Source organism: Agrococcus lahaulensis DSM 17612, assembly GCF_000425105.1.
Taxonomy (GTDB): domain Bacteria; phylum Actinomycetota; class Actinomycetes; order Actinomycetales; family Microbacteriaceae; genus Agrococcus; species Agrococcus lahaulensis.
Genome location: NZ_AULD01000018.1, coordinates 1 through 45,369, shown reverse-complemented (window position 1 = coordinate 45,369; position 45,369 = coordinate 1). Strand labels below are relative to the sequence as shown.

The following is a 45,369-nucleotide window of genomic DNA, read 5'->3' as shown; positions in this document are numbered from 1 at the left end:
GAGCTTCGCCGAGACGCTCGCCCTGGAGGGCATCGCTGCGTCGATCGGCTCGATCGGCGACGCGTATGACAATGCCCTCGCCGAGTCGACGATCGGGCTGTTCAAGACCGAAGCGATTCGCGACGACTCGCCCTTCCGGACCGGTCCGCTCAAGCAGCTGGAGGACGTCGAATGGGTCACCGCTGAATGGGTCGACTGGTACAACGCCAGGCGCCTGCATTCCACCCTCGGCGACGTCCCTCCCGAGGAGTTCGAGGCCGCGTACTACGCTGACCTCGAAACGCCATCACACCCGGTGCTGGCACCCGCATAGGAGCGGCAGAGAACCGGGGACGGTTCATGCTCGACCTCGTCAAGCACGAGTCCGAGCGGATCGGCTCTCGCGCGCTCGAACCCGCCTGTGGCTCCGGCAGCTTCCTCGTCCCCGTCCTAGTTTTAGGTTCCCTCGCTCCGTGCCGCGCGAGATTCCCGGGGTTCCGGGGAAGTCGGGCGGCAGTGGCGTGCCCGCGATTCTCCCGTTCGTGTCGCACTCTTCAGGGAACGGCTGAGGCCGTGGTGCTGCGGCTTCCGCCTCCTGCGTGGTTCCCAGAACTGATGATCGGGTTCGCCAACGAATCCGATGTCTGAGCTGTCTGCTCGATCTGCGGACCGGGTGCCCTCATCTGGCGCGACTGCATCGTTCAATGGTGATAACATCGCCATATGTCGATAATTGAGCGCGGAGTATCCTTCCTGGATGTCGAAGCCACAGACGCCTTCGCGCATCTATTTCAGGCGATGGCCGATCGGTCCCGGCTGAGCGTGCTTCAGCATCTCTCGTTAGGTGAACACCGCGTGCGCGACCTGGTGGAGCACCTGGATCTTGCGCAGTCCACGGTCAGCAAGCACATTGCGTTTCTTGGCGAGTGTGGCTTGGTCGAGGCGCGGATCGACGGGCGGTCAACCTGGTACGCGTTGGCGGAGCCGGTGTCCCTCGGCGCTTTGATCGTCGCGGCAGAGCGGCTGCTTGAGGCCACCGGCTCGCGCTATGCGCTTTGCGCGCATCTGACCGCGGCCGGGCGCAGTGTCGAGGGCGCTTCAGCACGGCAGGAGGATATGCATGGAAACGACGCATAGCCACGGGTCAAGTGGTGGCACTGGGGAGGCGGGTGACTTCCGAGTGCGGCTCGGCATCGCTTTCGGACTCACAGTCACTATCGTTATTGCGCAGTTGATCGGCTCTATCGTGACGGGGAGCCTCGCGCTTCTCACCGACACGGCGCACGCCTTTACTGACGCCTCAGGGCTGTTGGTCGCGCTGATCGCGGCGACCCTCATGCGGCAACCGTCAACGTCAAAGCGAACATGGGGATTCAGGCGCGTCGAGGTAATCGCTGCACTAGGGCAGGCAACGCTGCTGCTTGCCGTAGGCGTGTATGCGGCTGTCGAAGGGGTTCGTCGGCTCTTCGAGCCTCCCGAGATCCCAGCATCCGAGTTGATCGTGTTCGGCGTGGTCGGACTCGTCGTGAACATCATCGCGATCGTGGTGCTCTCCGCGAATCGCGGCGCGAACTTCAACATGCGGGCCGCGTTCCTAGAGGTGCTGAACGATGCGCTCGGTTCCCTCGGCGTCATCGCCGCGGCAATCATCATCTGGACGACCGGCTTCCAGCAGGCGGACGCGATCGCCGGCCTCTTCATCGCCGCGCTCATCGCGCCGCGAGCGTTCCTCCTGATGAAGGAGACCGCGGGTGTACTCATGGAGTTCACCCCGAAGGGGCTCGACCTGGACGAGGTCCGTCGCCACATCCTCGAGCTCGAGCACGTGGTCGCTGTCCACGACCTGCACGCCTCCACCGTTGCGACAGGATTGCCGACGATCAGCGCGCACGTGGTGGTCGACGACGAGTGCTTTACCGACGGGCACGCAGCCGAAGTCCTACAGGACATCCAACAGTGTGTCGCCGGGCACTTTCCGATCGCGGTGCCGCATTCGACCTTCCAGATTGAGACCGCGCGGATCAGTGAGCAGGAGGCGACTGGCGTCAGGCATCCGTAGGTGGTGGCGACGCCGACTCGCGCTGCAGAATTCTGGTGTCGGCCTAGCATAGGAGCATGCTGCTTATCGTTGCCGCCGCTGCGGCTGTCATCCTCCTGCCTTCCCACGCATCCGTCACCGGCTCGACTCCGGCCAACGGAGACGTGGTCGTGGAGCAGCCGGGCACGTTCAGCGTCGTGATGAACGAGGAGATCCTTGCGATCGAAGGGGCGAGCGGAGCCAACGTGATGCAGTTGACGGACGCCGACGGGTTGTTCTACGGCGATGGCTGCATCGCCGTAGAGGGCGGAACCATCGCGCTCGACGCCGAACTCGGTGGAGCTGGCGACTACGCCTTGACGTATCAGCTCGTGTCGGCCGACGGACACGCGGTCGACGGTGTCATCGAGTTCGCGTTCGAACCGGCATCGGGTGCTGAAGGTGCGAGGGGCGGTGAAGCCGCACCAGTGTGTGGAGAAAGCGCTCCCGCGTCGTCGGCGCCCGCTTCACGGGAGACGGGCGACAGTAGTTCATCGAGCTCGCCGGAGGCTATCGCGGCGCCTGATACGGGTGCTGAGGACCAGACGGCAGAGGGAGGCAACCTGCCGCTGTTGGTCGCCGGAGGGGTCGCGGCCGTCGTCTTGGCCGCGGGGATCGTCTTCGCGATCAAGCGCCGCTCTGGCGCCGAGGCCGGCGGAGCCGACCCGAGCTAAGGGATCTCGAGCCGCGTTTCGCGGGTCTGCAACCAGAGCAGGGGGTCGAAGGACACATAGTCGCTGTTCTTCAACTCGAGGTGCAGGTGCGGTCCGGTGGATCTGCCGGTGCTGCCGACCTGACCGACGACAGTCGACACATCGACGACCTGACCGACTTCGACTCGGATGGACCCCGCCTGCATGTGCGGGTACCAGGACTGCACGAATTGACCGTTGATGTTGTGGTCGACGAAGACGGCATAGCCGCCGCCGCCCGGGTTGTTGCCCTGCCAGACGGCTGAGACGACGCCGTTAGCGATCGGGCGGATCTCCTGCCCAGGGGGAAGCGGGATGTCGGTGCCGCCGTGCATGCCACCGGGCCGGTATCCGAAGCCACTCGAGATCGGTAGCTGAGAAATCTGCGGAAACGGAGTCTGCACATAGTCGGTCTCGAGCATCGACCAGGCATTGGGAAAGGCGGGGCTCCCGCCGTAGTAAGTCCTGCCGCGCCGAGGCGCCCGTGCTCGCGGACCTGCACGCCGAGTATGGTGACCGAGTCGACTTCATCGGGATCAACGTGCGCGATGGCGCCGCCCAGGCGCTGGCCTTCGAGGAGGAGTTCGGCATCGAATACCCTTCGGTGCTCGACGACCAATCAGCTCAGGGCCAGCTTGCGTTCGCAGGCATCGTCGCCCCCAACGCGGTGCCATCGACGCTCATCCTCGACGCCGAGGGTCGTGTCGCTGCGCGCGTCTCCGGTGCCGTCACGGACACCAGCATTCTCGCGACCCTGCTGCAGGAGGAACTGGAGCGATGAGCTGGCTGCTCGTGCTGAGCGGTGCCCTGGACCCAGGCGGGGCCGTGCTCAGCGGGCAACTGCTGCTCTCCGTCCCGATCGCACTGCTTGCGGGCATCGTCTCCTTCGCGAGTCCCTGCATCCTGCCGCTGGTCCCGGGTTATCTGGGCTTGATGGGATCGCTGGTCGGGGAGGAGGGCGGCCGTGCCAGGCTCATCTCCGGCGTGGCGCTCTTCGTCGGCGGCTTCACCGCCGTGTTCGTGCTCGGCACCGCCCTCGTCGGCACCATCAGCTCGTTCCTGCTCGTTTGGTCCGCGGTGCTCGTGCGCGTTCTCGGCGTGCTGCTGATCCTGCTGGGGATGGTGTTCGTCGGGCAGTTCCGGGTCCTCCAACGCGTATGGAAGCCGCCGCAACTGAAGGGCGGCGGAATGTGGACAGCGCCTATTGTGGGGATCATCTTCGCGCTCGGCTGGACCCCGTGCTCGGGCCCGACCCTAGCCGCAATCAGCGCTCTCACCGTCACCACCGGTAGCGCCTGGCAAGGCGCCCTCCTCGGCTTCGCCTACGCCCTGGGGCTGGGCATACCGTTCCTGCTGCTCGCGACGGGGCTTGGTTGGATGGGCTCGACGATGGCGTGGATGCGACGGCATATCCGGGCGATCAACATCGGCGGAGGTGTCACTCTGATGATCATCGGCCTACTGATGGTGACCGGCGTCTGGAACGCGATCATGAACGAGATGCAGGGGTGGATCTCCTCGTATGTCACGATCATCTAGCCGCGATCACGCGGCCGCCACCGACCCGCTGCGCCCGGTCGACCACGTCGATGAGCCAGAGCGCGACGAGCTCGCCTTCGGTAGCGGGCCGAAGCTCGGCGTCGTCGGCTGGCTGCGGTTCATGTGGCGGCAGCTCACCTCGATGCGCACCGCGATCGTGCTGCTGCTGCTGCTCGCGGTCGGCGCGATCCCCGGCAGCCTCGTGCCGCAGCGCTCGAGCGACCCGAACGGCGTCATCCAGGTGCGCGCCGACAACCCCGACCTCGTCTGGTTCTACGACGCGCTCTCGCTCCACGACGTCTACTCGAGCCCGTGGTTCTCGGCGATCTACATCTTGCTGTTCACGTCCCTGGTCGGCTGCGTCATCCCGCGCCTCGCCCACCACTGGAAGGCCATGCGCGCGCTGCCGCCGCGCACGCCCGCCCGCCTGTCTCGCCTCGTCGGCTTCCAGACCGTGGCGGGCGACGCATCCGACCTCGACCGTGCGGACGGGGTGCTCAAGAAGCTCGGGTACCGCACGACGCGCTACGGCGACTCGGTCTCTGCCGAGCGCGGCTACCTGCGCGAGACGGGCAACCTGCTGTTCCACATCTCGCTGCTGGCGATGATCCTGGTGGTCGGCCTCGGCTCGGGGTTCGGCTACAACGGGCAGCGCCTCATCGTCGAGGGGCGCGGCTTCGCGAACACGCTCTCGAGCTACGACACGTTCACGGAAGGGCAGTGGTTCGACGACGCGACCCTGCCGCCGTTCGCGGTGCAGCTCGATGACCTAAATGTCGTCTACGAGACGAGGAATCCGAACGCCGTAGGCGCGCCGCTCGATTTCACGGCACACGTGTCGGTCACTGAGGGCGGGGAGGCGCGCGACGCGCAGATCAAGGTGAACGAGCCGCTGGACGTCGCGGGCGCTGACCTCTACCTCATCTCCAACGGCTATGCACCGCGCATCTCGGTGCGCGATGCTGAGGGCGAGCTCGTCTACGACGAGTACACCCCATTCCTGGCGCAGGACGACCTGATGACGAGCCTGGGCGTGATGAAGTTGCCGGACGGCCTGGAGGAGCAGCTGGGGCTGCGTGGCTTCTTCTACCCGACCGCCGTGGAGCTCGACACCGGTGCGCTCGCGTCCGCGTACCCAGACATCGCCAACCCCGTGCTGTCGCTGCAGGCGTTTACGGGCGACCTTGGGCTCGACGCGGGCATCCCGCGCTCGGTGTACGCGCTGGAGACCGACGAGATGACGCAGATCGCGGGTGGGGAGTCGGGCACCGATGCGCTGACGATCGCGCCGGGGCAGACGGTGGACATCCCCGGTGGGCTCGGCACGATCACGTTCGAGGATGTGCGGCGCTACGGCGTGATTGAAGTGCACGTCGACCACACGCAGACGCCGGTGCTCTGGATTACGGTGGTGCTGTTCCTCTCCATGCTGGGTTCGCTGCTCATCCCGCGCCGCCGCATGTGGGTGAAGGCTGCGGAAGGGCGGCTCGAGCTCGCTGGGCTCGCGCGCGGCGAGGACCCGACGCTCGAGCGGGCTGTCGAAGACCTCTCAAGACGAATTGGGGGCGACGCTGTCGCCGGTGTTGGCCGGAGGATCGACTAACTGTACGAATTGACCGGTGGGCGGGCGGGCATCGCCAAAGGTTCCCGGACGACCGCTGTGCACCGGGTCAAGCGCGAAAGTGCCGCGGTCTCGGGGGCCTCTTGAAGCCTTGGAGTCGGAGACTGTTGCGGACCACCAGCGCCGAGGAGACATCGGCCGCAATGCTCGGATTGAAGAGACGGAGAGGCCTCGAGTTCGGATTGGACGTAGTCCGGCAGCGTCGAGCGATGGGCACGGGGTCAGCACGACTGCTGAAGCACTGGCGCGCCGCTCGAGCGCAGCCTTGGCGGCAGTGCGGTGGCGATCGCTCCCGAGCTGGGCTGTTCAGCTCTGCCGGTCCGCGTCGCTGCCCTGGGCCCGCTGCTGCAGCCGCCGCAGGTACTCGTTGTATGCCTCCGCGTCTTCATCGGCGCGGCGCTGGTCCCGCCCGGCTTGCCTCGTGTCTTGGCGTCGCCATCGTGCGAGCGTCACGATCAGCATCGCGAGCAGCGGCAACTCTCCGAACGTCCATGCCAGAATCCCGGCAATCCCCTGGTCGCGAACCGGGTCGACCTCCCACGCTTCCGGAGCTGCGGCGGCGAAGTAGGGGACGACCGGCGTCGCCGAGAACAGCATCGCGAGCCCGAACGCGGCATGAACCTGCATCTCGAGAAACACATCGAACATCCGGCTCGGATACGAGGTCCGGCGCGGGAGCGGATCCGAAGACACCAGCGGCGCGGTGATCAGGATCCCCACGATGAGGAACACGACTTCAAGAAGGATGTGGCCGAACCAGAATCGCAGCACCACATCCGCGACGCCACCGAAGTAGAGTCCGAAGAAGGACAGCAGCATCAACGGGATGACGAGCGCCGGATGCAGCGCGAATCGAGCCGCTCTCGAACGCAATCCACACAGCGCGACTCGGAGCACGGTGTTGCCCAGGCCACGATGCGGTGTGGCGCGCAGGAGCAGGGTTCCCGGGGATCCGAGAACGAGCAACGGGGCGATCACCACCATCAAGGCGAGCTGCTGGAACATGAATATGGAGAACATCAGCCGGCCATAGGCGTCGACGCCTGCGCCCGTGACCACCGCCATCAGCAGGCAGGCGAGCAGGAAGCAGGCGGTGCGCAGCCACGGCCAACGATGTCCGTGCCGTCGCAATCGCACGACCCCCGCCACGTAAACGATGGCGAGCAGAATGGAGATCGTCGGCAACACAAGCGCGGACGAAGAGACCGGGAGCAGGAACTGGTCGAAGCTCGGGGGCGTCAGACCGACGGCGTCGGCGGCGCTCATCGCCGAAGGTCGCGATCTGCTGCGACGGCCCGGCGATCACACGCAATTCGATGCCGGTGCTGAGTGCATCGTGGGTGGCTCACGACACCCACCACAACTGCGACATGGTCCACTCCTGGTTCGCTGGCCGCGTGTTGCCGCAGCACTGTCCCGGTGCGCCTTCACGAGCGCACCGAGCGCGCGCTGCTGTCCATCCGCGGCTGATCTCACGCAGCTGGCAGCAGGTCTGCGCGCTTCTGGGCCCAGCGTAGTCGGCTCAGGCAAGCCGTCGCCGCGAGGCATCCATCTGACGACCGCGCACTCTCCTGACGAGAGGCAGCGAACTCCGATAGCTGGGGGACTGGACGGCACCAGATTGCGCCGAGAGCCGCTCTCGCTGGGTCTCAAGTCGCGGCTGCGGTCGTGGCGGCTGGTCCGGCGTGACCGCCATCGTCCGTCCCAAGCAGGATTGGAGACGCTCCACGATGCGTCGCTGCAAGTGTTGGGGTTCATGGGGCCCTCAACACGGAAGGGTACAATCGACCCGTGCCCGTCGCTGATCTCGACTCCTACTCGCTGCTGCTCGTCTACTCAGCGATGGCGGTGTACACGCTCGCGTTCATCGCCTACGCGATCGACGTCGCGCGCCGCTCGGCGACAAAGATCGTGCCCGCCGAAGCGCGCATGCCCGTCGGCGCTGGCGCGCCAACGTCCGCGGCCGAGCCGACGGTGGCCGGCACCCCGGGCGCGGCAGCCGGGCGCGGCGCCCGCATCGGTTTCACGCTGACCGTGCTCGCATGGGCGCTCCACCTGGGCGCGACACTGCTGCGCGGGCTGGCTGCCGGACGGGTGCCGTGGGCGAACATGTACGAGTTCGCCCTCACCGGCGTCGCCGTCATCGTCGGCGTGTTCGTGCTGTCGCGGCTGTGGAAAGACCTGAACTTCCTAGGGGTGTTCTTCACCGGGCTTGCGACCGTGTTCCTGGGCGTTGCGACGGTCAACTACTACGTAGCGCCCACACCGCTACCGCCCGCCCTGCAGACGTACTGGCTCGTCATTCACGTTTTCGTCGCGACGCTCGCGACCGGCTTCATGGGCCTCGGCACGGGCCTGAGCATCCTGCAGCTCATCAAGGAGAAGCGCGACAACGGCTTCCTGCGGTCGCTGCCGAGCCCGGTGCAGCTCGAGGATCTCGCCTACCGGGTCGGCGTGATCGGGTTCATCTTCTGGACCTTCACGCTCATCGCGGGCGCGATCTGGGCGGAGCACGCCTGGGGCCGCTACTGGGGCTGGGACACGAAGGAGGTGTGGACCTTCGTGATCTGGGTCGTGTACGCGGGCTACATCCACGCGCGTGCGACGCGCGGCTGGCGCGGCTCTCGTTCGGCGTGGCTGCAGATCATCGGCTTCGCAGCGATCATCTTCAACTTCACGATCGTCAACCAATTCTTCACCGGCCTGCACGCGTATAGCGGGCTTTGACGGTCAGCAATCACCTCCACCGCGAGCTGATCTGTGTCGTGTCCTGGGGGCCAGCGTGGCCAGGCAGGCAGCGGTAGGCAGCTTCGACTAGGCGTTGCAGGCTTGGCCGATTTCGCGTCTTCGTGGCGTGGCGCCGAGGCAGGCGAGGAAGACGCAGCAGCGTGCTGCGCTTCGGGCGAGCACGGGCGGAAGGTAGAGTGAGGAGAGTGCGTACTCGACCCGTTGTTGCTTTCTCGATCATCGCTGCAGCCGCAGCCGTCGTCATCATCGCTTTGCTGCTGGTCGTACGGCCCTGGGAGGGGAACGGCTCGCCGGTCGCAAGCGAAGAACCGGTCGACGCTCTTGCTTCCCCCGCTGCACTGCCACCACTCGTGGACGAATCGACGCACATCCTGAACAACGCGGGCCCCGGCGCTCCTGTCGTGGTCGAATTCCTCGACTTCGAGTGCGAGGCCTGCGGCGCCGTGTACCCCACGATGGAAGAGCTCCGTGAGAAGTACGACGGCGAGGTGACCTTCGCTGTCCGCTATTTCCCGCTGCCCGGGCACTCGAACTCTGTCAATGCGGCCCTCGCCGTCGAAGCTGCTGCACAACAGGGCGCGTTCGAGGCGATGTATCAGCGGATGTTCGAGACGCAATCCGAGTGGGGAGAGAGACAGGCCTCGGAAGCCGACCGATTCCGCAGCTACGCCGAGGGCCTGGGCCTCGACGTGGCGGCCTACGACGCCGCCGTTTCGGACCCTGCGACGCTGGCCCGCGTCGAGCAGGACTTCCAGGCCGGCGCCGAGCTCGGCGTCGACCGGACGCCGACGATCTTCGTCGACGGCGAGCGGCTGGAGCTATCGCAGCTGAGCGACATCGAGACGGCGATCCAAGCAGCGATGCCGCAGTAGGCACTTCCGGTTTCATGTCCGGAATTCCGTGACCACCGCAAGGTGGGACCCTCAGCGCTCGTGATACTCGGACTCAGAGATATTCGCAGATCGTTTCGGGTGTGCACGCCTCTGACGGTGTCTGTGCCGCATGCCCGCGGAGCTCGGCGACACTCGCCCGCAGGAGGCTGAGCTTCGCGAGCTGTTCATCGATCTCAACTAGCCGTCGGTCGAGGAGATCCCGAACATGACCGCATGGTGAACCGCCAGCGTCACGAACATCGAGGATCGCCGCGGCCTGTGCGAGGGTGAGTCCTGCCGCTCGGGCCCGACCGATGAACTCGAGCCGCTGCACTGTCTCGTCGCCATAGTTGCGGTATCCGGCGGTCGTGCGCTCCGGAGGCTGAAGCAGCCCTCGTTCCTCGTAGTACCGCAGCGTCGACGGTCTCGTCCTCGCCTTCTCCGCGAGCTCCCCGATCCGCATCGTGACTACGCCTTCCGCCGCCCGCTTGACCTTCAAGCATGCTTGAAGGTCCATTCTGTCGGATGAGGCGGCATGAACGACCCGGTTCCCAGAGGAGGCAACATGGCACGGCACGGCGAGTTTGACCTTGCAGTGATCGGCACGGGCGGTGCGGCGATGTCCGCGGCGATCCACGCTCGACTCGAAGGGGCGAGCGTGGTCGCCATCGAGTCGGGAACGCTCGGTGGCACCTGCGTGAACGTCGGCTGCGTGCCCTCCAAGACACTCCTCGCCGCCGCGCACACTCGACATGCCGCCCGATCGAACCCGTTCCCAGGCACCCCCACATCCGCCGGCGAGGTTGACCTGAGCGCGCTCATGCAGCAGAAGGACGAGTTGATCGGCATACTTCGCCAGACCAAATACGCTGACATCGCCGCCGCCTACGGGTTCGACATTCAGTCCGGCACCGCGACGTTCACTGACGCGGCAACACTCCTCGTCGACGGCCGACGAGTTCGTGCTAGGTCGTATCTGGTCGCCACCGGAGCCGAACCGCACGCCCCGGCCATCCCCGGTCTCGAGCAGGTGGACTACCTCACCTCGACCACGGCCATGGAGCTGACCGAGTTGCCCGCTTCGCTCGTGGTGATCGGCGGCGGCTTCGTCGGCCTCGAACAGGCGCAGCTCTTCGCCCGCCTCGGGGTCGAGGTCACCATCATCGGCCGGCTCGCTCCGCACGCCGAACCCGAACTCTCCTCCGAACTCCACAATGCCTTCCTCGCCGAGGGAATCGCCGTCATCAACGACCGAGCCGTGACGATTACCCGGAACGGCGACCTGGTGCAGGCGATCACCCGCACCGGCAAGGCGGCCACCGGTGGACGAATCCTCATCGCCACCGGACGCGCACCACGCACTGACGGGCTCGACCTCGCTGCGGCGGGCGTCGCGAGGGACGGCCGTGGCTTCATCATCGTCGACAAGGACCAGCGGACGACGAACCCGACCGTGTTCGCCGCCGGCGACGTGACCGATGTGCCGCAGTACGTGTACGTCGCCGCGATGGCCGGGAAGATCGCAGCCCGCAACGCGCTCGGCCGCCACGAGCAGGTCGACTACACCGGGATGCCCTCGGTGTTGTTCACCTCACCTCAGCTCGCCTCCGCCGGGATGACCGAAGCCGAAGCCCTCGCCGCGGGATACCGGTGCACCTGCCGTTACCTGCGACTGTCCGAAGTGCCCCGAGCCATCACCAACCACAACACCCGCGGCGGCATCAAGATCGTCGCCGACGCTGACACCGGCCGAGTCCTCGGCGTCCACGCCCTCGCCGAGACCGCCGGCGAGATGATGCTCGCCGCGACCTACGCCATCACCGCCGGATTCACCGTCGCCCAACTCGCCGACATCTGGGCCCCGTACCTCACCATGGCCGAAGGAATCCGCCTCACCGCGAACCTCTTCCGCAACGAACTCCCCACCTCCTGCTGCGCCTGAACGCTACCCAAGTGGTTCTGAATCAAGTCGCCGTGCGAGGTCGTCGACTGCTCGCTCGAGCGCGGGATCCTCGCCGCGGGCAAGCCCTGCGAGTTCGAGCCCGGCTGGTGCCGCCTTGACCCACAGGCGGCGACGCGGGATGAGCAGCGAGCCGATTAGCGATGCCACTCTCCCAGATCTGCGCACAACTCGAAGCGGAGATGGAACGAGATGAACAGGCCCCACAGGCACCGACGGCCGGCACCGCACGCAACGGCGCTGCAGCGCCGAGCGCGGCACAGTCCGAGCCACCCGACAAGCGTACCGCCGGCGCAACGAGCAACCGGGCTGCGCCGACGGTGGGCCGGGCCAGGGATCCGCTGCATGTCCTCGATCTGCGCGACCTCTGCTTCCGCGTGACGCAGAATGAGCATAGGATTTCGGTATGCCGAAAATCGTGCGCGAAGAACGACAAGCACAACCCGTGACGCGTACAACGCGGCAAAGATCATCAGCGCCCCGGCTGGCATGGCTGTTGGGACCCGCGCTGGTGGCGGGAGTCGCCTATCTCGACCCCGGCAACGTGGCCAGCAATATGACGGCCGGCGCGCGCTACGGGTATCTTCTGGTCTGGGTGGTGGTGCTCGGCAATGTCATGGCGTGGCTCATCCAGTACCTCTCGGCCAAGCTCGGCATCGTCACCGGCAGCAGCCTGCCGGAGATGCTCGGGGCACGCATCCGCAATCCGTATGTGCGCCGTGCGTACTGGTTGCAGGCCGAGTTGGTCGCCATGGCGACCGATATCGCCGAGGTGATCGGTGGTGCCGTCGCGCTGAATCTGCTGTTCGGCATCCCGCTGCTGTGGGGAGGAATGATCACCGGAACCGTGTCGCTGGTGTTGCTCGTGGTCCAGTCCCGGCGAGGCGCACGCAGCTTCGAATTCGTCGTCATCGGACTGGTCGTGATCATCGCCATCGGCTTCTCGTTCGGAGTGTTCGTCGCGCCCCCGGACCCGGGCGGTGTCGCAGCCGGCCTCCTGCCTCGGTTCGAGGGCACCGACTCCGTGCTGCTCGCGGCATCCATTCTCGGTGCCACGATCATGCCGCACGCGATCTACGCGCACAGCGCCCTGGCTCGAGATCGCTTCGCTCCATCGCAGCCGCAGGTGCGCTTCAACGTTCCCCTGGAGGAGCTGCGAGGCATCTCGACCCGACGCCTCCTGCGTGCGACGCGCTGGGACGTCAGCGTCGCGATGCTGATCGCTGGCACCGTCAATCTCTGCATCCTGTTGCTGGCGGCCGCCAACCTCGCTGGCGTTCCGGGCACCGACACCCTCGAGGGCGCCTATGCCGCACTACGGGATGGAATCGGGCCTCTCGTCGCGACCCTCTTCGCAGTCGGCCTGCTCGCCAGCGGCCTCGCGAGCACCTCAGTGGGGGCGTACGCCGGTGCTGAGATCATGCATGGACTGTTGCACGTGCGCATTCCGCTTATCGCTCGACGCCTCGTCACCCTCATCCCTGCGCTCGTGATCCTCGCGCTCGGCGTCGACCCCACCCTCGCGCTGGTGCTGAGCCAGGTCGTGCTCTCGTTCGGCATCCCCTTCGCGCTCATCCCGCTCGTCGCCCTCACCGCCAAACACGAAGTGCTCGGCGAGTTCCGCAACCGCGCGGTGACGACCGCAGCCGGGATCGTGGCATCCGTCGCTCTCATCGCACTGAACGCGATGCTGCTCTGGCTGGTCGCTTCCGGCACATGACGGTGCGACCGGATCAGTGCGCCGAGGTTCAGGGCCTTGCTGCTTGCGGCGGGAGCAGTCGGGGGATCAGCTTGACGTAGATGGCCATGCCGATGAGTTCGACGAGGGTCTGCGTCACGATGGCGGCAGCCGCGAGCCGGAGGTCTGCCGGAAGCGCGAGGGCGAGTGGGAGGACGACAAGCGAATTCCTGGTCGCACCGCTGAACACGAGCGCCCTGCTACGAGGGACGTCGAGGCGTGCAAGCCGCGCGACGCCGACACCGAGGGCGGCCATGACCGCAAGGAACGCGATGTAGATCGGCACGAGCTCAACCAGCAGGACTAGGTCGCGGGCGATCGCCGGCGTCTGCGACGCGATGACGACGAGCAGCACGAGCATCGTCAGCGGCACCATCGCGTGCAGCGCGCTGGCCGTGGCTGCGGCGGCGAGACGCACGCGCCGCGCGGCCCACTGGGTGAGCGTTGCAGCGCCGAGCGGGATCAGGATGAGGAGCACCATCGCCTCCATGAACGGTCCCGGCTCCACGCTCTCGGTCGCAACGGGGCCCGCGATGATGAACAGGTAGAGCGGCAAGAGAAGCAGCTGCACCACCATCAGCAGGGGAGTGGCAGCGAGCAGCCGCTCATGCGCGCCGCCGGCTGCGCCGGCGAACACGATCACGTAGTCGACACACGGGGTCAGCAGCACGAGCAGCACGCCGACCAGGAGCGCATCATCGTGCGCCACGAAGCGGGAAAGGCCGACGGCCACGACGGGCACGATGACGAAGTTCAGCACCAGCAGCGCGGTCAGGAATCGCACGTCGCGGAACCCGCGCGCGATCTCCGCAAAAGGCACCCCGAGGAAGGTGACGAACAGCAGCGCGGCGATGGCCGGGTTGATCGCGACCGCGAGCCGCTCGGAGCCCGGTGCCAGCAAGCCAAGCGCGATACCGGTGACGATCGCGGCGAGGTAGAAGAGGACTTGCTGGCGTTCCATCCATGACGCGAACGTCGGCGTGCTACTCGTCATCTGGCGAGTGGGCCGGAGTGCTCGGCGACCTCTACAACAACACCGGCTCGCGCGAATGTGCGCGAACGTGTTCCGCGCGTCAACCAGCAGGCACCCACGTACCTAAACCTAATGCTCGTAGCGGAGGACCTCTCGTGCCCACACTGACGACTCGACAAACTGCTTGCCGAGCGGAGCCACGATCGCTCGGGTGCCAGTCGTGTGCCCTGTTCTCGGTCGACGCTCACGGAACTCAAGGCTGAGATCGATAGCCTCGGGGCGACACACGCGAGGAGCATGGTGACCGATCAGTCCGCCCAGCCCTGGGATCACTCGCAGCAGGCGCAGCAGCCTCGGCCTTCCTCCAATCGGCGGATGCCGCACGGCCAGCAGCCCGCTGAGACGCAACCGCCGTGCGGCCGGCAGCCGCCTTACGGCGATGCTCCCGTCGGCTCAGCAGCGCTCGGTTACGGATACTCCGGCGAAGGCCAATCGCCCCATGGGCGGGCGCCCTACGGTCAGCCGCAATACAGGGACGCCTTCCCGCGGCAGCTGGGCTTTGCGATGCATCCGCCCAAGAAGCCGGCACTGCTGGCTGCCACGCTGCCGATGGCGGGGAAGTCCTTCGCGCTGGTGCTTCAGCCGCTCGAGCAGCGCGTCGGTCGCTGGTTCCTGGCATGGGCGATCGCGATCGGCTTCTTCTTCGGGGGCCAGATCATCTCGCTCGCACTACTGATGCCGGGCATGGTCGCCTTCTTCCTGCAGCTCGACCCGACCGCGGCACCGACCGACGAGGCCGAGCTCACGGCCGACCTGCTCGCCGAGGTGATCGGCTCGCCGCTGGGCATGGCCGGGGTGAACATGGCCTGGGCCGCGATGATCCCGGGCGTCATCGTCGCGTTGGCGGCGTTCGGCAAGGGCGCGGCCGGGTACGCCTCGAGTGTCGTCGGTCGCTGGCGCTGGGGCGCTGTCGGCCGCTCGGCGCTGCTGATCCTCCCCATCTTCGCGATCTACATCGGCGTCTCGCTCTGGATGGACCCGAGTGTCGAGTGGCAGTGGGATCCCAACTGGGGCCTCGTCGCGGTGGTGTTGCTGACCACGCCGCTGCAGGCGACCGGCGAGGAGTTCACATTCCGCGGGCTGCTGCCGCAGCTGATGGGCGGCTGGCTGCGCCACCGCTACGTGCCCGCGCTCGTCATGCTGCTGCCGGTGCTGACTGTGATCGTGCTGCAGCCAGCGACCTGGTACCTCTCGCTGCTCGCGCTGGTCGCCGCGGCGGTCGGGCCATGGGTGCTGCGTGGACCGCTGGGGAACGCGGTCTGGACCGGCCTTGCGACCGGGCTGCTGTTCGGCGCGATGCACACGCACCCGTCGATCGCGGCGACGCTGCAGCTCTCGCTGGTCGGCTTCACCTGCTCGATGCTCACCTACCGCACGGGTGGGCTCGAGGCGGCGTCGGTGCTGCACACCGCCAACAACGTCTTCATCATGGTTCCGCTCGCGCTCACCGGTGTCTCAGCGTTCTCATCCGCGCAGCCGGTCGCCGGCGAGGACTGGCTCTCTTTCGGTATCACCGCGCTGGCGCTCGGCCTCGCGTACCTCGCGGTGCACTTTGCCATGCGCGGGGCGCAGCGGTTTACGACGGGGGCGCCTGCTGCCGACTTGCTCGTGTCACAGCCGCGGCCGCCAATGGCGGCACCCGTCGTGACGCGCTGAGCCGCGTCGCACGCTGCCGAGGATTCAGCGATGAGCCTCGTCGCACGCTGCGAGAAGATTCGGCGCTGACCGGTGTCTCGAGCGACCTATGCATTGGATACGGGTGGGTGCGACGTCACACTTCGCGTCCACCACGTTCCTCCTCTGGTGCTCACCGAAATGCGCGACGGGCGGGCGAGGCGCCAGCACCAGCGAGCACGGTGAGCAGCGCTGCGATCGCGATGGCGACCTCGATCCCGCGGCCGAAACGGATGGCGGGCGTGACCGTGGCGGACAGCGGTAGCGTGGCGACCATCGCGCCCGGCTCGTACTGCGGCAGGCGTTGCAGGATGCTGCCGTCCGCGAGCACGATCGCGCTCGTGCCGACGGTGGAGATCATGACGAGCGACCGTCCACTCTCCATCGCACGCAGTCGCGCGATCGCGAGCTGCTGCACGTTCTGCGCACTGCCCTCGCCGAAGTCGGCGTTGTTCGACGGAACCAGGATCAGTTGCGCGCCACGATCGAGGACCATCTCGCGGGCGAGTGCATCATCGACGACGTCGAAGCAGATGGCCAGGCCCGCGCGGACGCCGCCGACATCGAAGACGTTCGCGCTGGCGGGGTCGATCGAGAAGTCCCGGGGGATCAGATCGAGGAAACCGAACGCATCCAGCACGGGGGCGAGCACGGCACGGCTCGGGAGGTATTCGGCAAACGGGACCGGGTGTCGCTTGTGATACACCGCGTCGACGCCTTCATCCCAGAGCAGCAGCGAGTTGTACGTCCGCGTGCCCTCGGTCGTCACCGCTCCCAGGATGATGGGGGCCGTGAACTGCCGCTGCAGGTCTTCCAGCAGCGCGATAGTCTGGGGGTTCGTCTGCGGCTCGCGTTCGCCTGCGTTCTCGGGCCAGACGAGCAGATCGAGATTCTCGCCGTCGAGGAGCGTGGTCGCGGCTGCATGCTCGGCGATGATCTGGCCTGGCTCGTAGGGGGCGAGCAGTCCTGCCTCCGACGCCCCCTGAGCAGCCCCCACCCGGATGGTCCCGTCGTACTCGACGGGGACGGCGGGCACGAGCGCGAGGATGGCTGCGACGGCTACGGGTGCGACGGCGCGGCGGGTCACGTGGGCCCGGGAAGCGGACCTCACCGTCACTGCGGCTGTGGCGCCGAGCAGGGCGATCGCGAACGTCAGGCCCGCGATCCCCGCCCAACCGACGACAGGTCCGAAGGGGCTGTCCGCCTGGGAGTAGGCGAGCCGCCCCCAGGAGAACCCACCCCAGGGGATGGTGGATGCGAGCAGCTCGCGCGTCGTCCACACGGCGGCGAGTCCGATGGTGGCGAGCACCGTCGAGAGCCACCTGGCTGCACGGACGAGTCGCCACACGGAGGCGCTCGCGATGCCGCCGAGCCCGAACCACGTCGCCATGACGATGGTGAGGCCGAGCAGCGGCGCGGGTCCGAGGTAGACCGTGATCCATGAGATGTGGACGGCGTACTGGGTCGCGCCCGTGATGAACCCCAACGCAAATGCGGCTCCCGGGGTGCGGCCGCGGACGGCCAGGAGTGCCAGGGCGACCCCGACCGGGGCGAATGGCCACAGGTCGTACGGCGACCCGGACGCGGCTATTGCTAACCCGCCGCCGGCCGCCAACAGTACCCGTGCGAGATGGACACGCGCCCGGTCGTCCTGGCCGAGAGTGGCGGCAACCCGATCGTGGCCGCTCACGCGGATGCGAGCGTCCGGACCGCGGGCGTGACGGATGCCGAGAGGATCGCTGGCCGCCGGGCGGCGAGCACGCCGTTGAGGATCACGATGGCCTCCGCGACCTCCTGGACCAGCACGACACCGCCGAACCCGAGCACGCGGGAGAGCGCGCGCGGGAAGTGGATCACGGCGATGAGCAACGCGAGGACGATGTTCGCGGCCCTGATGAGTCGGCCGTGACGCGCATGGCGGATGGCGGCGGGGATCAGTCGCTGGTCGCGGCCGGTGAAGGCGACGTGCGCGGACTCGATCGCGGCAACTGACCCTGTCGCGCCCGTCGCAATCCCCACGGTCGCTTCGGCGAGTGCCGGGGTGACGTTGATCCCGTCACCGATCATGGCCGTCCAGCGCCGCTCATGCCTTCTAGTGTGCGCTACGACAAGTTCGTGGACAGGTTGCGACACACGTGCGACAAGAACGTGGGATTACGACCACGGAGCCTGACCCGCTTTCGCGGATACCTGAGCTGAGGCGATGATCGTCTCGGGAAGGGGTCAGGATGCCTGCACCGAAGTCGCCGGAGTTCCGGCGCAGAGCCTTGGATCTGGTCGCGCACGGCGAGCCGGTCGCGGCCACGGCCAGGAACCTCGGGATCAGCGAGTCGTGCCTGCGGCGATGGATGGCGCGGGACGATGTCGATGCCGGCCGCAGCGAGGGGCTGACGAGCGCAGAGAAGCGCGAGCTGGTCGAGCTGCGGCGGCGGACGCGTGTGCTGGAGATGGAGAACGAGATCCTCAAGCGAGCGAGCGCGTACTTCGCCCGGGAGAACGTGCTCCCAAAATAGGGTTCCGGCTGGTCCAGGAGCTCGCCGCCGACGGGGTGCCCGTCGCGGTGGCCTGCCGGGTGCTGAAGGTCTCCACGTCCGGCTTCTATGGCTGGCGCTCCCGATGTCCCTCGCCGCGGCAGGTCGCCGACGATGCGCTGACGGCCACGATCCGGCAGGTCCACGCGGGCTCGCGCGGCACCTACGGGTCGCCGCGCGTGCATGCGGAACTGCGGCTTGGGCTGGGCGTGCACGTGGCCCGCAAGCGTGTCGCGCGGCTGATGCGGCTCGCCGATCTCACGGGCGTCTCGCATCGTCGCAAGCGGCGCGGCTGGAAGCCCGACACCGCCACGCACGAAGATTTGGTCAAGCGGCAGTTCCGCGCCGATCGTCCGGATCGGCTCTGGTTCTGCGACATCACGCAGCATCGAGCCCGCGATGGCTGGGTCTACTGCGCGGCGGTGATCGACGCGTTCAGTCGACGCATCGTCGGCTGGTCGATCTCCGACCGCATCACGACCGAGATCGTCGTCGACGCGCTCGAGATGGCGAGATGGCAGCGCCGACCCGTCGGCACGATCGTGCACGCGGACAGGGGCGCGCAATACACGTCCTGGCTCTTCGGCCACCGGCTGCGGCAGGCCGGACTGCTCGGGTCGATGGGGCGCGTCGCCTCCAGCGTCGATAACGCGCTCATCGAGTCGTTCTGGTCGACCATGCAGCGCGAGCTACTCGACCGAACCGCCTGGGACTCGAGGACGCAGCTCGCGTCCGCGATGTTCGAATGGATCGAGGGCTTCTACAACCCGACGCGACGGCACAGCGCGCTCGGCAACCTTGCCCCGGCCGAGTTCGAAGCCCTTCACACCGACACCCCCGCTGCGGCATGATCAACACAGAGAACGTGTCCGCGAAACCGGGGCAGGCTCCGCATTCCTGCGCTGGGCAGCGCGCAACCAGCTGTGCCCCCGACTCAGGGTGCCGCCGCAGCGCAAGTCGACCCTCACGCCGACCGGCTCGAGCGTTGAGGAGCGATGGGAGCTGCTCGAACGCCTGCTACACGAACGGGCCATCGACCCGCGGACTCGTCTCGCCGGCGTGCTCGTGCTGCTCTACGGCACTCGGGTCGTGCAGCTGCGGCGACTGCGCGTCACCGACATCACCGGGGAAGCTGGGCGAGTTGCCATCCGGCTCGGTGCCGACCCACTCGATCTGCACGGCGCGATAGGCGAGCTGGCGGTAGTGGCTAGAGGACCTCGAGAAGCGCCGCGGCTTCTCTCCGACGCAGGTGAGGATGACTGGCTGTTCCCCGGCCAATACCACGGCACCTCGATCTCTACGGACCCCTCACCGACCGCCTCAACGCGGTCGGTGTGCGCGTGCGTGCTGCCCGAACCGGCGCGGTGGTCTCGCTCGTGCAGGAACTCCCGGCGCCGGTCGTGGCGCGGCTCACCGGCCTCTCGACCGCGACGTCCTGGGCGCAGGCAGTCGCCGTCAGCGACGGCCGCTACGCCGCCCGCACCGGCCTCTTCGACGATGGCGGCCCTTAGACTGTTTGCCGAGCCCCGGCCTACCTGCGCCGCTCTGGTTCGCGCCTGCAGCCGAGGATGATCCGCTCCTTGGGAGCGGAGGATGCCGAAGCGCTTGGGGCGCCGACGCAGCGCACTCCGGGGCCTGACACCCTCGCCATGTCGACGACGAATCGGACGGCGCGAGTGCCGATCGCAGTTCAGTGAGTGCTGTATAGTTCAGCATATGCTGATTATTGCTTCTCGTGTGGATGTGATGAACCGGTTGGGGCGCGCCATGTCCGACCCGACGCGATCCCGGATACTACTGACGCTGCTCGAGGCGCCGGCTCACCCCGCGGAGCTTGCCGAAGCTCTGGGGTTGACGCGCTCGAACGTGTCGAACCATCTGGCGTGCCTGCGCGACTGCGGCATTGCGGTCGCCATACCCGAGGGCCGGCAGACGCGATATGAGATCGCCGACCCGCACCTGTCGCGGGCACTGACCGCCCTGGTCGACACCACCCTGGCGGTCAACGAGGACGCACCCTGCCTCGACCCGGCCTGCTCGGTGCCCGGTTGCTGCGAGACGGGTGCGGGCGCATGATCCTGTCCTCGGTCCTGCAAGCGATCGGCTTGTTCCTCGCCACCAACATCGACGACATCATCATCCTCTCGCTGTTCTTCGCCCGAGGCGCCGGTGAGCGCGGCACCACCGCCCGCATCCTCATCGGGCAGTACCTCGGGTTCATCGGCATCCTCGGTGCGGCCGTGCTGGTGGCCCTGGGAGCCGGGGCGTTCCTGCCCCCGGAGGTCATCCCGTACTTCGGCCTCATCCCGCTGGGCCTGGGGTTGTGGGCCGCCTGGCAGGCTTGGCGCGGGGGCGACGACGACGACGACGCGAAGATCGAAGGCAAGAAGGTCGCCGTGTGGACCGTCGCCGCGGTGACCTTCGCCAACGGCGGAGATAACATCGGCGTCTACGTCCCAGTGTTCCTTAGCGTGGGCACGGCCGCCGTGATCGCCTACTGCGTCGTGTTCCTCGTGCTGGTGGCGGTGCTCGTGGGCTTGGCCAAGTTCGTTGCCACCCGCCGACCGATCGCGGAGGCGCTGGAGCGCTGGGAGCACATCCTGTTCCCGCTCGTCCTCATCGGCCTCGGCATCTTCATCCTGGTCAGCGGCGGAGCCTTCGGGCTCTGACTCGACCGGGGATGCTGCACCAAGGTGCGCATGACCCGTGCGGCACCACACAATCGAAACGGCGAAGGATGTACATCCATTGAATGCGGACCAGATGCCGTCAGAGGCCGCGGACCCGGACTTGCCGCGCGCACTGATCGCGGATGGCGATGTGACCCAGGCCACCGATGCGAGCGCGCCCTCGGCGGCGGCCGGCGCTACCGCCTCGCGATGGGGCGGCCGACCACGTCGTCGAGCGGCCATGCTGGGATTCGTTGTGGCCCTCGTCGCGGGTTCGGTCGATCAGCTCACCAAGGTCTGGGCGGAGGCGACGCTCGCCCTAGGAGAGCGGCAGCCCTTGCTCGGCGACCTGCTCGCCATTCAGCTTGCCTTCAACCCCGGCGCGGCGTTCTCGCTGGGCGCCAGCGCCACCCCGATCATCACGGTCATAGCCATTGCCGGCTCCGCGGTCGCTGCTTGGCTCATCGGGAGGACGACGTCGCTGCCCTGGGCGGTGGGACTCGGACTGATCCTCGGTGGCGCCTTCGGGAACGTGGTCGATCGCCTGACACGAGCCCCTGGTCCGGGTAGGGGCCACGTCGTTGACTTCATCGCCTATGCCGACTGGTTCATCGGAAACGTCGCAGACGTCTTCGTCTTTGCTGGCTTGGCGCTGTGCGTGATCCTGGCGGCCAATGGCAAGCGAATGCGTCCCGAGCACGCGCCGCGGTCCACCTCCTAGCGGCACGAACTCCACCGACGCCGCGCCGAGCGCGCCAGCCGAGGCCGCTTTGAACGCTGGAGAGCGATGACGCCGCTGGCCCATCCTCCAGGAGCTTTGAACGCTGGAGAGCGATGACGCCGCTGGCCCATCCTCCAGGAGCTTTGCCTGGCCCCGGAGACGGACCACTGAGGGAAGCTCCGTCGCCCTGAAATACCCCGGAACGAGAGCCTCGAATCTGACCGAGTCCGGAGCTATAGCGTCAAGTTGCTACAGCGCAGGTTGCCAGTCGAGATCATTGAGCGGTCGCGCGAGGAAAGATGTCGTGCCACGAGTCCACAGGACGTATGGCCGTCGGTCGCCAAGCTCGTCGAGCGCAGAGGGCCATTCCTTGTCGCCGGGGATCAGCGTGCCGATACCGGCGCGCTCGGCGTCGACGATGCGCTGCTCAAGTGTCTGAGCGTCTGAGCGCTCGAACTGGGCGCGCCACACCTGAGCGTCAACAGCACTGAGGCCTGTCACGGCGTCATCACGCTCGGCGAGTCGGAGCACCTCAAGCGCTCCCAGGTCGCCCAGGAGACGGCCTGTCACGGCGTCGTCTGGCTCGACGATCATCGACAGCAGCATCCGTGCTGTGCGCTCGTCCTGGACTACCTGGCTCAGGGTCGTCGTCATCGTCGGGTCCTCTCACTCGTATAGAGAGGTGCGCGCGGCGACGCGGGGAGCCCGAGGGCGAGGGTTCCATGAACGCCGACCCCGGCGTACAGTGGATGGTGAGGCAGGTTCTCCTCATATTGCGGGTCCTCCGGGACGGCCTTCGGGCACTCACACACGTTCTGCCTCCTCGACGGAGTAACACGTGTGACGAGAGGCCGTCATGTTCCGCCTTATCTGGACGCTCAGCGTTCACACTCGCGACTATCTGCACCGCTACATGCCGAGCAACCGGCTGCTCGCTGCCATCCGCACCCGTCGCGGACTCAAGTGGGGGATACCCGCGATGCTGGTCGCGCTTCCGTACATCCTGATCGCCAGCGTCTGCTCTGGCGCGGCAGCCGACGGCGGCCCCGGCTGGCTCCACCTAATCGTGCTGTGGGCCTGCTGGAACGCACTGAAGTTCATCATCATGGGACCCGTGAGCGTCGTCTTGCTCATCCGCGCGCGCCTGCGCGAGGCCGCGAACCGTCGTCACCAGCGCCGCGAAGCGGTCGCCGAAGCAGACACTCGTGTGCCGGTCCTTCGTTCCTAGGCTCAACCGCCCACGGCAGCGGATGCTGTGATGCTAGAACCACGGCGCCCGCCAGGCCGGATCACGACACCGTGCGAAGCGAGCGCTTGCCGGACTGCCTGAGGCCCCACCCCAACCTTCACGCCGACCTCTACCAGCGTCAACCCGCTGAGGTAGAGGTCGGCTGCTTCGTGGATGCGGGCAGGATCGAACCGCCCGCGGCGGATCGTCACCTCCCGACGGGTGAGGTGCATGGCGACCGTGCGGCGGTTCACTCCGAAGCGGGATGCCAACTCGACGAGCGTCGCGCCCTCGCGATACTGCGCTACCAAATCGTCGACCTGCTCCGGGCGAAGGAGGGTTTGAGCCATCCCAAGTGATCGCACCATCCGACCCCTGGAGTCGGAAACGGTAGGCTCGGAGGAACGCTGGTCGTGGTCGTAGAAGCCCCGTGACCTGCGCAAAGACAGAGTTTTCAGGTGTGGGCAGGGGTTCTCAAACTCTCTACGGAGGTCCACAGACTGGAGAGCCCCGCTTCGGCGGGGCTTTCTGCATGTCGCCGCGCGGGGGAGGATGGCGACGTGAAGCGAGCGCGGGTGACGAGCAGCGTGCTGCGCTCGATCGGCTACGACAAGGGCTCGAGCACGCTCGAGGTCGAGTTCGAGGACGGCGACGTCTACCGCTACTTCCTCGTGCCCGCGCGCGTCTACGCGGGCCTCATGGCGACGGCTGACGCCGGCGAGAGCGTGGGCCGCTACTTCAACGAGCACGTGAAGGCGCCCGGCTACCCGTTCGAGCAGCGCTGAGGCAGAGGCGGACTAGCGCCGCACGACGTCGGGCACCTGCGCCCCGAGCAAGTGGTCTTCGCGATCGATCCAGTAGCGGCGCTTGAGGCGCAGCGCGACGACGCTCGACGCGGCCCGCACCTCCTCGCGCCCGCCGAGGTCCTCGCGGACGAAGCGCGCGAGGTCCTCCGGCCCGGCGAAGACGGCGTAGAGGCTGATCGGGGTGTCGCCCGTGACGGTGCTGAGCAGCCGCACGTTCGGGTGATCGGTGAGCGACGCCAGCACCTGCTGCAGCCCGCTCGGACGCGCGTCGATGCTCACGACGGCGTTGAGCGGGAAGCCCAGCAGCTCCGGCTGGATCTCGACGCGCGGGAAGACCGCGCCGGTCTGGAGCAGCATCCGGATCGCTCGAGCGGCCGTCGACGGCGACGTGTCGAGCTTCCGCGCGACCTCCGCGGCCGAGACGCGCGCATTCGCGCCGAGCTCGCGCATCGCGAGCAGCTCGAGCTCCGAGAGCTGCTCGAGATCCTGCAGCGGCGCCTCGGTCACGGGGGTGACGTGCTCCTCGAGCGCCGCGGTCTGCTCGGGGCTCAACCGCTGGAAGCGCCACGACTGCCCGACCTTCGCGGGCTCGAGGATCATGCGGCTGTCGACGGCGCGCACGCCCGGGATCGAGGGGATGCGCTCGGCGAGCAGCTGCTCGGAGTCGGAGCCGCGGAGCGGGTACAGGTGCGCGTAGATGTCGGCTGGGCCGCTCGCGTGCATCGCGAACTGGATGTCGGGGATGGTGAGCAGCTGCGCGAGCACGTCGCGCGACTGCCCGGGCGCCGAGGTGATCCAGAGCTCGAAGGGATTGCTCGAGGTGATGAGCTGCCACGCGTAGCGACCGACGGTGCGCAGCAGCCGCTCCTGCTGCAGCCGTGCGAGGCGGCGGCTCGCGGTGCTCGTGGGGATGCCGAGCAGCTCGGCGAGCGCGGCCGTCGGCACGCGCGGCGCGATGTGCAGCGCCGCCGCGATGTCGAGGTCGGTCTCGTCGAGGAGGCCGCGGTGCGGGCTGCTGCGCTGCATCGGGCCAGACTAGCCAGTCCGGTGACCTCCGGTCGCGCCTCGCGGATGCGCCGGGATGCGGTCGATCATTCCGTTACAAGGCTGTGACATGACGGAAACGCCCATAGAGGTTGTGCACCGCTACGGTTCTTCCTAAGATCATGCGCATCGATGACATAGCGTCGTCGTTCCGCGATGGAGGGGAGCCGGCATGGAGCCGAAGCAGCCGTGGCAGTGGAGCGAAGCCGAGTGGCGAGCGCACGTCGAGCACGTGCGCGCCGGCCGCGCGCTCGTCGACCCGGATCCCTCGAAGCGCTGGCCGGGCGGTGCGAAGGTCGCCGTCGCGCTCTCCTTCGACTCCGACCACGAGACGCCCGCGCTCCGCGACGGCGAGACGTCGCCGGGCCGCATGGCGCAGGGCGAGTACGGCGCTCGCGTCGGCGTGCCGCGCATCCTCGAGCTCCTCCGCAAGCACGAGGCACCCTCCTCCTTCTACATGCCCGCGGTGTGCGCGCTGCTGCGGCCCGACGAGGCGCCCGGCTACGTCGCGGCGGGCCACGAGGTCGGCATCCACGGCTGGATCCACGAGCGCAACACGCTCCTGAGCCGCGACGACGAGCTCGAGCTCATCGTGCGGGCCCTCGACGTCTTCGAGTCGCAGCTCGGCTACCGGCCCACCGGCATCCGCACGCCCTCGTGGGACTTCTCGGGCAGCACGCTCAGCGTCATCCGTGAGCTCGGCTTCGTCTACGACTCCTCGCTCATGGCCGACAACGAGCCCTACGAGCTCGTCGAGCACGGCGAGCGCACCGGCGTGATCGAGATCCCCGTCGAGTGGACGCGCGACGACGCGCCCTACCTCATGATGGACCGCTACGGCGGCCTCCGCCCCCACATGCCGCCCCGCCAGCTCCTCCAGATCTGGATCGACGAGTTCGACGCCGCGCGCGCCGAGGGCGGCCTGTTCCAGCTCACCCTCCACCCGCACATCATCGGGTACCGCTCGCGGCTGAAGATCCTGGACGACCTCCTGGCGCACATCCGCTCCTTCGACGACGTCTGGATCGGCACCCACGCCGACATCGCGACGCACGTCAGCCCCCTCCTGCAGGACATCTCCCGAGAAGAGCACGCATGACCACCACCGCAACGAGCACGGCCGTCGACGGCACGAAGCTCACCAAGAAGGGCAAGAAGGCCCTCATCGCCGGCAGCATCGGCAACGCCGTCGAATGGGTCGACTGGGCCATCTACACGACGTTCTCGTCGATCTTCGCCCACCACTTCTTCCCGCCGGGCAACGACGCCGCGGCCCTCCTGTCGACCCTCGCGATCTTCGCGGTCGGCTTCGTCATGCGCCCCGTCGGCGCTGCGGTCATGGGCGCCTACGCCGACCGCCACGGCCGCAAGAAGGGCCTCGTGCTGACCATCGGCCTGATGGCCGGTGCGACGCTGCTCATCGGCCTCTCGCCGACCTTCGACCAGGTCGGCATCATCGCCCCGATCATCCTCGTCGCGGCGCGCATGGTGCAGGGCTTCGCCGCGGGCGGCGAGTTCGGCTCGTCCTCGGCGTTCATCGTCGAGTCGGCCGCGCCGAAGCGCCGCGCCTTCGCGGGCTCGTGGCAGCAGGTCTCGGTCGGCGCCGGCGTGCTGATCGCCTCGGGCATCGCACGATCATCACCTCGACGCTGCCCGAGGAGGCCGTCGACAGCTGGGGCTGGCGCCTCGCCTTCGTGATCGCCGCGTCGCTCGGCTTCGTCGGCCTGTGGCTGCGCCGCGCCGTCGAGGACACCGACTCGTTCGAGCTCGCCAAGACGCGCAACGCCGAGGCGGGCGAGAAGCGCAACGCGCTCTTCCGCATGTTCGTCGAGCACCCGAAGGCCGTGCTGCGCGTCTTCGGCATCACGATCGCCGGCACGCTGCTCTACTACATGTGGGTCAGCTACATGCCGACGTACGCGTCGGTCGCGACGGGCATCCCGCTCAACCTCGCGCTGCTCGCGAACTTCATCTCGATGGTCGTCTTCCTCGTGCTGCTGCCGTTCGCCGGCATCCTCTCCGACAAGATCGGCCGCAAGCCCACGATGGCCGCGTTCGCTGGCGGCTTCCTGATCTTCTCGTGGCCCGCGTTCCAGCTGCTGAACGGCGACTTCTGGATGCTGCTCGCGATCGAGCTCGTCGGCATCGTGCTGCTGCTCGGCTACTCGGCCAACTGCGCCGTCATCATGGCCGAGCAGTTCCCGCCGGAGGTGCGCGCGACCGGCATCGGCCTGCCCTACGCCCTCGCGGTCGCCGTCTTCGGCGGTACCGCGCCCTACATCACGACGTGGATGAACACGAACGGCTACGGGGGCTGGGTGTGGCTCTACTGCGCCGTCGCCGCCGCGATCGGCCTCGTCGTCTACCTGACGATGCCCGAGACCAAGGGCAAGAAGCTCGACTGATGCGGCACGCGCTCATCACCGGCGCCGGCAGCGGCATCGGCAAGGAGGTCGCCCTCGCGTTCGCGCGCGGGGGCGACGCCCTGACGCTCGCCGACCTGCACGCCGAGCCGCTCGAGGCCGTCGCGGCTGAGGCGCGCGAGGCGGGTGCGCCGCGCGTCGAGGTCGTGCCGATCGACCTGCGGGGCGAGACCGCCCACGACGAGCTCATCGAGGCGGCGTGGTCGGTCGCGCCGATCGACGTGCTCGTCTCGAGCGCGGGCGTCTACCCGGCGACGCCGTTCCTCGAGCTCGACGCCCGCGCGTGGGACTTCGTGCTCGACGTCAACACGCGCGCACCGGTCCTCCTCACCGTCGCGCTCGCGAAGCGCGCGATCGAGGCGGGCCGCCCCGCGAGCATCGTGAGCATCTCGTCGGGCGCGGCGCTGCGGGCTCGCCCGGGCGCCGCCCCCTACTCGACGTCGAAGGCCGCCCTCGAGGCCGCCACTCGCGCATCCGCCCTCGAGCTCGGCCGGTACGGCATCCGGGTCAACGCGGTCGCGCCCGGCTTCGTCGAGGTCGACAGTGCCGTCAACCCGGTGACGGACAAGTACGCGGATGCGGTGGGCGACACCCCGCTCGGACGTCGCGGCCGCCCCGACGACATCGCGCGCGCGGTCGTCTGGATCGCGGGCGACGAGGCGGAGTGGATCACGGGCGAGGTGCTGCGCGTCGACGGGGGATCGTCGACCGGCGCCTGGCACCTGCCGCAGCATTGGACGGCCCTCGGCCGAGAAGGAGACGCAGACGCATGACCTCGAAGTACACGATCGTCGGTGCCGGCGCGATCGGCGGCACCCTCGGAGTGCACCTGCGCCTCGCGGGCGCCGACGTGCAGCTCATCGACGCCGACCCGGCGCACGTCGCGGCGGTGCGCGAGCACGGCCTGCGCATCGAGCAGCCGAGCGGCGCGCTCGAGGCGCGGCTGCCGATCTCGACGCCCGATGAGGCGCCCGAGGAGCTCGGCGCCGTGCTGCTCGCGGTCAAGGCGCAGGCGACGGACGACGTCGCCGCGTGGATCGCGCCGCGGCTCGCCGCCGACGGCTGGGTCGCGTCGATGCAGAACGGGCTCAACGAGGCGACGATCGCGCGCCACGTCGGCACCGAGCGCACCGTCGCCGCCTTCGTCGACCTCTTCGCCGACGTCATGGCGCCCGGCGTCATCAAGGACGGCGGCATCGGCGCGATCGCGCTCGGCGAGTACGCCGGCGGCGTGAGCGATCGGGTGCGCACGCTCGCGGAGGACCTCCGCCACTGGGGCGAGCCGATCGTGAGCGACAACGTCGAGGGCTTCCTGTGGTCGAAGCTCGGCTTCGGCGCGATGCTCGTCGCGACGGCGCTCGCCGACGACGACATGGGCGACCTGATCGACCGCCACCGCGTCGGCATGCACGCGCTCGTGCGCGAGGTGCTGACGGTCGCCTCGAAGCAGGGCATCGCGCTCGAGAGCTTCGACGCGTTCGTGCCCGAGCAGTACCTCGGCACGGACGCCGAAGCCGACGCCGCGACCGACGGCCTCGTCGCGTGGCTCGCGACGCAGACGAAGAAGCGCTCGGGCATCTGGCGCGACATCGCTGTGCGCGGCCGCCGCACCGAGGTGCCGACGCAGTACACGCCCGTGCTCGACGACGCCGCGCGGCTCGGCGTCGAGGCGCCGCTCATCGCGTGGCTCGTCGACGCGATCGTGCGGCTCGAGACGGGGCAGACCGAGATGTCCCAGGCGCACCTCGACGAGCTCGACCGGCTGGCGGCGCGATGAGCGCGATCGCGCAGTACCTGGCGGATGCGCGGGCCCAGATGGTCGCGGACCTCACCGGCTACATCGAGCAGGAGACGCCCTCCGACGACCTCGCCGCGCTCGACGCCGGCCTCGCCTGGGTGCGCGGCTGGCTCGGCGAGCGCATCGGCGAGCCCGCCGAGGAGCGGCGCGTCGACGGCGGCGAGCACGGCGACGTCGCGGTGCTCGACTACGCGGCGTCCGGCGGTGGCGAGGGCCGCGTCGCGGTGCTGTGCCACTACGACACCGTGTGGCCGCTCGGCACGCTCGAGGGCTGGCCCGTGCGCATCGACGGCGACCGGCTCACCGGGCCCGGTGCGTTCGACATGAAGGCCGGGCTCGTGCAGGTCGTGTGGGCGATCCGCGCAGCCCGCGAGGCCGGGCTGCCGCTGCCGGCCATCCGGCTCGTGCTGAACGGCGACGAGGAGACCGGCTCGCCCGCCTCCCGCCCCGTGATCGAGGCCGAGGTCGCCGACTGCGACGCCGTGCTCGTCTTCGAGGCGAGCGCCGAGGGCGCGCTCAAGACCGCGCGCAAGGGCGTCGGCATCTTCCAGGTGACGACGCGCGGCATCGAGGGCCACGCGGGCCTCGACCCCGAGCGCGGCGTGAGCGCCATCGACGAGATCGCCCGCGTCGTCGTGCAGCTGCACGGCGCCGCCGACCTCGCCGCCGGCACGAGCGTCAACGTCGGCACGCTGCGCGGCGGCTCGCGCTCGAACGTCACCGCGGGGCTCGCGACCGCCATGGTCGACGTGCGCGTCGCCGACCAGGAGGAGCGCGCTCGCATCGACGGCGTGCTGCAGGCGCTCTCGCCCCGGCATGAGCTCGCCGAGCTCGAGGTCGGCGGCGGCTGGAACCGGCCGGTCATGCAGCGCTCCGAGGGCACCGCGCGGCTCTTCGCGCTCGCCGAGGAGGCCGCGGCCGAGCTCGGCACGAGCATCCGCGAGACGTCGGTGGGCGGCGCGAGCGACGGCAACTTCGCCGCCGCGCTCGGCCTGCCGGTGCTCGACGGGCTCGGCGCCGTCGGCGACGGCGCGCACGCGCGGCACGAGTGGATCAGCATCGCCGGGATGCTCGAGCGCGCCGGCATCGCGGCGCTGCTCCTCGGCAAGCTCGCGAGCGGGGGAGCGCGATGACGGCCGAGGCGACGATCAGCACCACGAGCGTCACGGATGCGATCGACGTCCGCGGCCTGCGCATCCGCAACCGCATCTGGATCGCCCCGATGTGCCAGTACTCCGTGATGGCGTACGACGGCGTGCCGACCGACTGGCATCGCGTGCACTACGGCGCGCTCGCGGCCGGCGGAACGGGCCTGCTGGTCGTCGAGGCGACGGCGATCGCGCCCGAGGGGCGCATCACCCGGCAGGACACCGGGCTCTGGAACGACGCGCAGGTCGAGGCGTGGCGGCCGATCGTCGACTTCGCGCACGAGCAGGGCGCGGCGATCGGCGTGCAGCTGAACCACGCGGGCGCGAAGGCGAGCACGTACGCGGGCTTCGGCCGCGACGGGGATGCGCGCGGCTCGGTGCCGATCAAGGCCGGCGGCTGGCAGACGGTGTCGGCCTCCGGCGAGGCGATCCTCGGCCTCGCGTCGCCCCGGGCGCTGACCGTCGATGAGATCGACGGCATCGTCGCCGCCTTCGTGGCGGCCGCGCACCGCGCCGTCGACGCGGGCTTCGACCTCGTCGAGGTGCACGCGGCGCACGGCTACCTGCTGCACCAGTTCCTCTCGCCGCTGACCAACCGGCGCACCGATGCGTATGGCGGCGACCTCGCCGGCCGCGCTCGGCTGCTGCTCGAGGTGGTCGCGGCGATCCGCGCCGAGCTGCCCGAGCTGCCGATCATCCTGCGCATGTCGGCGACCGACTGGACCGAGGGCGGCCTCGACGCCGAGCAGTCGGCGACGGTCGCCGCCTGGGCGCGCGAGGCGGGTGCCGACCTCGTCGACGCCTCGTCCGGCGGGGCGGTGCTCGCCGACATCCCCGTCGGCCCCGGCTACCAGGTGCACCTCGCCGAGCGGATCGGCGAGGAGGGCGTGCCGGTGTCGGCCGTCGGCCTCATCGAGACGGCCGAGCAGGCGGATGCGGTGGTGCGGGCCGGAGTGGACGCCGTGCGCGTGGGCCGTGCGGCCCTCCGCGACCCGTTCCTGCCGATCCGGTGGGCGCGCGAGCTCGGCGCCGACGTCGACTGGCACCCGCCGCAGTACGCCCGCGCCTACTGACGGGCCGCTCCCAGCCGCGCGGAGCACCATGGCGGCATGAGCGACTTCAAGGTCGGCGACCACGTCAGCTGGAACTCCGAGGCGGGCCGCGTGCGCGGCACGATCACGAAGGTGCACAAGAGCGACTTCGAGTTCATGGGGCGCACGCGGCGCGCGTCGAGCGACGAGCCGCAGTACGAGGTCAAGAGCGACAAGACCGACCACCTCGCCGCGCACAAGGGCTCGGCGCTGCGCAAGCTGCAGAGCTGAGCGCGACGCGCCTGCCGCATCACGCGAAGCGGACCCCTTCTCGGCAGCGGGACCCGAGATCTCGGGTCCGGCTGCCGAGACCGGGTCCGTGTCGCGTGACGGACTTGGGGCGGGCGCGGCCGGCCGTCAGAGCCGCGGAGCGACGACGAGCGCGACGATCGCGGGGAGTGCATCGGTGGACTTCCTCGAGACGTGACTCCGGCTGGGGACCGGTGCGCTCATTGTCACCCATCCGCCGCGCATCCGGGTAGCGCGCCGGGCAGCCGACCCGCGCGGCTACGGCGCCACGACCCTGCGCACGAAGGCCCGCGGGCGCATGATCAAGCGGCCGTGCCATGCCGGCCCGAGGTCGAGCAGATCCGCGTCGCTCGTGACGATGATCAAGGCATCGACGACCGGATCGCGAGCCAACGAGACGATCGCGTTGTCCTCGAAGTCACGCACGCCGTGGTCGCGCGGTGTCGGCTCGATGACCCCGCCGCCCGAGAACTCGCACATCTCGACGACCGCCGCGCAGAAGTCCTCGATCGTCGCTTCGGTGTGGCCGGTGAGGCGCATGACGCGGGCCACGTTGCGCAGGATGTGGGGCGAGCAGTACAGGCGGAAGCGCGCGGAGAAGGCCAGTGCGACCGCATCGGCGGATGCGTTGTCCGTCGTGGGCGGGACGTCGGGCAGCAGGGGCCAGCTGCCATCGTCACCGAGGATGTAGTCGAGGTAGACGTTGACGTCGAAGACGACCGCGGTCGCCCCGTCGATCACGACGCCGCAGACTCGCGGATCATGTCGAGCACCTCGTCGGCTGAGTAGCGGCGCCCGCCGCGCTCTTCTCTCGCCCGGCCGCGGATCGCGTGCAGGCGCTCGAGGCGAAGCCTGCCCTGGAACTCGCGCACCGCCAGTCGGAGGAACTCGCTGCGATTGCCGTTGCCGAAGTGCTCCACCACCTCGTCGAGCGCAGGGCGCAGATCGTCGGAGACCGCGATGCCTACCGTCTTCGCTACCATGCCGACCTCCCGTTGCCTACGCCTAAGCAACGTCCATGATACGCCGCGCGAGCGGGCGCGGCAAGGGACGCGGTGCCGCGCCCGCAATGGAGCTCCGTCACTGTGCGGTCTGCCGACCTCAAGAGCAGCAGAGTGCCGACACTCTGCTGCCCCGGAACCGCAGAGTGCCGACACTCTGCTGTTTCGGGGCCGCAGAGCAGCAGAGTTCCGGCACTCTGCGGCACGGCCGCCGGGCGAGGGGCGGCTACGCGGTCGGGGCGACGCCGCGGTCCGCGTCGCGGTCGCGCAGGGTCGCCGGCAGCACGATGTGCGCGTCGGGGATCATGCCGGGGGTCACGCGCTTGCGGAACACCCAGTAGCTCCACGCCTGGTAGCCGAGGATGATCGGCAGGCTCACCGCCGTGATGACCGTCATGACGCCGAGCGTGTACGGGCTGCTCGACGCGTTCATGAGCGTCAGGTCGAACGCCGGGTCGATCGTCGAGGGCAGCACCTTCGGGAAGACGCCCGCGAAGATCGCCGCGACTCCGAAGAGCCCGAACGCCGCGTAGCCCGTGAACGCGAGTCCCTCGCGCCGCGCCCGCGCCTGCACCCAGCCCCACGCGCCGCCGACCACCGCGAGCAGCACGAGCGCCCACGACAGCGGGTTGCCGCCGTGCTCGAGCTGCACCCAGACGGCCCAGATCGCCGCGGGCACGAGGCACGCGGGTGACCACCGCTCGGCGAACACCGCCGCGCGTGACCGCACCGACCCATCCGCCTTGAGCGCCAGGAACGTCGAGCCGTGCGCGAGCGAGAAGCCCACGACCGCGAGGCCGCCGACGATCGCCGGCCAGCCGAACCACACGAACGGGCCGCCGACGCGGTCGCCGTTGCCGTCGATCGGCAGCCCGAGCGTCGTGAGCGCGAGCATCGCGCCGACGCAGAAGGCGGCGATGAGCGAGCCGACGCCGATGCCGGCCGTCCACGCCGAGCGCCACCGCTGCGTGTGCACCTTGCCGCGCCACTCGATCGACACGGCGCGCAGGATGAGCCCGACGAGCGCGAGCGTGAGCGGCACGTAGAGCGTCGAGAAGAGGGATGCGTACCACTCCGGGAAGGCGGCGAACGTGCCGGCGCCGGCGGTGATGAGCCACACCTCGTTGCCGTCCCACACGGGTCCGATGGTGTTGAGCATGACGCGGCGCTCGCGCTCGTCGCGCGAGGCGAACAGCATGCGCATGCCGACGCCGAGGTCGAAGCCCTCGAGCAGCAGGTAGCCGATCCAGAGCACGGCGATGAGCACGAACCAGGTGATGGCGAGCGGTTCCATGGCGGATGCCTCCAGTGCGGTCGGGCGGATCAGTTGCGGATGCGGTCAGTAGGCGAAGGCGAGCACGTCGTCCCGCTCGCCGTCAGGTCGGTCGCCCGGGTCGTCGCCGCGGTCGTGCCGCGGCGCGAGCTCGGGCATGGCGCTCGCGACCCCGCCGCGCACGTACTTCACGAGCAGGAAGATCTCGACCACCATGAGCACCGCGTAGACGGCGGTGAGCGTGATGACGGAGAAGAGCAGCTCGCCGATCGTGACGCCGGGCGAGACGGCCGCGGCAGTGAACATGAACACCCCGTCGATGCCCGAGGGGTCGGGGTTCGGCGCGACGACGAACGGCTGGCGGCCGATCTCGGTGAAGATCCAGCCGGCGATGTTGCCGGCGAACGGCGCGAGGATCCCGAGGATCGCGAGCCGCATGATCCACGGCGACGTCGGCACGGTGCCGCGGCGCGTGAGCCACAGCGCGACGAGCGCGCCGAAGGCCGTGATGCCGCCGAGCCCGATCATGAGCCGGAAGCCCCAGTAGGTGACCCACATCGGCGGCACGTAGTTCACCTCGGTGCCGGCGAACGAGCCGTAGAGCTCGTCGTCGGGGATCGTCTCGCCGTACTGGTTCACGTACTGCGGCTCGAGGTCGGTGATGCCGGGCATGTCGGCGCCCCACTCGCCGGTGCCGAGGAAGCCGAGCACGCCGGGGATCTCGATGAGCGTGACGACGTCGCGGCAATCCGTCGTGCCGGGGTCGCCGATCGAGAGCACCGAGAACGACGAGCCGGTGTGGCACGCGGCCTCGGCCGAGGCCATCTTCATCGGCTGCTGCTCGTACATGAGCTTGCCCTGCCAGTCGCCCGTGAGCGCGGTGCCGCCGAAGGCGACGATCGCGACGACCGCGCCGGCGCGCAGCGACCAGAGCCAGACCCCGTGGTCGGTGCGGTCGCGGCCCGGCACCGACGCGGCCTCGCCGACGATCACGCGACCCGACGCATCCGCCCGGTCGATGCCGTCGTGGCGCCGCCGCCAGAGGTGGTACCAGGAGATGCCGATGAGGAACATGCCGGCGACGATGAGCGCGCCGAAGATCGTGTGGGTGAAGGCGGCGATCGCGGTGTTGTTCGTCAGCACCGCCCAGATGTCGGTCATGACGGGGCGCCCCTCGGCGGTCATCTCCACGCCGACGGGGTGCTGCATCCACGAGTTCGCGACGATGATGAAGTAGGCCGAGAGCCACGAGCCGATCACCGCGCACCACAGCGCCGCGAGGTGCAGGCCCTTGCGCAGGCGCCCCCAGCCGAAGATCCAGATGCCGAGGAACGTCGACTCGGCGAAGAACGCGAGCAGCCCCTCGAGCGCGAGCGGGGCGCCGAAGACGTCGCCGACGAAGCGCGAGTACTCGCTCCACGCCATGCCGAACTGGAACTCCTGCACGAGGCCGGTGGCCACGCCGAGGATGAAGTTGATGAGGTAGAGCTTCCCCCAGAACTTCACCATGCGCAGGAACTTCTCGTCGCCGGTGCGCACCCAGATCGACTGCATGACGGCGATGGCCATGCCGAGCCCGAGCGTGAGCGGCACGAGCATGAAGTGGTAGACCGTCGTGATGCCGAACTGCCACCGGGCGATGTCGAGCGCTTCCACGCCGACCCTCCTTCGCTGCGCTGAGTTCTACGCCGCGTAGAACCACTTCTACACAGCATAGAAGAAGTTCGACTCGTTGTAGAATCGGATTCACGACGGATGCGTCACACTGGCCCGGGAGGCACGATGCGCAAGAACATGCCCGCGCTCGGCGAGCTCGAGCGCGTCGTGATGGACGCCGTCTGGGACTCGCCGGAGGCCCTCTCGGCGTACGACGTCCAGCAGCAGCTCGAGGCCGCCGGCCGCCCGCTCGCGGCGACGACGCTGCTGACGGTGCTCTCGCGGCTCGAGAAGAAGGGCTTCGTCGCCTCCGACCGCACGGTGCGGCCCTACCGCTACTCGCCGGTCGCCTCACGCGCCGACCACGTCGCCGAGCTCATGCACGAGGTGCTGGGCGAGTCGCGCGACCGGATGGCCGTGCTCGAGCGCTTCGTCGGCTCGGTCTCGGAAGAGGACGCCGCCGTGCTGCGCAAGCTCCTCCGCGGCGACGGCTGAGCGGATCGCGCTCGTGCCCGTGCCGCTGATCGCCGCTGCCGCGGTGCCGGGCGGAGCGCTCGTGATCCCGCACGGCGCGATCGTGTGGGGCGCGGCGATGCTGTGGCTCGTCGCGCTCATGCTCGCGTGGCCCGTGCCTGTGTGGCTCTCGCGCGCGGCGTGGCCGATGCGCGCGCCCGTCATCGCGCTGCTCGTGTGGCAAGCGGTCGGCCTCGCGGGAGGGCTGTCGATGATCGGCGCGCTCGCGCTCACGGGCTTCGCGATCGCGCCGGGGCAGCCGTGGCTCGCGGCGATCCCGGCGGCGGTCTTCACGATCTACCTGCTCTCGCACCTCGCCGTGACGATCGTGCAGGTCACCGCGCAGCGGCGCCGGCACCTGCAGCTGCTCGACATGCTCTCGTCGCCCCACCCGACGCGGGCGCGCACGCGCGTGCTCGACGACGCGGTGCCCGTCGCCTACTGCCTGCCGCGCGGCGCCGGCTCGGTGACGGTGCTCTCGCAAGGGCTGCTCGACCGGCTCGACGCCGATGAGCTCGTCGCGGTGATCGCGCACGAGCGCGCGCACGTCGAGCAGCGGCACGACCTGCTGCTGCTCGCGTTCCGCGCCTGGCGCTCGGCGCTGCCGTGGTTCCCGGTCGCGGCGCTCGCCGACGCGGAGGTCGCCGCGCTCGTCGAGATGCTCGCCGACGACCACGCGCGCCGCGAGGTGCGCGACGAGGTGCTCGCGCGCGCGATCCTGCAGGTCGGCGCGAGCGGCGTGCCGGGGGCCGAGGTCGACGCGGCGGGGTCGTCGCGGGGGAGCGACCGCTTCAAGCGGCTCGTCGCGTAGGGCGCTCGCAGGCGCCCGGCTGTCGGCGAGCCCGCCCGCGCATCCGTGTGCACGCTCTTGCGGCTTCGCCGCACCCCAGACCGCAAGTCGGTGCACATGGCCGCCGCTCGCGACCCGCCTCGGCCATTGATGTGCACGCTGTTGCGGCTTCGACGCGCTGCAGACCGCAAGTCGGTGCACATGGCCGCGGCTCGAGACCCGCCTCGGCCATCGATGTGCACGCACTTGCGGCGTTGAGGCCGCGCCGACCGCGGCACCGTGCAGATCGTTGCCACGCGCGCGTCAGTGGAGGCGCAGCACCGTGTCGTCGGAGGAGCGGTCGTCGTGGCGGTGCGAGACGAGCACGACGACGCGCTCGGCGGTCGCCTAGCGCACGTCGGCCACGGATGCGTCGGCTGCCGAGGCTAGGGCGGCTGCGCTCGGCAGGGTGGCACCGAATGGTCGCTTGGCGTGCGCGTCATGCGACAAATCGGTACCGCCCATCCGCTTGGGTAGTACCGAAGTGCCGCTCGGAGCGACGGCAGGCGACAATTCGGTACCTCGGTATCGCGGCACGTTGTCGGGCGCACGTGCATCGCGCGAACAGCACTGACACCAACCGAGGCAAAATACGCGCACTAAACGCGCAGAAGAGGCGTAGAATAAGCGAACGACGGCGAGGGGGTCAGGATGAACATCAAGGCCACACACCGGTCGACGGCGGCCCGAGCGGCAGCTGTCACGGCGCAGGAGGCGGCGGGCTTCCTCGCGGAGCACCTCGGGCGACAATTGCTGGCGATCACCGTCGGCGCTGACCCGAGCAGCATCGATCGCTGGGCGAGGGGCACGTCGAAGCCGCAGCTCGCCCCAGAGCGACGACTCCTCGCCGCCTACGCCGTCTGGCAGGTCGTCGCGGAGGTCGAGGCGCCGGCGACCGTCCGCGCTTGGTTCATGGGCATGAACCCGCAGCTGGACGATCTGTCGCCTGCCGAGGCCATTGCGGACGATCGGTCGCGCGACGCCATCGCGGCGGCCCGAGCGTTCGTGCAATACGGCTGATGCTCAGCGCCCGCGCTTGGTGAAGTCGCCGCGCTCAGGCGCCTGCTCCAGACGCGCGGGGCTTAGCGCTTCCCCAATTGTCCCCCAGGGTGGTGCTCTTGAGGCTTACGTTGCTGTCATGACAGACACCGCGACGACTCCCGTCCTCGAATTCACCTCGCACATCGCAGGCAAGAACGCGAAAGTGCGGGTCTACCGCGATCGAATCGAATGGGACCGCAAGAGCCTGCTCGGCACGGGAGGCAAGGCGGTGCTCGCCGCAGGAACAGCGGGGCTCTCCTACTTCGCCACGGGCGTGACGGGGAAGCGGGATACCGAGATGATCCCCATCAAGTCGATCTCGTCGATCACGACGAAGAAGGGCGTGCTGAACACCCTGATGACGTTCATCACGACCGGGAACACCATCGAGATGAACGTGTCGCACTCTGAGGCCGTGAAGGTCAAGGATCTGGTCCAGACGCTGATGCTCACGGGCGATGCTCCGGCGCAGGCGCCCGAACTACCTACGGCGGACGCCAGGCAGGCCGCTGCTGCGCCCACGGACATCACCGTTGAACTGCAGAAGTTCGCCGCGCTGCGCGATCAAGGCGTCATCACCAGCGAGGACTTCGAGGCCAAGAAGCGGCAGCTGCTCGGACTCTGATCGACGCGGTCGGTCGATCGACCGGGCTTGTTGAGCGGCGCGCCTACGTGAGCGCGACGATCTCGTCGGCCGGGAGGCGGTCGTCGTGGCGGTGCGAGACGAGCACGACGACGCGGTCGGCCGTCGCTTCGCGGACGTCGGCCATCATCGCCGCGGCGGTCGGCGCGTCGAGGTGCGCGGTGGGCTCATCGAGCAGGATGACGTCGGCGCGGGTCAGCAGCGCCCGCGCGACGGCGAGCCGCTGGCGCTCGCCGCCCGAGAGCGCCGAGCCGCCCGCGCCGACGCGCGTGTCGAGGCCTTCGCCGAGCGAGCTCACGAGGCGCGCGAGCCCCGCCTGCTCGAGCGCCGCCCGCATCGCGGCGTCGTCGGGCGCATCGTCGCGCGTGCGGGCGAGCAGCAGGTTGCCGCGCAGCGTCGAGTCGAAGACGTAGGCGTCCTGCGGGCACCAGCTGACGCGCGAGCGCCACGCGCGCTCGTCGAGCTCGGTGAGCGGCACGCCGCCCGCCGCGCTCGCAGCCGCGTATAGGGCGTGTCGCTCCGAAGGGTCCGCCATGTCAGCGACTCGCCCTATATCTGCCGAGGGGGAGGCGACAGAGGCGGAGGTAGAGCCGGCGGCGCGCACCGCGCCGCCCTCCGCCGGCAGCGCCCCCATGATCGCCGAGAGCAGCGTCGACTTGCCCGAGCCCGAGGGGCCGTCGAGCACGAGCCACCGGCCCCGCTCCGCGCGTCCCGACACGTCGGCGACCGCGGGCTGCGGCATGCCGGGGTAGCGCACGCTCACCTGGTCGAGCGAGACGGCGCCGACGGGCGAGGGCGGCTCGGCGTCGCCCCACTCCGGCTGCGGCGCCGGCCGCAGCACGGGCGCGAGCCGCGCGAGCACCGCCCGCAGCGCCGGCACGCGGTGCGCGGCCGCCACGAGGTCGCCGAGCGGCTCGAGCAGCGCGAGCGTGAGCAGGGCGATGACGGATGCGGCCTCGGCCGTCAGCGTCGGAGCCAGCACGGGCACGAGGCACGCGAGCGCCGCCAGCGCGGCGGTCACGACGGCGGAGCCGAGGCCCGCGGCCCACGCGCCGCGCCGCTCGGCGGTCGAGAGCTCAGCGCTCGCGTCGTCGAGCTGCGCGAGCGCCGCGCCCTCGACGCCGTTCCCGCGCAGGTCCGGCGCGGCGGCGGCGAGCGCTGCGGTGCCGCGCACGATCCGCGACCTGGCGCCGACGCGAGCGGCGGCAGCGCCGCGCTCCGACCAGATCGCGAGCGCCGACGCCACGAGCGTCGCGATCACGAGCGTCGTCACGACGATCCACGTGAGCTGCGGCGCGATGAAGGCCGTCGTCACGCCGGTGCCGGCGATGACGAGCACGCCGACCGCGAGGGGAGGCAGCACCCGCGGCAGCTGGTCGCGCAGCTCGTCGGCGAGCGTCACGAGGTAGTCGAGCGGCGCGCCGCCCTCGAGCAGCCGCCGGGAGCCCGCGCCGCGCGCCGCGATCGACCGCCAGAGCCGCACGCGCAGCAGGTCGACGACCTTGAAGGCGGCGTCGTGCGTCAGGAGGCGCTCGGCGTAGCGGCCGACCGAGCGGAAGATGCCGAACGCGCGCACACCCACGATCGCGAGCAGCAGCATCATGATGTGCTCCTCGATGCTCGCCCGCACGATGAGCCAGCCCGAGACGGCCGTGAGCGCGAGACCCATCGAGACGGCGATGACCGCCATCGCGATCGAGCCGGCCCAGGATGCGAAGTGGGGGCGGAGGAGGGAGCGGATCGTGAGACGCCAGCCTCCTCCGTTGGTCGAGTAGCTCGGCGCGCCCCCTTCGTTGGTCGAGTAGCCCGGCGCGCGGAGCGCGTCGGGCGTATCGAGACCGCCTGCAGCGGGAGCAGGGGCTTCGAGACGGGTGCGGACTGCGTCCGCGCCCTCCTCAGCCAGCGGAGGAGGGACAGGCAGCGGGGCGGCACCGACCGGCACGGTCATCGTCGCGAGCGCCGTCGTCTCGGGCTCGTGGCTCGCGAGCACGACGATGGCGCGGTCGGCGCGGCGCAGGATCGCCGCGCGCACGCGATCGGCCGAGGCGCGGTCGAGGTGCGCGGTCGGCTCGTCGAGCACGAGCAGCCGAGCGCCGGCGTCGACGCGCGCGAGGGCGCGGGCGACGGCGAGGCGCCGCTGCTCACCGGGGCTGAGCTCCGCGACGGCCGCGTCGGCGACGTGACCCAGCCCCAGCTCGTCGAGCGCGGCGAGCGGATCGGCGCCGTAGAGCGCCAGCTCGGCGCGGGGCGAGCCGGCGAACGCGCGAGGTGCCTGCGGGGCCCAGCCCACCGCATCCGCCCCCACGCCGTGCACGCGGCCGGTGACGACGGCGTCGGCGGGCAGCGCTCCCGCGAGCGCGCCGAGGAGGGTCGACTTGCCGGCGCCCGAGGGTCCGGCGATCGAGACGACGCCGGTGAGCTCGGCGCTGATGCCCGCGAGGGTCGGCGCGTCGCGGCCGGCGTACTGCACCGCGAGCGCCTCGAGGCGGATAGGGCCGGAGCCGGATGCGCCACGCACGTCGGCGGGCGCAGGCCGCTCGAGGATCGCCTGCGAGCGGTCGAGCGCCGAGAGCCCGTCTTGCGAGGCGTGGAAGGCGGTGCCGACCTGCCGGAGCGCCGCGTAGGCCTCGGGCGCGAGGATGAGCGCGACGAGGGCGGGCTCGAGCTCCATCGTGCCGTTCAGGAGCCGCAGGCCGAGGAAGACGGCGACGATCGCGACAGAGATGGTCGCGACGAGCTCGAGCGCGAGCGCCGAGAGGAAGGCCCAGCGGAGGGTCTCCTGCGTGCGCTCGCGGTAGCGGCCCTGCAGCTGCTCGAGCGCCTTCGCCTGCTCGTCGACGCGGCCGAGGCCGACGAGCACCGGGAGCCCGCGCGCGAGCTCGGCGAGGTGGTCGGCGAGCCGGGTGAGCGCCGTGAGCGCCTCGTCGGTGCGCTGCTGCGTGTGGCGGCCGATGAGGATCATGAAGAAGGGGATGAGCGGGATCGTCACGACGATGATGGCGGCGCTCAGCCAGTCGGCGCCGAGCACGCGCATCCCGACGAGCAGCGGCACGACCGCGGCCGCGATCGTCGCCGGCAGCGATTGCACGTAGTAGTCGTCGAGGTCGTCGAGCCCGTCGGCGGCGAGCACGGCGGTGCCGCCGCCCGCGGCGTCGCCCGCCGCGATCTGCCGCCACAGCCTGCCGCGGATGCGCTGCTTCACCGAGGTCGCGATGCGCCGCGCGACGACCGACGTCGCCCACTCGGCGCCCGCGCGGAGCAGCGCGCCGGCGATGCCGAGCACGACGATGAGCCGCGTGGTCTCGGCGGCGAGGTCGCCCGCGGCGAGCGCGCCGATGCCGCGCGCGATCGCCTCGGCGACGAGCACGAGGCCGGCGGCGCGGAGGGCCGCGAGCAGCCCGAGCAGGTAGACGGGCCCCTTCGGCACCGGCCCGAGCGCGGGCGGGCGGAACCGGGGGGCGGATGCGCTCCGCTCTGCCTCGAGGACCCACGGGTCGACGCTCGGGGCCGATGTATCGTCGGCCACAGCATCGTTGGTCGAGAGTTCGCGATCCGTCGATGCGGCGATGTCAGATTCCGCGGGGGTCACCACCCCAGGATCTCACCGCTCGCTATGCGCCGTCCCGGCCGAGGTTCCGCTGGGCGCGCAGGTACGCGTCGAGCTCGAACCCTTCGCCGACGGCGACCGCCTGCACCGCGACTGCTCGCCTCGTTCGGGGTCGAGCGGTACACGAGTCGGTAGTTCGGCTTCTGGTTGCGAGGATCCTCGTCGAAGTACAGCTTGCGGCAGTCCGAGAGGTCACCGGTCGCCACTCGACGATCGAGCGGCATGCCGTGAAGCTCGCCGTTCGCGACGCTCGCCGACAGCTCCATCGCTCGTTTCCGCAACGCGAGCGTCGGGAGGTCGTAGACGTCCTGTTGAAACCCAGGAGCCGCGACGAGCTTGAGCGCCACTACCGCGGCAGTGCCACGCCGAGCTTCGTGGCGAGCTCATCGAGCGACTCCGTCTCGCCGCTCGCCAGACGTGCTCGCGCGATCCGCGCGATCTCGAGATCCTCGAGCAGCGGCACGATCTCTCTGTACAGATCGAACGGGATGATGGCCGCCTCTGGGCGACGGTGCGCTCCGAAGATCAGCGGTGCGGCGCCCGCCCCTCGCTCGCGGAACCGACGCACCACGTCACCGAGCTCTTCTCGAGCCTCGCGGCTCGTCCTGACGATCTGAGCCTCGTATTTCGACATGCTTGGATCGTACCGACGGTGTGCCCGAATGCGTACACCTTTGCGCACGCGTCTCCTGGTCGCGGCATCGTACGGAGACGGGACGCGAGGGCGCCGGGAAAGTCAAGCCGGTGCTGCGGTGCCCGCATGCGCGTGAGGGTGAACATCGATGCGGAGGTGCTTGCGGATGCGAAGAGGCGCGCCGCACGCGAGCGCCGATCCCTCGGTTCCGTGGTGGGTGAGGCGCTCCGTCGACTGCTCAGCGAGACCGATGAGGCCAGCATCGCTGCGACGAAGCTGCCCGACTTTGCCTATCGCGGAACGCTCCGGGACGGCGTCGATCTGTACGACAAGGCGGCGCTGGGCGAATTGCTCGGCGATTCGCATCGCTGACTTGGCGTCGACGTGCCGCACCGAGCGGAGGCGGCTGTACACGGCGCTGCAGGGCCACGAGGTCGACGGGCTGAGCGAGCGTGGCTTCAGCCGGTACGGGGCGAAGACGCTCGATCCCACCGCCGGCTGACGGGCGTCTGCGTCAGCGCCGCTCCGGCACCTCGAGCCGGCTCCGTCGGCTGACGACCATCACGGCGACGGCCGCACCCGCGATCGCGGCAGTCGTGAAGGTCGCGGCCGCATGGTTCGCGACCTCGGCCGCGCCGCCGGGCGCGAGCGCGTAGAGCGCCGAGACGATGCCGATGCCGACGGCGGTGCCGGTGCGCTGCGCGGCGGTGATGAGCGCCGAGGCGATGCCGGCGTCGCGCGGCTCGGTCTGCACGTACGCCGCGTTGGTGTTGGGGCCGACGAAGAGGCCGACGCCGACGCCGATCGCGAGCAGCGGCGCGGCCATGACCGGCAGCGTTACCGCCGTGGGCGGGAGCGCGGCGAGCAGCGCGCCGACCGCGACGAGGCTCACCGCGATGAGCGCGAGGCCGAAGGTGACGGTGCGCACCCCGAAGCGACGGCTCACCCGCTGCGAGGCGAGCGCGCCGGCCACCGAGCCGAGGGCGAAGGGGGTGACGACGACGCCCGCCTCGAGCGGCGCGTTGCCGAGCGCGTCGATCCAGAGCAGCGCGAGCATGAGGAACGAGGCGGTGAAGCTCGCGAAGCCGAGGAAGGTCGTGACGATGCCGATCGGCAGCGCCCGCTGCTGGAAGAGCCGCAGCGGCACGATCGCGAAGCGCTCCCGGCGCTCCCGTGCCCGCTCCCACAGCGCGAAGGCCGCGAGCAGCGCGAGCCCGGCGGCGAGCACGCCGAGGTTCGCCGCGCTCACGCCGCTGCCGAGGGCGAAGGGCAGCACGAGCGCGGTGATGCCGACGCTGAACAGCAGCAGCCCGAGCGGGTCGCGGCCGCGCACGCCGAGCGGGGTGCCGCGCGGGATGACGAGCGCCGCCGCGATCGCCGCGACGACCCCGAAGGGCACGTTGACCCAGAAGACGAGGTGCCAGCCCGACTCGCCGCCGACCTCGAGCAGCAGCCCGCCGAGCATCGGCCCGACGGCGCTCGCGGCGCCGAAGACGGCGCCCATGATCGCGAAGGGCCGCGCGCGCTCCCGCCCCGAGTAGAGCAGCTGGATGAGCGCGTTGAGCGGCGTGAGCACGAGGCCGCCCGCGATGCCCGAGAGCACGCGGCCGAGGATGAGCTGCGTCGGGTCGGGCGCGAGCGCGCACCACGCGCTCGCGAGGGTGAAGACCGCGACGCCGACGATGAAGACGCGCTTGTGGCCGTAGCGATCGCCGAGCCGCCCGGCGGGTAGCAGCACTACCGCGAAGGCGATCGTGTAGGACGTGAGGATGAGCGTCTGCTCGACCGGCCCGGCGCCGAGGCTCTCGCGGATCGACGGCAGTGCCACGTTGATGCTCGTGACGCTCATGAGCGTGAGGGCGGTCGGCAGCAGCAGCACGGTGAGCGCGAGCCAGCGGCGCTTCGGCTGCGCGTGCGCGCCGTCCTCCCGCGAGGTGGCAGGCGGGTCGGGCAGTCGCGTCATGGAAGCCTCCTCCAGGTCGGAGGCCCGCGCGGTGCTGAGCAATTCTCCGACCAGCGTGTGATCGTGAACTGCCGCGGCATAGGGGCTCGGCCCCGGGTCGAGCAGCGGGCGAATCCCGGTCCTTGCGGATCGTGCCCAAGCAGACCAGCTGGGCAGCCTCGCGACTTCTCGGCTCGCCTCACTCTAGGGACGCCGGGTGCCGAGCCGCAACGGCGGGGGAGCGAGGCAGATGCGTCGGGTCGTCGCGCACGGATGTCTAGGGCGCGCGATTCCGTTGAAGGGTCAGGAGCCAGTGAACCGTCCCCGGTTCTCTGCCGCTCCTATGCGGGTGCCAGCACCGGGTGTGATGGCGTTTCGAGGTCAGCGTAGTACGCGGCCTCGAACTCCTCGGGAGGGACGTCGCCGAGGGTGGAATGCAGGCGCCTGGCGTTGTACCAGTCGACCCATTCAGCGGTGACCCATTCGACGTCCTCCAGCTGCTTGAGCGGACCGGTCCGGAAGGGCGAGTCGTCGCGAATCGCTTCGGTCTTGAACAGCCCGATCGTCGACTCGGCGAGGGCATTGTCAT

The 45,369-nt window shown here is 69.6% G+C and carries 53 protein-coding genes; 35 read left to right on the top strand and 18 right to left on the bottom strand.

What is annotated here, in order from left to right; genetic code table 11:
- From H508_RS15595 to H508_RS0109370, 4 genes are all read left to right on the top strand, one after another.
- On the top strand, positions 1 to 313 hold a 313-nt coding region (locus tag H508_RS15595; protein WP_035254671.1), incomplete at its 5' end, for an integrase core domain-containing protein.
- A gap of 389 nt (positions 314 to 702) precedes the next feature.
- Positions 703 to 1,116, top strand: coding sequence for an ArsR/SmtB family transcription factor (locus tag H508_RS15590; RefSeq protein WP_084155262.1), 414 nt, complete (start codon positions 703 to 705; stop codon positions 1,114 to 1,116).
- On the top strand, positions 1,100 to 2,038 hold the full coding sequence (locus tag H508_RS0109375) for a cation diffusion facilitator family transporter (protein ID WP_026373862.1): 939 nt from the start codon (positions 1,100 to 1,102) through the stop codon (positions 2,036 to 2,038). Before H508_RS15590 ends, H508_RS0109375 begins: the two co-directional genes overlap by 17 nt.
- A 56-nt stretch (positions 2,039 to 2,094) precedes the next feature.
- Entirely contained in the window at positions 2,095 to 2,730 is a 636-nt protein-coding gene (locus tag H508_RS0109370) for a copper resistance CopC family protein (protein WP_026373861.1), read from the top strand.
- On the opposite strand, the gene H508_RS0109365 is transcribed toward H508_RS0109370, so the two are convergent.
- Positions 2,727 to 3,170 carry a M23 family metallopeptidase gene (locus H508_RS0109365; protein ID WP_026373860.1) on the bottom strand — a complete coding sequence of 148 codons (444 nt, stop codon included), beginning with the start codon at positions 3,168 to 3,170 and terminating at the stop codon, positions 2,727 to 2,729. The two genes, H508_RS0109370 and H508_RS0109365, sit on opposite strands and share 4 nt — an antisense overlap.
- On the opposite strand from H508_RS0109365, the gene H508_RS15585 reads away from it, so the two are divergent.
- Genes H508_RS15585 through resB form a run of 3 tightly spaced genes read left to right on the top strand, consistent with a single transcriptional unit; the run spans position 3,098 to position 5,890 of the window.
- Positions 3,098 to 3,529 (top strand): TlpA family protein disulfide reductase, encoded by a 432-nt coding sequence (locus H508_RS15585; RefSeq protein WP_084155261.1) that lies wholly within the window; start codon positions 3,098 to 3,100, stop codon positions 3,527 to 3,529. The two genes, H508_RS0109365 and H508_RS15585, sit on opposite strands and share 73 nt — an antisense overlap.
- Positions 3,526 to 4,287, top strand: coding sequence for a cytochrome c biogenesis CcdA family protein (locus H508_RS0109355; RefSeq protein ID WP_051223136.1), 762 nt, complete (start codon positions 3,526 to 3,528; stop codon positions 4,285 to 4,287). Before H508_RS15585 ends, H508_RS0109355 begins: the two co-directional genes overlap by 4 nt.
- Positions 4,271 to 5,890: a cytochrome c biogenesis protein ResB gene (gene resB, locus H508_RS0109350; protein ID WP_051223134.1), complete on the top strand. Its 1,620-nt coding sequence runs from the start codon at positions 4,271 to 4,273 to the stop codon at positions 5,888 to 5,890. Before H508_RS0109355 ends, resB begins: the two co-directional genes overlap by 17 nt.
- Before the next feature lie 324 nt (positions 5,891 to 6,214).
- Here resB and H508_RS15580 read toward each other — a convergent pair whose 3' ends face one another.
- Positions 6,215 to 7,174, bottom strand: coding sequence for a cytochrome c oxidase assembly protein (locus H508_RS15580; protein ID WP_035254669.1), 960 nt, complete (start codon positions 7,172 to 7,174; stop codon positions 6,215 to 6,217).
- A 576-nt stretch (positions 7,175 to 7,750) separates the two neighbouring features.
- Here H508_RS15580 and ccsB point away from each other — a divergent pair.
- Both ccsB and H508_RS0109335 read left to right on the top strand, forming a co-directional pair.
- Entirely contained in the window at positions 7,751 to 8,635 is an 885-nt protein-coding gene (ccsB, locus tag H508_RS0109340; RefSeq protein ID WP_051223145.1) for a c-type cytochrome biogenesis protein CcsB, read from the top strand.
- A gap of 206 nt (positions 8,636 to 8,841) precedes the next feature.
- Complete coding sequence (locus H508_RS0109335; RefSeq protein ID WP_026373856.1) at positions 8,842 to 9,528, top strand: DsbA family protein; 687 nt, start codon at positions 8,842 to 8,844, stop codon at positions 9,526 to 9,528.
- Positions 9,529 to 9,601: 73 nt separating this feature from the next.
- On the opposite strand, the gene H508_RS17200 is transcribed toward H508_RS0109335, so the two are convergent.
- The gene (locus tag H508_RS17200; protein ID WP_425393460.1) at positions 9,602 to 10,027 is read right to left on the bottom strand and encodes a heavy metal-responsive transcriptional regulator; all 426 of its coding nucleotides are present in this window, start codon (positions 10,025 to 10,027) and stop codon (positions 9,602 to 9,604) included.
- A 66-nt stretch (positions 10,028 to 10,093) separates the two neighbouring features.
- Between H508_RS17200 and merA the strand changes: the two genes are divergently transcribed.
- The 3 genes from merA (at position 10,094) to H508_RS0109325 (ending at position 13,208) form a co-directional block, all read left to right on the top strand.
- Complete coding sequence (gene merA / locus H508_RS0109330) at positions 10,094 to 11,470, top strand: mercury(II) reductase (RefSeq protein ID WP_026373855.1); 1,377 nt, start codon at positions 10,094 to 10,096, stop codon at positions 11,468 to 11,470.
- A gap of 161 nt (positions 11,471 to 11,631) precedes the next feature.
- The gene (locus H508_RS17540) at positions 11,632 to 11,937 is read left to right on the top strand and encodes a hypothetical protein (protein WP_157674056.1); all 306 of its coding nucleotides are present in this window, start codon (positions 11,632 to 11,634) and stop codon (positions 11,935 to 11,937) included.
- Positions 11,895 to 13,208, top strand: a complete 1,314-nt coding sequence (locus H508_RS0109325; protein WP_026373854.1) for an Nramp family divalent metal transporter — start codon at positions 11,895 to 11,897, stop codon at positions 13,206 to 13,208. The genes H508_RS17540 and H508_RS0109325 overlap by 43 nt, the downstream gene beginning before the upstream one ends.
- Before the next feature lie 28 nt (positions 13,209 to 13,236).
- On the opposite strand, the gene H508_RS0109320 is transcribed toward H508_RS0109325, so the two are convergent.
- Entirely contained in the window at positions 13,237 to 14,187 is a 951-nt protein-coding gene (locus H508_RS0109320) for an arsenic resistance protein (RefSeq protein WP_021009756.1), read from the bottom strand.
- Positions 14,188 to 14,496: 309 nt separating this feature from the next.
- Here H508_RS0109320 and H508_RS0109315 point away from each other — a divergent pair, with 309 nt between their 5' ends.
- Entirely contained in the window at positions 14,497 to 15,915 is a 1,419-nt protein-coding gene (locus tag H508_RS0109315) for a CPBP family intramembrane glutamic endopeptidase (RefSeq protein ID WP_156906048.1), read from the top strand.
- A 151-nt stretch (positions 15,916 to 16,066) separates the two neighbouring features.
- Here the strand turns inward: H508_RS0109315 and lnt are convergent, their stop codons facing one another.
- Complete coding sequence (lnt, locus tag H508_RS15575; RefSeq protein ID WP_157674060.1) at positions 16,067 to 17,623, bottom strand: apolipoprotein N-acyltransferase; 1,557 nt, start codon at positions 17,621 to 17,623, stop codon at positions 16,067 to 16,069.
- Positions 17,620 to 18,000: a hypothetical protein gene (locus H508_RS0109305; RefSeq protein WP_026373853.1), complete on the bottom strand. Its 381-nt coding sequence runs from the start codon at positions 17,998 to 18,000 to the stop codon at positions 17,620 to 17,622. The genes lnt and H508_RS0109305 overlap by 4 nt, the downstream gene beginning before the upstream one ends.
- Before the next feature lie 161 nt (positions 18,001 to 18,161).
- Here H508_RS0109305 and H508_RS0109300 point away from each other — a divergent pair, with 161 nt between their 5' ends.
- Both H508_RS0109300 and H508_RS0109295 read left to right on the top strand, forming a co-directional pair.
- Complete coding sequence (locus tag H508_RS0109300) at positions 18,162 to 18,446, top strand: transposase (RefSeq protein WP_021009752.1); 285 nt, start codon at positions 18,162 to 18,164, stop codon at positions 18,444 to 18,446.
- Positions 18,443 to 19,315: an IS3 family transposase gene (locus H508_RS0109295; RefSeq protein WP_235045061.1), complete on the top strand. Its 873-nt coding sequence runs from the start codon at positions 18,443 to 18,445 to the stop codon at positions 19,313 to 19,315. Before H508_RS0109300 ends, H508_RS0109295 begins: the two co-directional genes overlap by 4 nt.
- A gap of 166 nt (positions 19,316 to 19,481) precedes the next feature.
- Here the strand turns inward: H508_RS0109295 and H508_RS17450 are convergent, their stop codons facing one another.
- Entirely contained in the window at positions 19,482 to 19,643 is a 162-nt protein-coding gene (locus tag H508_RS17450; RefSeq protein ID WP_156906047.1) for a hypothetical protein, read from the bottom strand.
- A gap of 161 nt (positions 19,644 to 19,804) precedes the next feature.
- On the opposite strand from H508_RS17450, the gene H508_RS17445 reads away from it, so the two are divergent.
- From H508_RS17445 to H508_RS0109270, 4 genes are all read left to right on the top strand, one after another.
- On the top strand, positions 19,805 to 19,975 hold the full coding sequence (locus H508_RS17445) for a hypothetical protein (RefSeq protein WP_156906046.1): 171 nt from the start codon (positions 19,805 to 19,807) through the stop codon (positions 19,973 to 19,975).
- Positions 19,976 to 20,180: 205 nt separating this feature from the next.
- Positions 20,181 to 20,540 (top strand): Cd(II)/Pb(II)-sensing metalloregulatory transcriptional regulator CmtR, encoded by a 360-nt coding sequence (gene cmtR, locus H508_RS0109280; protein ID WP_021009749.1) that lies wholly within the window; start codon positions 20,181 to 20,183, stop codon positions 20,538 to 20,540.
- Positions 20,537 to 21,133 (top strand): cadmium resistance transporter, encoded by a 597-nt coding sequence (locus H508_RS0109275; protein WP_021009748.1) that lies wholly within the window; start codon positions 20,537 to 20,539, stop codon positions 21,131 to 21,133. Before cmtR ends, H508_RS0109275 begins: the two co-directional genes overlap by 4 nt.
- Before the next feature lie 79 nt (positions 21,134 to 21,212).
- Positions 21,213 to 21,854 (top strand): signal peptidase II, encoded by a 642-nt coding sequence (locus H508_RS0109270; RefSeq protein ID WP_245569496.1) that lies wholly within the window; start codon positions 21,213 to 21,215, stop codon positions 21,852 to 21,854.
- Between the two features lie 249 nt (positions 21,855 to 22,103).
- Here the strand turns inward: H508_RS0109270 and H508_RS15570 are convergent, their stop codons facing one another.
- Positions 22,104 to 22,508, bottom strand: a complete 405-nt coding sequence (locus H508_RS15570) for a DNA processing protein DprA (protein ID WP_021009746.1) — start codon at positions 22,506 to 22,508, stop codon at positions 22,104 to 22,106.
- A gap of 202 nt (positions 22,509 to 22,710) precedes the next feature.
- Between H508_RS15570 and H508_RS0109260 the strand changes: the two genes are divergently transcribed.
- Positions 22,711 to 23,082 (top strand): hypothetical protein, encoded by a 372-nt coding sequence (locus H508_RS0109260; RefSeq protein ID WP_021009745.1) that lies wholly within the window; start codon positions 22,711 to 22,713, stop codon positions 23,080 to 23,082.
- 2 nt (positions 23,083 to 23,084) lie between these two features.
- Here H508_RS0109260 and H508_RS0109255 read toward each other — a convergent pair whose 3' ends face one another.
- A complete protein-coding gene (locus tag H508_RS0109255; protein WP_021064891.1) occupies positions 23,085 to 23,432 on the bottom strand; it encodes a hypothetical protein in 348 nt (115 codons plus the stop codon).
- 210 nt (positions 23,433 to 23,642) lie between these two features.
- Between H508_RS0109255 and H508_RS0109250 the strand changes: the two genes are divergently transcribed.
- Positions 23,643 to 23,867 carry a KTSC domain-containing protein gene (locus H508_RS0109250; protein ID WP_021064890.1) on the top strand — a complete coding sequence of 75 codons (225 nt, stop codon included), beginning with the start codon at positions 23,643 to 23,645 and terminating at the stop codon, positions 23,865 to 23,867.
- Positions 23,868 to 23,879: 12 nt separating this feature from the next.
- On the opposite strand, the gene H508_RS0109245 is transcribed toward H508_RS0109250, so the two are convergent.
- Positions 23,880 to 24,914: an Lrp/AsnC family transcriptional regulator gene (locus tag H508_RS0109245; RefSeq protein ID WP_021064889.1), complete on the bottom strand. Its 1,035-nt coding sequence runs from the start codon at positions 24,912 to 24,914 to the stop codon at positions 23,880 to 23,882.
- Between the two features lie 190 nt (positions 24,915 to 25,104).
- On the opposite strand from H508_RS0109245, the gene H508_RS0109240 reads away from it, so the two are divergent.
- The 8 genes from H508_RS0109240 to H508_RS0109210 are packed head-to-tail and all read left to right on the top strand — an operon-like array spanning position 25,105 to position 31,623.
- Positions 25,105 to 26,031, top strand: coding sequence for a polysaccharide deacetylase family protein (locus H508_RS0109240; protein ID WP_021009744.1), 927 nt, complete (start codon positions 25,105 to 25,107; stop codon positions 26,029 to 26,031).
- Positions 26,028 to 26,630: an MFS transporter gene (locus tag H508_RS17695; RefSeq protein ID WP_211220861.1), complete on the top strand. Its 603-nt coding sequence runs from the start codon at positions 26,028 to 26,030 to the stop codon at positions 26,628 to 26,630. Before H508_RS0109240 ends, H508_RS17695 begins: the two co-directional genes overlap by 4 nt.
- Positions 26,627 to 27,337: an MFS transporter gene (locus H508_RS17690; RefSeq protein WP_211220860.1), complete on the top strand. Its 711-nt coding sequence runs from the start codon at positions 26,627 to 26,629 to the stop codon at positions 27,335 to 27,337. The genes H508_RS17695 and H508_RS17690 overlap by 4 nt, the downstream gene beginning before the upstream one ends.
- Positions 27,337 to 28,128 carry an SDR family NAD(P)-dependent oxidoreductase gene (locus tag H508_RS0109230; protein WP_021009742.1) on the top strand — a complete coding sequence of 264 codons (792 nt, stop codon included), beginning with the start codon at positions 27,337 to 27,339 and terminating at the stop codon, positions 28,126 to 28,128. The genes H508_RS17690 and H508_RS0109230 overlap by 1 nt, the downstream gene beginning before the upstream one ends.
- On the top strand, positions 28,125 to 29,132 hold the full coding sequence (locus H508_RS17685; protein ID WP_026373848.1) for a ketopantoate reductase family protein: 1,008 nt from the start codon (positions 28,125 to 28,127) through the stop codon (positions 29,130 to 29,132). The genes H508_RS0109230 and H508_RS17685 overlap by 4 nt, the downstream gene beginning before the upstream one ends.
- Positions 29,129 to 30,286, top strand: coding sequence for a M20/M25/M40 family metallo-hydrolase (locus tag H508_RS17680; protein WP_051223132.1), 1,158 nt, complete (start codon positions 29,129 to 29,131; stop codon positions 30,284 to 30,286). Before H508_RS17685 ends, H508_RS17680 begins: the two co-directional genes overlap by 4 nt.
- On the top strand, positions 30,283 to 31,374 hold the full coding sequence (locus tag H508_RS0109215; protein ID WP_211220859.1) for an NADH:flavin oxidoreductase/NADH oxidase: 1,092 nt from the start codon (positions 30,283 to 30,285) through the stop codon (positions 31,372 to 31,374). Before H508_RS17680 ends, H508_RS0109215 begins: the two co-directional genes overlap by 4 nt.
- 36 nt (positions 31,375 to 31,410) lie before the next feature.
- On the top strand, positions 31,411 to 31,623 hold the full coding sequence (locus H508_RS0109210) for a hypervirulence associated TUDOR domain-containing protein (RefSeq protein WP_026373845.1): 213 nt from the start codon (positions 31,411 to 31,413) through the stop codon (positions 31,621 to 31,623).
- Between the two features lie 276 nt (positions 31,624 to 31,899).
- Here the strand turns inward: H508_RS0109210 and H508_RS0109205 are convergent, their stop codons facing one another.
- The 4 genes from H508_RS0109205 to H508_RS0109190 form a co-directional block, all read right to left on the bottom strand.
- A complete protein-coding gene (locus H508_RS0109205; RefSeq protein ID WP_026373844.1) occupies positions 31,900 to 32,382 on the bottom strand; it encodes a PIN domain-containing protein in 483 nt (160 codons plus the stop codon).
- Positions 32,379 to 32,624 carry a ribbon-helix-helix domain-containing protein gene (locus H508_RS0109200; protein WP_026373843.1) on the bottom strand — a complete coding sequence of 82 codons (246 nt, stop codon included), beginning with the start codon at positions 32,622 to 32,624 and terminating at the stop codon, positions 32,379 to 32,381. The genes H508_RS0109205 and H508_RS0109200 overlap by 4 nt, the downstream gene beginning before the upstream one ends.
- 244 nt (positions 32,625 to 32,868) lie before the next feature.
- A complete protein-coding gene (cydB, locus tag H508_RS15560) occupies positions 32,869 to 33,936 on the bottom strand; it encodes a cytochrome d ubiquinol oxidase subunit II (RefSeq protein WP_051223130.1) in 1,068 nt (355 codons plus the stop codon).
- Between the two features lie 45 nt (positions 33,937 to 33,981).
- A complete protein-coding gene (locus H508_RS0109190) occupies positions 33,982 to 35,571 on the bottom strand; it encodes a cytochrome ubiquinol oxidase subunit I (protein WP_026373842.1) in 1,590 nt (529 codons plus the stop codon).
- A gap of 138 nt (positions 35,572 to 35,709) precedes the next feature.
- Between H508_RS0109190 and H508_RS0109185 the strand changes: the two genes are divergently transcribed.
- The 4 genes from H508_RS0109185 to H508_RS0109170 all read left to right on the top strand — a co-directional run bounded on the left by H508_RS0109185 (position 35,710) and on the right by H508_RS0109170 (position 38,579).
- Positions 35,710 to 36,066 carry a BlaI/MecI/CopY family transcriptional regulator gene (locus H508_RS0109185; RefSeq protein WP_026373841.1) on the top strand — a complete coding sequence of 119 codons (357 nt, stop codon included), beginning with the start codon at positions 35,710 to 35,712 and terminating at the stop codon, positions 36,064 to 36,066.
- A gap of 13 nt (positions 36,067 to 36,079) precedes the next feature.
- Positions 36,080 to 36,895: a M56 family metallopeptidase gene (locus tag H508_RS15555; protein WP_051223128.1), complete on the top strand. Its 816-nt coding sequence runs from the start codon at positions 36,080 to 36,082 to the stop codon at positions 36,893 to 36,895.
- 669 nt (positions 36,896 to 37,564) lie between these two features.
- A complete protein-coding gene (locus tag H508_RS0109175) occupies positions 37,565 to 37,933 on the top strand; it encodes a hypothetical protein (protein WP_026373840.1) in 369 nt (122 codons plus the stop codon).
- A 118-nt stretch (positions 37,934 to 38,051) separates the two neighbouring features.
- On the top strand, positions 38,052 to 38,579 hold the full coding sequence (locus tag H508_RS0109170) for an SHOCT domain-containing protein (protein ID WP_026373839.1): 528 nt from the start codon (positions 38,052 to 38,054) through the stop codon (positions 38,577 to 38,579).
- A 43-nt stretch (positions 38,580 to 38,622) separates the two neighbouring features.
- On the opposite strand, the gene H508_RS15550 is transcribed toward H508_RS0109170, so the two are convergent.
- Positions 38,623 to 42,123, bottom strand: a complete 3,501-nt coding sequence (locus H508_RS15550; protein ID WP_169514170.1) for an ABC transporter ATP-binding protein/permease — start codon at positions 42,121 to 42,123, stop codon at positions 38,623 to 38,625.
- 427 nt (positions 42,124 to 42,550) lie between these two features.
- Positions 42,551 to 42,886, bottom strand: a complete 336-nt coding sequence (locus H508_RS0109155) for a hypothetical protein (RefSeq protein WP_156906045.1) — start codon at positions 42,884 to 42,886, stop codon at positions 42,551 to 42,553.
- Positions 42,887 to 42,964: 78 nt separating this feature from the next.
- Between H508_RS0109155 and H508_RS0109150 the strand changes: the two genes are divergently transcribed.
- Together H508_RS0109150 and H508_RS17925 are read left to right on the top strand one after the other, a co-directional pair.
- The gene (locus H508_RS0109150) at positions 42,965 to 43,210 is read left to right on the top strand and encodes a hypothetical protein (RefSeq protein WP_026373837.1); all 246 of its coding nucleotides are present in this window, start codon (positions 42,965 to 42,967) and stop codon (positions 43,208 to 43,210) included.
- 1 nt (position 43,211) lies between these two features.
- Positions 43,212 to 43,340: a hypothetical protein gene (locus tag H508_RS17925; protein WP_281168375.1), complete on the top strand. Its 129-nt coding sequence runs from the start codon at positions 43,212 to 43,214 to the stop codon at positions 43,338 to 43,340.
- Between the two features lie 12 nt (positions 43,341 to 43,352).
- On the opposite strand, the gene H508_RS0109140 is transcribed toward H508_RS17925, so the two are convergent.
- Complete coding sequence (locus H508_RS0109140) at positions 43,353 to 44,801, bottom strand: MFS transporter (protein WP_026373836.1); 1,449 nt, start codon at positions 44,799 to 44,801, stop codon at positions 43,353 to 43,355.
- A 320-nt stretch (positions 44,802 to 45,121) separates the two neighbouring features.
- On the bottom strand, positions 45,122 to 45,369 hold a 248-nt coding region (locus H508_RS15545; RefSeq protein WP_035254666.1), incomplete at its 5' end, for an integrase core domain-containing protein.

Bases quoted from the DNA above. Each gene is read 5' to 3' on its own strand.
- H508_RS0109210 (WP_026373845.1), top strand. From the start codon at position 31,411: ATGAGCGACTTCAAGGTCGGCGACCACGTCAGCTGGAACTCCGAGGCG.
- H508_RS0109375 (WP_026373862.1), top strand. From the start codon at position 1,100: ATGGAAACGACGCATAGCCACGGGTCAAGTGGTGGCACTGGGGAGGCG.
- H508_RS0109300 (WP_021009752.1), top strand. From the start codon at position 18,162: ATGCCTGCACCGAAGTCGCCGGAGTTCCGGCGCAGAGCCTTGGATCTG.
- H508_RS0109240 (WP_021009744.1), top strand. From the start codon at position 25,105: ATGGAGCCGAAGCAGCCGTGGCAGTGGAGCGAAGCCGAGTGGCGAGCG.
- H508_RS0109365 (WP_026373860.1), bottom strand. From the start codon at position 3,170: ATGCTCGAGACCGACTATGTGCAGACTCCGTTTCCGCAGATTTCTCAG.
- H508_RS0109275 (WP_021009748.1), top strand. From the start codon at position 20,537: ATGATCCTGTCCTCGGTCCTGCAAGCGATCGGCTTGTTCCTCGCCACC.
- H508_RS17685 (WP_026373848.1), top strand. From the start codon at position 28,125: ATGACCTCGAAGTACACGATCGTCGGTGCCGGCGCGATCGGCGGCACC.
- H508_RS0109370 (WP_026373861.1), top strand. From the start codon at position 2,095: ATGCTGCTTATCGTTGCCGCCGCTGCGGCTGTCATCCTCCTGCCTTCC.
- H508_RS0109230 (WP_021009742.1), top strand. From the start codon at position 27,337: ATGCGGCACGCGCTCATCACCGGCGCCGGCAGCGGCATCGGCAAGGAG.
- H508_RS0109245 (WP_021064889.1), bottom strand. From the start codon at position 24,914: ATGCAGCGCAGCAGCCCGCACCGCGGCCTCCTCGACGAGACCGACCTC.
- ccsB (WP_051223145.1), top strand. From the start codon at position 7,751: ATGGCGGTGTACACGCTCGCGTTCATCGCCTACGCGATCGACGTCGCG.
- H508_RS17540 (WP_157674056.1), top strand. From the start codon at position 11,632: ATGCCACTCTCCCAGATCTGCGCACAACTCGAAGCGGAGATGGAACGA.
- H508_RS15570 (WP_021009746.1), bottom strand. From the start codon at position 22,508: ATGACGACGACCCTGAGCCAGGTAGTCCAGGACGAGCGCACAGCACGG.
- H508_RS0109315 (WP_156906048.1), top strand. From the start codon at position 14,497: ATGGTGACCGATCAGTCCGCCCAGCCCTGGGATCACTCGCAGCAGGCG.
- H508_RS0109140 (WP_026373836.1), bottom strand. From the start codon at position 44,801: ATGACGCGACTGCCCGACCCGCCTGCCACCTCGCGGGAGGACGGCGCG.
- resB (WP_051223134.1), top strand. From the start codon at position 4,271: ATGTCACGATCATCTAGCCGCGATCACGCGGCCGCCACCGACCCGCTG.
- H508_RS0109355 (WP_051223136.1), top strand. From the start codon at position 3,526: ATGAGCTGGCTGCTCGTGCTGAGCGGTGCCCTGGACCCAGGCGGGGCC.
- H508_RS15590 (WP_084155262.1), top strand. From the start codon at position 703: ATGTCGATAATTGAGCGCGGAGTATCCTTCCTGGATGTCGAAGCCACA.
- H508_RS0109150 (WP_026373837.1), top strand. From the start codon at position 42,965: ATGCGCGTGAGGGTGAACATCGATGCGGAGGTGCTTGCGGATGCGAAG.
- H508_RS0109305 (WP_026373853.1), bottom strand. From the start codon at position 18,000: ATGATCGGTGACGGGATCAACGTCACCCCGGCACTCGCCGAAGCGACC.
- H508_RS15580 (WP_035254669.1), bottom strand. From the start codon at position 7,174: ATGAGCGCCGCCGACGCCGTCGGTCTGACGCCCCCGAGCTTCGACCAG.
- cydB (WP_051223130.1), bottom strand. From the start codon at position 33,936: ATGGAACCGCTCGCCATCACCTGGTTCGTGCTCATCGCCGTGCTCTGG.
- H508_RS0109170 (WP_026373839.1), top strand. From the start codon at position 38,052: ATGACAGACACCGCGACGACTCCCGTCCTCGAATTCACCTCGCACATC.
- H508_RS0109175 (WP_026373840.1), top strand. From the start codon at position 37,565: ATGAACATCAAGGCCACACACCGGTCGACGGCGGCCCGAGCGGCAGCT.
- H508_RS0109185 (WP_026373841.1), top strand. From the start codon at position 35,710: ATGCCCGCGCTCGGCGAGCTCGAGCGCGTCGTGATGGACGCCGTCTGG.
- cmtR (WP_021009749.1), top strand. From the start codon at position 20,181: ATGCTGATTATTGCTTCTCGTGTGGATGTGATGAACCGGTTGGGGCGC.
- merA (WP_026373855.1), top strand. From the start codon at position 10,094: ATGGCACGGCACGGCGAGTTTGACCTTGCAGTGATCGGCACGGGCGGT.
- H508_RS17680 (WP_051223132.1), top strand. From the start codon at position 29,129: ATGAGCGCGATCGCGCAGTACCTGGCGGATGCGCGGGCCCAGATGGTC.
- H508_RS0109325 (WP_026373854.1), top strand. From the start codon at position 11,895: ATGCCGAAAATCGTGCGCGAAGAACGACAAGCACAACCCGTGACGCGT.
- H508_RS0109255 (WP_021064891.1), bottom strand. From the start codon at position 23,432: ATGGCTCAAACCCTCCTTCGCCCGGAGCAGGTCGACGATTTGGTAGCG.
- H508_RS0109320 (WP_021009756.1), bottom strand. From the start codon at position 14,187: ATGGAACGCCAGCAAGTCCTCTTCTACCTCGCCGCGATCGTCACCGGT.
- H508_RS17695 (WP_211220861.1), top strand. From the start codon at position 26,028: ATGACCACCACCGCAACGAGCACGGCCGTCGACGGCACGAAGCTCACC.
- H508_RS0109200 (WP_026373843.1), bottom strand. From the start codon at position 32,624: ATGGTAGCGAAGACGGTAGGCATCGCGGTCTCCGACGATCTGCGCCCT.
- H508_RS0109260 (WP_021009745.1), top strand. From the start codon at position 22,711: ATGTTCCGCCTTATCTGGACGCTCAGCGTTCACACTCGCGACTATCTG.
- H508_RS0109215 (WP_211220859.1), top strand. From the start codon at position 30,283: ATGACGGCCGAGGCGACGATCAGCACCACGAGCGTCACGGATGCGATC.